The organism is Viridibacillus soli (assembly GCF_016612995.1).
GTDB classification, from domain to species: Bacteria; Bacillota; Bacilli; order Bacillales_A; family Planococcaceae; genus Viridibacillus; species Viridibacillus soli.
The window spans coordinates 57,672-115,342 of the sequence record NZ_JAEOAH010000008.1; the positions used below are offsets into that span (position 1 = coordinate 57,672).

At 33.9% G+C, this 57,671-nt stretch carries 53 protein-coding genes, 6 pseudogenes and 2 other annotated features (1 of these 61 only partly in view); of the genes and pseudogenes, 45 read left to right on the plus strand and 14 right to left on the minus strand.

Features of this window, described 5'->3' with window-relative positions:
• Both JFL43_RS08980 and JFL43_RS08985 read left to right on the plus strand, forming a co-directional pair.
• Nucleotides 1-1,109: the 3' portion of a NupC/NupG family nucleoside CNT transporter gene (locus JFL43_RS08980; RefSeq protein WP_200748771.1), read on the plus strand. The gene continues 103 nt to the left of window position 1, outside the view; 1,109 of the gene's 1,212 nt are visible here — the last part of the coding sequence; its start codon lies off the left edge, out of view; it ends in the stop codon at nt 1,107-1,109.
• 286 nt (nt 1,110-1,395) lie between these two features.
• On the plus strand, nt 1,396-2,004 hold the full coding sequence (locus JFL43_RS08985; protein ID WP_200748772.1) for a protein kinase family protein: 609 nt from the start codon (nt 1,396-1,398) through the stop codon (nt 2,002-2,004).
• A 54-nt stretch (nt 2,005-2,058) separates the two neighbouring features.
• Here JFL43_RS08985 and JFL43_RS08990 read toward each other — a convergent pair.
• Nucleotides 2,059-2,519: pseudogene (locus JFL43_RS08990) on the minus strand (EcsC family protein); the annotation flags it as partial.
• Nucleotides 2,520-2,600: 81 nt separating this feature from the next.
• Here JFL43_RS08990 and JFL43_RS08995 point away from each other — a divergent pair.
• Nucleotides 2,601-2,915, plus strand: a complete 315-nt coding sequence (locus JFL43_RS08995; protein WP_200748827.1) for an antibiotic biosynthesis monooxygenase family protein — start codon at nt 2,601-2,603, stop codon at nt 2,913-2,915.
• A 338-nt stretch (nt 2,916-3,253) separates the two neighbouring features.
• On the opposite strand, the gene JFL43_RS09000 is transcribed toward JFL43_RS08995, so the two are convergent.
• On the minus strand, nt 3,254-3,709 hold the full coding sequence (locus tag JFL43_RS09000) for a VOC family protein (RefSeq protein ID WP_200748773.1): 456 nt from the start codon (nt 3,707-3,709) through the stop codon (nt 3,254-3,256).
• Nucleotides 3,710-4,068: 359 nt separating this feature from the next.
• Between JFL43_RS09000 and JFL43_RS09005 the strand changes: the two genes are divergently transcribed.
• Entirely contained in the window at nt 4,069-4,719 is a 651-nt protein-coding gene (locus tag JFL43_RS09005) for an SIMPL domain-containing protein (RefSeq protein WP_200748774.1), read from the plus strand.
• Nucleotides 4,720-4,928: 209 nt separating this feature from the next.
• On the opposite strand, the gene JFL43_RS09010 is transcribed toward JFL43_RS09005, so the two are convergent.
• Both JFL43_RS09010 and JFL43_RS09015 read right to left on the minus strand, forming a co-directional pair.
• Nucleotides 4,929-5,318: a hypothetical protein gene (locus JFL43_RS09010; RefSeq protein ID WP_200748775.1), complete on the minus strand. Its 390-nt coding sequence runs from the start codon at nt 5,316-5,318 to the stop codon at nt 4,929-4,931.
• Between the two features lie 601 nt (nt 5,319-5,919).
• Nucleotides 5,920-6,324 (minus strand): annotated as a pseudogene (locus JFL43_RS09015) (GNAT family N-acetyltransferase); the annotation flags it as partial.
• Between the two features lie 310 nt (nt 6,325-6,634).
• Between JFL43_RS09015 and JFL43_RS09020 the strand changes: the two are divergent.
• A complete protein-coding gene (locus JFL43_RS09020) occupies nt 6,635-7,864 on the plus strand; it encodes a transglutaminase-like domain-containing protein (RefSeq protein ID WP_200748777.1) in 1,230 nt (409 codons plus the stop codon).
• 247 nt (nt 7,865-8,111) lie between these two features.
• Here JFL43_RS09020 and JFL43_RS09025 read toward each other — a convergent pair whose 3' ends face one another.
• Nucleotides 8,112-8,552: an NUDIX hydrolase gene (locus JFL43_RS09025; protein WP_200748778.1), complete on the minus strand. Its 441-nt coding sequence runs from the start codon at nt 8,550-8,552 to the stop codon at nt 8,112-8,114.
• 381 nt (nt 8,553-8,933) lie between these two features.
• Between JFL43_RS09025 and JFL43_RS09030 the strand changes: the two genes are divergently transcribed.
• The 7 genes and pseudogenes from JFL43_RS09030 (at nt 8,934) to JFL43_RS09060 (ending at nt 17,071) form a co-directional block, all read left to right on the plus strand.
• Nucleotides 8,934-9,728, plus strand: a complete 795-nt coding sequence (locus JFL43_RS09030) for a VLRF1 family aeRF1-type release factor (RefSeq protein WP_200748779.1) — start codon at nt 8,934-8,936, stop codon at nt 9,726-9,728.
• A gap of 280 nt (nt 9,729-10,008) precedes the next feature.
• Nucleotides 10,009-10,290: a hypothetical protein gene (locus JFL43_RS09035; protein ID WP_200748780.1), complete on the plus strand. Its 282-nt coding sequence runs from the start codon at nt 10,009-10,011 to the stop codon at nt 10,288-10,290.
• Between the two features lie 1,019 nt (nt 10,291-11,309).
• A complete protein-coding gene (locus tag JFL43_RS09040; protein WP_200748828.1) occupies nt 11,310-12,566 on the plus strand; it encodes a M48 family metallopeptidase in 1,257 nt (418 codons plus the stop codon).
• A 261-nt stretch (nt 12,567-12,827) separates the two neighbouring features.
• Nucleotides 12,828-13,637 (plus strand): YitT family protein, encoded by an 810-nt coding sequence (locus tag JFL43_RS09045; RefSeq protein ID WP_200748781.1) that lies wholly within the window; start codon nt 12,828-12,830, stop codon nt 13,635-13,637.
• A 726-nt stretch (nt 13,638-14,363) separates the two neighbouring features.
• A pseudogene (locus tag JFL43_RS09050) lies at nt 14,364-14,972 on the plus strand (histidine phosphatase family protein).
• Between the two features lie 844 nt (nt 14,973-15,816).
• On the plus strand, nt 15,817-16,275 hold the full coding sequence (locus tag JFL43_RS09055) for a DUF4871 domain-containing protein (protein ID WP_200748782.1): 459 nt from the start codon (nt 15,817-15,819) through the stop codon (nt 16,273-16,275).
• Between the two features lie 538 nt (nt 16,276-16,813).
• Nucleotides 16,814-17,071 (plus strand): hypothetical protein, encoded by a 258-nt coding sequence (locus JFL43_RS09060; RefSeq protein WP_200748783.1) that lies wholly within the window; start codon nt 16,814-16,816, stop codon nt 17,069-17,071.
• 79 nt (nt 17,072-17,150) lie between these two features.
• Here JFL43_RS09060 and JFL43_RS09065 read toward each other — a convergent pair whose 3' ends face one another.
• Together JFL43_RS09065 and JFL43_RS09070 are read right to left on the minus strand one after the other, a co-directional pair.
• The gene (locus JFL43_RS09065; RefSeq protein ID WP_200748784.1) at nt 17,151-17,771 is read right to left on the minus strand and encodes a hypothetical protein; all 621 of its coding nucleotides are present in this window, start codon (nt 17,769-17,771) and stop codon (nt 17,151-17,153) included.
• A 304-nt stretch (nt 17,772-18,075) separates the two neighbouring features.
• Nucleotides 18,076-18,252, minus strand: coding sequence for a hypothetical protein (locus JFL43_RS09070; protein ID WP_200748785.1), 177 nt, complete (start codon nt 18,250-18,252; stop codon nt 18,076-18,078).
• A gap of 284 nt (nt 18,253-18,536) precedes the next feature.
• Between JFL43_RS09070 and JFL43_RS09075 the strand changes: the two genes are divergently transcribed.
• Complete coding sequence (locus tag JFL43_RS09075) at nt 18,537-18,719, plus strand: hypothetical protein (protein ID WP_200748786.1); 183 nt, start codon at nt 18,537-18,539, stop codon at nt 18,717-18,719.
• 99 nt (nt 18,720-18,818) lie between these two features.
• Here JFL43_RS09075 and JFL43_RS09080 read toward each other — a convergent pair whose 3' ends face one another.
• Nucleotides 18,819-19,661, minus strand: a complete 843-nt coding sequence (locus tag JFL43_RS09080) for an aldo/keto reductase (protein WP_200748787.1) — start codon at nt 19,659-19,661, stop codon at nt 18,819-18,821.
• On the minus strand, nt 19,633-20,850 hold the full coding sequence (locus JFL43_RS09085; protein ID WP_100796883.1) for an MFS transporter: 1,218 nt from the start codon (nt 20,848-20,850) through the stop codon (nt 19,633-19,635). Before JFL43_RS09085 ends, JFL43_RS09080 begins: the two co-directional genes overlap by 29 nt.
• 165 nt (nt 20,851-21,015) lie before the next feature.
• Here JFL43_RS09085 and JFL43_RS09090 point away from each other — a divergent pair, with 165 nt between their 5' ends.
• From JFL43_RS09090 to JFL43_RS09105, 4 genes are all read left to right on the plus strand, one after another.
• Nucleotides 21,016-21,384: a winged helix-turn-helix transcriptional regulator gene (locus tag JFL43_RS09090; protein ID WP_100796885.1), complete on the plus strand. Its 369-nt coding sequence runs from the start codon at nt 21,016-21,018 to the stop codon at nt 21,382-21,384.
• A 322-nt stretch (nt 21,385-21,706) separates the two neighbouring features.
• Nucleotides 21,707-21,947 (plus strand) — a binding site (T-box leader).
• Nucleotides 21,948-21,985: 38 nt separating this feature from the next.
• Nucleotides 21,986-22,228: a binding site (T-box leader), on the plus strand.
• Nucleotides 22,229-22,280: 52 nt separating this feature from the next.
• Nucleotides 22,281-24,227, plus strand: coding sequence for a threonine--tRNA ligase (thrS, locus tag JFL43_RS09095; RefSeq protein ID WP_200748788.1), 1,947 nt, complete (start codon nt 22,281-22,283; stop codon nt 24,225-24,227).
• A 113-nt stretch (nt 24,228-24,340) separates the two neighbouring features.
• Nucleotides 24,341-25,045 (plus strand): amidohydrolase family protein, encoded by a 705-nt coding sequence (locus JFL43_RS09100; protein WP_200748789.1) that lies wholly within the window; start codon nt 24,341-24,343, stop codon nt 25,043-25,045.
• 237 nt (nt 25,046-25,282) lie between these two features.
• Nucleotides 25,283-25,726 carry a hypothetical protein gene (locus tag JFL43_RS09105; RefSeq protein ID WP_200748790.1) on the plus strand — a complete coding sequence of 148 codons (444 nt, stop codon included), beginning with the start codon at nt 25,283-25,285 and terminating at the stop codon, nt 25,724-25,726.
• Nucleotides 25,727-26,044: 318 nt separating this feature from the next.
• On the opposite strand, the gene JFL43_RS09110 is transcribed toward JFL43_RS09105, so the two are convergent.
• Together JFL43_RS09110 and JFL43_RS23455 are read right to left on the minus strand one after the other, a co-directional pair.
• Complete coding sequence (locus JFL43_RS09110; protein WP_234447686.1) at nt 26,045-27,313, minus strand: TcaA 3rd/4th domain-containing protein; 1,269 nt, start codon at nt 27,311-27,313, stop codon at nt 26,045-26,047.
• A 60-nt stretch (nt 27,314-27,373) separates the two neighbouring features.
• A pseudogene (locus tag JFL43_RS23455) lies at nt 27,374-27,442 on the minus strand (zinc-ribbon domain-containing protein); the annotation flags it as partial.
• A gap of 170 nt (nt 27,443-27,612) precedes the next feature.
• On the opposite strand from JFL43_RS23455, the gene JFL43_RS09115 reads away from it, so the two are divergent.
• The 8 genes from JFL43_RS09115 to JFL43_RS09150 all read left to right on the plus strand — a co-directional run bounded on the left by JFL43_RS09115 (nt 27,613) and on the right by JFL43_RS09150 (nt 33,484).
• Entirely contained in the window at nt 27,613-28,044 is a 432-nt protein-coding gene (locus tag JFL43_RS09115; RefSeq protein WP_200748792.1) for a zinc ribbon domain-containing protein, read from the plus strand.
• Nucleotides 28,034-29,581, plus strand: a complete 1,548-nt coding sequence (locus JFL43_RS09120) for a zinc ribbon domain-containing protein (protein WP_200748793.1) — start codon at nt 28,034-28,036, stop codon at nt 29,579-29,581. The genes JFL43_RS09115 and JFL43_RS09120 overlap by 11 nt, the downstream gene beginning before the upstream one ends.
• A 130-nt stretch (nt 29,582-29,711) precedes the next feature.
• On the plus strand, nt 29,712-30,176 hold the full coding sequence (locus tag JFL43_RS09125) for a GNAT family N-acetyltransferase (protein ID WP_200748794.1): 465 nt from the start codon (nt 29,712-29,714) through the stop codon (nt 30,174-30,176).
• 131 nt (nt 30,177-30,307) lie between these two features.
• Nucleotides 30,308-30,505, plus strand: a complete 198-nt coding sequence (locus JFL43_RS09130) for a helix-turn-helix transcriptional regulator (RefSeq protein ID WP_200748795.1) — start codon at nt 30,308-30,310, stop codon at nt 30,503-30,505.
• 146 nt (nt 30,506-30,651) lie between these two features.
• The gene (locus JFL43_RS09135) at nt 30,652-30,846 is read left to right on the plus strand and encodes a hypothetical protein (protein WP_200748796.1); all 195 of its coding nucleotides are present in this window, start codon (nt 30,652-30,654) and stop codon (nt 30,844-30,846) included.
• A 27-nt stretch (nt 30,847-30,873) separates the two neighbouring features.
• Nucleotides 30,874-31,248 carry a hypothetical protein gene (locus JFL43_RS09140; RefSeq protein WP_200748797.1) on the plus strand — a complete coding sequence of 125 codons (375 nt, stop codon included), beginning with the start codon at nt 30,874-30,876 and terminating at the stop codon, nt 31,246-31,248.
• Nucleotides 31,249-31,423: 175 nt separating this feature from the next.
• A complete protein-coding gene (locus JFL43_RS09145) occupies nt 31,424-31,882 on the plus strand; it encodes an NUDIX hydrolase (RefSeq protein WP_200748798.1) in 459 nt (152 codons plus the stop codon).
• 372 nt (nt 31,883-32,254) lie between these two features.
• Nucleotides 32,255-33,484 carry a right-handed parallel beta-helix repeat-containing protein gene (locus JFL43_RS09150; protein WP_200748799.1) on the plus strand — a complete coding sequence of 410 codons (1,230 nt, stop codon included), beginning with the start codon at nt 32,255-32,257 and terminating at the stop codon, nt 33,482-33,484.
• Nucleotides 33,485-33,653: 169 nt separating this feature from the next.
• On the opposite strand, the pseudogene JFL43_RS09155 reads toward JFL43_RS09150, so the two are convergent.
• Nucleotides 33,654-33,779 (minus strand): annotated as a pseudogene (locus tag JFL43_RS09155) (IS4 family transposase); the annotation flags it as partial.
• Nucleotides 33,780-33,886: 107 nt separating this feature from the next.
• On the opposite strand from JFL43_RS09155, the gene JFL43_RS09160 reads away from it, so the two are divergent.
• The 17 genes and pseudogenes from JFL43_RS09160 (at nt 33,887) to JFL43_RS09240 (ending at nt 53,414) form a co-directional block, all read left to right on the plus strand.
• Nucleotides 33,887-34,408, plus strand: a complete 522-nt coding sequence (locus JFL43_RS09160; RefSeq protein WP_200748800.1) for a cupin domain-containing protein — start codon at nt 33,887-33,889, stop codon at nt 34,406-34,408.
• A 733-nt stretch (nt 34,409-35,141) separates the two neighbouring features.
• Nucleotides 35,142-35,762, plus strand: coding sequence for a class I SAM-dependent methyltransferase (locus JFL43_RS09165; RefSeq protein WP_200748801.1), 621 nt, complete (start codon nt 35,142-35,144; stop codon nt 35,760-35,762).
• A gap of 592 nt (nt 35,763-36,354) precedes the next feature.
• The gene (locus tag JFL43_RS09170; protein WP_200748802.1) at nt 36,355-36,927 is read left to right on the plus strand and encodes a class I SAM-dependent methyltransferase; all 573 of its coding nucleotides are present in this window, start codon (nt 36,355-36,357) and stop codon (nt 36,925-36,927) included.
• A 44-nt stretch (nt 36,928-36,971) separates the two neighbouring features.
• Complete coding sequence (locus JFL43_RS09175; protein WP_200748803.1) at nt 36,972-37,112, plus strand: hypothetical protein; 141 nt, start codon at nt 36,972-36,974, stop codon at nt 37,110-37,112.
• Between the two features lie 37 nt (nt 37,113-37,149).
• Nucleotides 37,150-37,518, plus strand: a complete 369-nt coding sequence (locus JFL43_RS09180) for an ASCH domain-containing protein (RefSeq protein ID WP_234447687.1) — start codon at nt 37,150-37,152, stop codon at nt 37,516-37,518.
• Nucleotides 37,519-37,669: 151 nt separating this feature from the next.
• Nucleotides 37,670-38,155 (plus strand): DinB family protein, encoded by a 486-nt coding sequence (locus JFL43_RS09185; protein WP_200748804.1) that lies wholly within the window; start codon nt 37,670-37,672, stop codon nt 38,153-38,155.
• A pseudogene (locus JFL43_RS09190) lies at nt 38,142-40,115 on the plus strand (S9 family peptidase). The gene JFL43_RS09185 and the pseudogene JFL43_RS09190 overlap by 14 nt, the downstream one beginning before the upstream one ends.
• A 1,005-nt stretch (nt 40,116-41,120) precedes the next feature.
• Nucleotides 41,121-44,315 carry a BTAD domain-containing putative transcriptional regulator gene (locus JFL43_RS09195; RefSeq protein ID WP_200748805.1) on the plus strand — a complete coding sequence of 1,065 codons (3,195 nt, stop codon included), beginning with the start codon at nt 41,121-41,123 and terminating at the stop codon, nt 44,313-44,315.
• A gap of 259 nt (nt 44,316-44,574) precedes the next feature.
• A complete protein-coding gene (locus JFL43_RS09200; protein WP_200748806.1) occupies nt 44,575-45,795 on the plus strand; it encodes a substrate-binding domain-containing protein in 1,221 nt (406 codons plus the stop codon).
• A 95-nt stretch (nt 45,796-45,890) separates the two neighbouring features.
• Nucleotides 45,891-46,664, plus strand: a complete 774-nt coding sequence (locus JFL43_RS09205; protein ID WP_200748807.1) for an ABC transporter ATP-binding protein — start codon at nt 45,891-45,893, stop codon at nt 46,662-46,664.
• On the plus strand, nt 46,642-47,349 hold the full coding sequence (locus JFL43_RS09210) for an ABC transporter ATP-binding protein (RefSeq protein WP_100796902.1): 708 nt from the start codon (nt 46,642-46,644) through the stop codon (nt 47,347-47,349). Before JFL43_RS09205 ends, JFL43_RS09210 begins: the two co-directional genes overlap by 23 nt.
• Before the next feature lie 12 nt (nt 47,350-47,361).
• Complete coding sequence (locus tag JFL43_RS09215) at nt 47,362-48,228, plus strand: branched-chain amino acid ABC transporter permease (RefSeq protein ID WP_100796903.1); 867 nt, start codon at nt 47,362-47,364, stop codon at nt 48,226-48,228.
• Between the two features lie 3 nt (nt 48,229-48,231).
• Nucleotides 48,232-49,263 (plus strand): branched-chain amino acid ABC transporter permease, encoded by a 1,032-nt coding sequence (locus tag JFL43_RS09220; RefSeq protein WP_200748808.1) that lies wholly within the window; start codon nt 48,232-48,234, stop codon nt 49,261-49,263.
• Complete coding sequence (locus JFL43_RS09225) at nt 49,260-50,285, plus strand: 3-oxoacyl-ACP synthase (RefSeq protein ID WP_200748809.1); 1,026 nt, start codon at nt 49,260-49,262, stop codon at nt 50,283-50,285. The genes JFL43_RS09220 and JFL43_RS09225 overlap by 4 nt, the downstream gene beginning before the upstream one ends.
• Nucleotides 50,282-51,178, plus strand: a complete 897-nt coding sequence (gene phaZ / locus JFL43_RS09230; RefSeq protein ID WP_200748810.1) for an intracellular short-chain-length polyhydroxyalkanoate depolymerase — start codon at nt 50,282-50,284, stop codon at nt 51,176-51,178. The genes JFL43_RS09225 and phaZ overlap by 4 nt, the downstream gene beginning before the upstream one ends.
• Before the next feature lie 13 nt (nt 51,179-51,191).
• Nucleotides 51,192-51,932: a 3-oxoacyl-ACP reductase FabG gene (fabG, locus tag JFL43_RS09235; RefSeq protein ID WP_200748811.1), complete on the plus strand. Its 741-nt coding sequence runs from the start codon at nt 51,192-51,194 to the stop codon at nt 51,930-51,932.
• Between the two features lie 12 nt (nt 51,933-51,944).
• Nucleotides 51,945-53,414: a class I adenylate-forming enzyme family protein gene (locus tag JFL43_RS09240; protein WP_200748812.1), complete on the plus strand. Its 1,470-nt coding sequence runs from the start codon at nt 51,945-51,947 to the stop codon at nt 53,412-53,414.
• Nucleotides 53,415-53,557: 143 nt separating this feature from the next.
• Here the strand turns inward: JFL43_RS09240 and JFL43_RS09245 are convergent, their stop codons facing one another.
• Nucleotides 53,558-54,205: an alpha/beta hydrolase gene (locus JFL43_RS09245; RefSeq protein ID WP_234447688.1), complete on the minus strand. Its 648-nt coding sequence runs from the start codon at nt 54,203-54,205 to the stop codon at nt 53,558-53,560.
• Between the two features lie 937 nt (nt 54,206-55,142).
• On the opposite strand from JFL43_RS09245, the gene JFL43_RS09250 reads away from it, so the two are divergent.
• Together JFL43_RS09250 and JFL43_RS09255 are read left to right on the plus strand one after the other, a co-directional pair.
• Nucleotides 55,143-55,586 carry a hypothetical protein gene (locus tag JFL43_RS09250; protein WP_200748813.1) on the plus strand — a complete coding sequence of 148 codons (444 nt, stop codon included), beginning with the start codon at nt 55,143-55,145 and terminating at the stop codon, nt 55,584-55,586.
• 131 nt (nt 55,587-55,717) lie between these two features.
• Complete coding sequence (locus JFL43_RS09255) at nt 55,718-55,888, plus strand: hypothetical protein (protein WP_200748814.1); 171 nt, start codon at nt 55,718-55,720, stop codon at nt 55,886-55,888.
• A 579-nt stretch (nt 55,889-56,467) separates the two neighbouring features.
• Here the strand turns inward: JFL43_RS09255 and JFL43_RS23460 are convergent.
• On the minus strand, nt 56,468-56,608 hold the full coding sequence (locus JFL43_RS23460) for a hypothetical protein (RefSeq protein WP_407701970.1): 141 nt from the start codon (nt 56,606-56,608) through the stop codon (nt 56,468-56,470).
• 371 nt (nt 56,609-56,979) lie between these two features.
• Here JFL43_RS23460 and JFL43_RS09265 point away from each other — a divergent pair, with 371 nt between their 5' ends.
• Nucleotides 56,980-57,657: a response regulator transcription factor gene (locus JFL43_RS09265; protein WP_200748816.1), complete on the plus strand. Its 678-nt coding sequence runs from the start codon at nt 56,980-56,982 to the stop codon at nt 57,655-57,657.
• Nucleotides 57,658-57,671: the final 14 nt, after the last annotated feature.

Sequence of the window (57,671 nt, forward strand, 5' to 3'; positions counted from 1 at the left end):
GATTAGCGATCCAAATTTTGTTTGCTTTTATTGTATTGAAATGGGAAACAGGGCGTGAAGGTCTCGTTGCTTTTTCAAAGGGCATACAAAATTTAATTTCGTATGCGAGTGAAGGAATTTCGTTCGTATTTGGTCCTGCAGCTGATACTGAAAATTTCGGTTTTGTCTTTGCTTTCCAGGTGTTGACCGTTATCATTTTCTTCTCTTCATTAATTTCTGTTCTATATTATTTAGGAATAATGCAGTTTTTTATTCGAATTCTCGGAGGCGCTCTTTCAAAGCTTCTTGGAACTAGTAAGGCAGAATCTGTTTCTGCTGCCGCAAATATTTTTGTAGGGCAGACAGAAGCACCGCTTGTTATTCGACCATTTATTGCGAAAATGACAAGATCAGAGCTTTTCGCAATTATGACAGGAGGACTTGCTTCAGTCTCAGGGTCAGTTTTAGTAGGTTATGCATTATTAGGTGTTCCATTAGAATACTTGATTGCTGCAAGCTTTATGGCTGCGCCTGCAGGCTTAGTTTTAGCGAAAATTATGATCCCTGAAACAGAAGTTGTGAACGAAGAAAACTTCACGATGGAAAAAGATGAATCTTCTGTCAACGTAGTTGATGCAGCAGCACGCGGTGCAAGTGATGGATTGAAACTCGCGTTAAATGTTGGAGCAATGCTACTGGCTTTTATCGCAATTATTGCACTTTTGAACGGGATACTAGGTGGATTAGGAAATCTCTTTGGACTTAAAGGGTTAACACTTGAAGGGATTTTAGGGTTTATTTTTTCACCACTTGCATTTGTCATCGGTGTCCCTTGGTCAGAAGCAGTTCAGGCCGGTTCTTTTATCGGGCAAAAGTTAGTGCTAAACGAATTCGTTGCTTATTCTTCTTTTGCGCCTGAAATTGCAGAGTTATCTCCGAAGACAGTTATTGTAGTAAGTTTCGCGTTATGTGGATTTGCAAACTTAAGTTCGATGGCAATTTTGTTAGGTGGTTTAGGTTCGATGGCACCAAACCGTCGCTCAGATGTTGCACGCTTAGGGTTTAGAGCTGTCGCTTCAGGAATGTTGGCATCGTTATTAAGTGCTGCCGTAGCTGGAATGTTTATTTAGTCTACAGTACCTGTACCTATTTGTAACGTCTGAATATTTGATTTCTTTGTTTACAAAGTTTATACTTAACCTAATAAATGAATAATTAACTTCCGTTAAGGGGAGTAGCTAATAAGCAAAGTCGTCAATACAGGATACAATCCTCGGCTTTGTTGGCAACGACAGTTGTTTGCGAGACCTTACCAATTTTTTGGTGAGGTCTTTTGCATCTTCAGAGACGATATGACCAAAAAAAATTGGTTATGTCGTCTCTTTTCATTTCTTATACTTTGTAGGAGGCTCAACTATGGATACTTATGAAACACTTTCAAGTACAGTGATTATAGACAAGAAAAATCGTCTTATGAGCTATAGCAATTCTTTAAAGCTTATAGGAACGGGAAGAAGTGCATTCGTTTTTAAGGTAAAGTCATCAAATAAAGCAATTAAAATATTTTTCCCGAATTTTACGCATATTGCAAAAGAAGAAGCTGAAGTTTATCAAATACTTCAGGGCATAACTCATTATCCGTCTATTTATGATGTAGGATTTAATTATATTGTGATAGATTACGTTGAAGGTTATACACTCTTTGAATGTATAACCCATGGAAAGGCCATTACTTCCTCTCATATTAAAGAAATCGATTATGCGTTATCATTAGCTTCGGCACGTGGATTAAATCCTTCTGATATTCACTTGCGCAACATTATTATCGCATCTAATGGGGAAATAAAGCTTATAGATGTCGCACGTTTTAGACAAACGAAAGATTGTAAACAATGGCATAATCTAAAAAAAGCCTATCGACGGCATTATCATAAGCGTTATTTTCCGAAGAAAGTTTCTGCTACCATATTAAATAAAATTGCTTTTCTATATAAAAAAGGACTTATACCGACCTATCGAATCTAAAATAGTTTACTTGAAAAACTATTTTAGCTAAGTCGTTTACTTTAGGTATTCTTATCATTCTAAAGCCTTTCGATATAGTATTTTGCTCGCTTCCGCTATATCATTCACTGCGGAACGATTAATGAATGCACCAAATACGAGGCCGGCAATTGGAAGCATTTGAAACAACTTCTTCCAGCCAAATTGATCTCGATAGGAGTAGACGACTTCGCGCCAACCTTGTATCTCGGATAACCTCTCGTTTAACCGTTTCATCATGGTTATCAAACATGGATAATTGGGAAAGGATAACTTGCTTTCCTACAATGTCAGCGGTGATAAATTGAAGGCATTTTATGATAAATAAACGTTCTTTTTTATCATTTAGATCATAGCCATAGCAAATTGTGATGTCCTGTAACGGTTTTTAACTGTAAACCTAAAAGAAGCGGGATATCAATTGTTAATGTAAAAATGCCCCCAATTCCCGTTCCAGCGCCTTGTATGGTTGCTAAGTTTTTTCTGTTCTTAGTCAGTTAATCAAAGGCATTATATATATCTATTATAGTTGAAGCATTATAGTTAATAATAGATAGTCAATTAAAGGCTGTAATATGATGAACGCTTATTATGCAGCAATATTTACTTCAAAAAGAACAGAGCACGATCCAAAAGGATATTCAAGTATGGCAGACAAAATGGATGAATTAGCAAGTGAACAACCTGGATTTATTAGAGTTGAAAGTGTAAGAGATTTCGAAGGCAATGGTATAACAGTATCTTATTGGGAGTCCTTAGAAGCGATTCAAAAATGGAAAGAAAATTCGAAACATCAAGTAGCACAACAAAAAGGAAAAGATACATGGTACAGCAAATACGACGTGCAAATTTGTAAAGTAATGAGAGAGTATTCTCTTAAAGAGAATGAGTGAGTTGTTCTATTCAACCGAAATAGGAAACGCTCATTACTGGGTCTCTAAAAGGTAACTAATATTTAATAAAGGTTGAAATAAAGCTGTTTTTTCTTATTACACTAACGAATGTAGCTTTAAAATATAGTTAGATTAAAAATTGTTTGAAAATATTAATATTAAGGTAAATAGAAAGCCTTCATTTTGAAAAAAGTGTGATCAACAAAATGAAGGCTTCATTATAAATATTAATAGAATTATTATAAAAAAATTGATAAAAGCTCGTTGGACTTCCCAAAATACAATCAATGTATAATTGTTATAAGGATCATGAAAACATGATCAAAGTTGACTTTATGCTATTGACGATTCAACCATTCTTCAAATGTCATCATTTCAAATTCTTCTTCTACATCTATTCGAATTGGCGCAATCAATTCAAGTAAGTTACCATCTGGATCATCAAAATAAATAGCAGCATGTGCTTGAGGATTATTAGGTAGGACAAGAGGTTGATGCTCATCATCAAAACCAAAAGAGGTACGAATAATAATGCCCTCTTCATTCAACCATTCTTTTGCATGTAAAATATCTTCTTTATCTACATGAAATGCTATATGACGTAAGGAAGCATGATATGGAACCTCAACGCGGTCAGTTTCCCACAAACCAAGCCAACTTTCTCCTTTTACAATCCAGAAAAACACTAGTTTATCTTGTTTATATGCTAGCTCTAATCCTAATCTTTTATAAAATGAAATTGAAGTTTCTAAGTTACTTACTGGTAAATGAGCTTCGTATAAACCTTTTATCAACCAAATCACCTCATTATCTCAATATTATATAAATAATAACATTTATGTAATATTGCAGCCTCATTCAAAGGTCTAATGTTTTTGGAATTGTTGCAAATTCAAGCTGTAATGTGAGATTTGTTGCAAAGGAAAAAAGTTTACTCTTAAGAAAATGATATTCTAAAATTTCATTTTTATAAATCTTTTTCAAATCCTCTTTCTTTATTAAGTCTTAAGGGGGAATGGTGAGATGATTGGGGGATACCTATAACAATGGGAAATGAAATCCACCACTATTTTTCTAATATAATTCGACTAGCAAGTTTTCAAGTTAAAAAGCATAAGATTGGTTATATGTAGAATACGGAAGGTGGAATTAGATGAATTATCCCAACGGTTATCAACTACCATTCACTTCTTTACGTGTCATAACAGTGACTGGAAATGGGAAGGTTGCTGTTCAAGCGAGCTATGTACAACTCCAAATAGAAGTGAGTACTGAAGGAAAAGATGTTAGTGAAGCTCAGAAGGAAAATGCAATCATCATGAATCGAGTAATTCAGTCCATATTGGCGCTAAATATTCCAAGAGAGGATATTCAAACTGCAGCTTATAATATATCTCCAAACTATGACTTCATTGAAGGTAAACAAGTCTTTAGAGGGTATGAGGTTACCAATGCCCTAACGGTAAAAGTAACAGATATTAGTCGAGTAGGAACAGTAATTGATACAGCAGTACAAAATGGTGCAAATCGCATTTCATCCATTCAGTTTAGAATCGAAAATGCAGATATTTATTATCAACAAGCGCTTAGTTTAGCTCTTCAAAATGCACAAACGAAAGCAAAGACCATAGCGGAGACAATGAGATTACCTTTGCTCCCACAACCGATAGAGATTGTTGAAGAGAGTAATACCGGGCCCGTGCTATATAAGGCAGTTGCTATGGCTGATCAGACTATATCAACGCCAATAGAACAAGGGAAAATTACGATTAGTGCAACTGTTATGGTCAAATTTCAATATTAGTGAATAGCCAAAAGTTCTAGTACCCTGATAAAGGTATTAGATATTTTTTTCTGAGTCCTGTAGCGAATGGTAACAGGTCATAACAAAAAGCAAGAGTCTTTTGAAACTCTCCACGTTATAAAGAAGGGCTCTGTTAATTTTTATTGTTGTTTTAACTCTTTCGGCTTCCAAATGTTTGAGAGAAGTCCTTCTTAGGTTGAATAAGAGCTCTAATTATGTGAGTTTTTTACTATTTTTAGTGTTCTCACAAATGCTATAAGTAAATAAAGAACAACTGTATACAAAAGCACACCACAAATAGAGTAGATAGCTTTTAAATCTGTACTTATTGGAGGATAACCGCTGTGAGCATTAAAATGATATTCTGCTCCTTCGTAACTTGACCAAATACTAAACAGAGTAAAGCTTAACAAAATAAGGGCAAAGATGGCTTTCTTATGAAAAATCATTTTAATTAAAGTATCTTTGAAAACTGCTATGAAGTTTATTTGCTTTTGTTGGTAATTTATTAAACTCATTCGACCATGAAAAGGGATTAAAAAAAATGCAATGAGTCCACTATAAACTAAAAGCACTACTACAATCTCTGGATACCCCATCAATGCCTCCATGTTTTTGTAATATTTACCTTTAAGACTTCATAAAAGAAGAAAATGTTGCATCTTACTGCTCTTCATTGAAGACCAAACAGTAAAAGTATATTTTAAACTCTGTAAATATTATGCAATGCCTTTCGATTCATCAAATTTCATTTATACAACAAATTTCTTTAGACGAAGTGATTTGTTCGTTTATGTCATTGGATGAATACAACTTTGAAAAAGAAACCGTATCATCAGTTTTATATTGTATGCTATCGAGAAATGCAAACCATGCAAGGTAAATTTGGAGATATTTACTCGCTACTCATTAAATTTACGTATACATCCTTTAAAAATAAAACCCGGCTGGCATACATCGCCTACCGGGTACTTTCACTCAATTATATGCTTTTTGAGAAAGGTCTTTTGTATATCTACAGTACAAAGATAGATGTAGCACTATAATGACTATGATAAGACTTGATGGGCCAACAGGATGGAAAACTGTAATGAATCTACTAATAATAAAAAAAGAGTATCAACTAATGAAAAACGTTTTATATTCTTAAATTGTATTAAGCCCTCTATTCCCAATAAGGTATAGACATTTTAGTCCTTCTTACAAAATTAAACCCCATTCTTCTCTTAACATACCCATGCGAATGGAATCGTAATATTCCCCATTATAATAACGAGCTTTTCGAATACAAGCTTCCATTTGCATGCCAAGTTTTTCACCGACACGGATCATTCTTTTATTGCCTGACCATGTTGAAAAACCAATACGAACGATTGGAAGTGTGTTCAATAAATGATTAATCCACAATGTTAAAGCTCTTGTACCAAGCCCTTGCCCCCAAATAGGTGCTTCATGGAAGACAATACCGATTTCTAACCACTTAGATGGCTCATGCTCCCAGTAATAAGAGACAATGCCCACAACAACCTCATTTACCTCAATTGCCCAAAAAGCATCATTCTGAGCAAATTTAAAATTCATATTCAAAAAATCTTCATAGGACATCTTTATGCTCAAAATGATATGAAAAAGTTCTTACAATTTATATGTATTATTTTTCCATATAAATGTTATAATAAACTTACTATTGTGATTTTATATGAAAAACTTATTTCAGGTGATTGAGAAGTAGAAAAAGTACTACCTTCTATTCAATCAAAATGTACTTAAACTATTTGAAAAGAGGATATGAAATGTATAGAAATCAAGAATTAGTAATTCGACCAATTGCAAAAAACACTAAATTTGATAAGAAGATTAATATGTTGAAGGAAAAAAGCCATCAATAGTAGCCTTGAATAAGGGGGGCAATTAATTGCGCAAGCAGAATTTTAAGTTGAATTATCAATACAAAAATATTACTAATCAAAATGTTGAATTATGGTTTTCTGAACCAAAAGAGTCTTCCACTCAACAAAATATCACTACAAAACCTAATCTGAAACCAGATGAAATTACGAAACACTCTTTTTTGAATAATTTATGGTATTACAATTTACAACCAGGTCAGAAATTAAATATTACTATTAATTATACAGGAGGAAAGAGGGATAAAAGCTATAAAGCGAATATTACTGAAGAAGAAAAGGAGTTCTTTTTACGGTCAACTAAACTTATACCCTTAAGCGAAGAAATTAAAAAGGAAGCGCAATCCATTGTTGGAGATGCACATACGGATATTGAAAAGGCAAAAAGGCTGTTTCAATATATCATAAAAACGTATAGTTACTCTGCACAATTTTCGGGCAGGGGGGTTGCTGCTTTTAAAGCACGAAGAAAAGGAGACTGCGGCGAGTTTGGTGCTATCTTTTGTTCCTATTGTAGAGCTTTAAATATTCCAGCAAGAATGCTGTATGGAACTTGGATATTGAAAAAATTTTCTCCCCATGCCTGGAGTGAAATATACATTGAAAATGAAGGCTGGATTCCAGTTGATCCAAGTATGGGAAGGATAAAACTATATTTACACCCATTTATCAATATCTCATCAGCAGTACAATATGGTGTATTTCCGAATAATAGAAGGTACTTTGGCGATCACGAAGGGAAAAGGTTAGCATTTTCTCTTGACCCAGAAAGAGCATTAAATCCCAAGTATATTGATAATATGGAATATAAACAAGGTGTAACGAAAGAATGCATTGCTGGAAAAGAAATCGCATGGGGATATGAATCAATTGAAGGGAAAGCACCATTTTTACAACCAATATATTTAAAGCTACATTCTTTAGAAAATCGAACACCAATCAAGGAATTATTTGGAGAATGGAGTGGAAAACACATTTCTACTCTTAAAAATTTTACCTATAAAGTAAAACTAGCGAGTTTTAATATTGGTTTTTCTGTCTTAATGATAGAAATAATTAATGAGGCTATTTTTAAAGAAGAAACGTTGTTTAATGTACTCCCACTCTTCTCATATCCACTTGTTCTAATAGGAACAATTCTGTCCATTGTAAGAAATGAGGGGAATCTACTTATCTATTTATTAGGGTTTATGCTAACTTTATCATTTATAGGAATTCTAGCGAGTTACATCAATTAATCGTCTTCTATGATGGAATTCAATCAATTTTAAAGGGCTATTCATTTTTGCTATAAAATGAGTAGTCTAACTATTTAAGATTCATACTTTCGATTAGAAAATCCTTTGAATTGATTCATCGATTTTTTCGTTTAGCCATTATAAGAAATAGTAAAAGCAACTCCTTTAAGTTGGTAGTCTAAGTGTACTAGCCCTTATTTTTTATGTCCAACTTAGTTTAGCCGATTCAGTATAAAACAAGGTAATCTTAAGATTTGTAAACAACATTACCTCTTAGAATATAAGGGACTGAGTTTTTTTTATTTGTTACTCCTTCTAATTCACTAGGTATATGTATGTGCTTTTCTGCTATATGAGAAGGTATCCAACTAATTTCCTCAATTTCTTCAGGAAATAAAATATTTATTTTACCTCTTATGATTCTGCCCTTAAATATAAAGAAAATAGCGTGGTGTTCTCTTTCTTCAAAAAATGCTTCGCTCACAGTAAATATACCATCTACTTCAACATCTAAACCAGTTTCTTCTTTAACCTCACGAATAGCCGCTTCTTGAATTGTTTCTCCCTTTTCGACCGCACCTCCAGGGAGTGTGTAGTAAGAAGATTCATTTCCAATATTTTTTACCATTAATACATTTTCGCATTTTTCATCATACAGAAGTACATATACTACATCTATCCTATTCATTTATTTTAAATTAACCTCCCTTTGCTTTATACATCGCTCAATCGTTGTAATCTTATTTAGCACGACATCATTAAACTATTCTTAGAGAAGATTCTTTTTTTTTATTTAAACACTTCCTTGGTATAACGAGGAAATAGTCCATTCAAATATCGTGGCAATCAAGCTTGAAAAATACTCGATAACCTATAATTTATCGATGCCAGTCATTCAAACTAAAATTTTTTTACAAAATCGAAAGTTTATCAAAAATTCACTGACGACAATTCTTCTGTTCGTAATTTATTTTATACAGTTCCTTCGATGTAGTTTACGATTCGTTATAGAATAAGCGTGTGTGGGTATGCTTATATCGTAGTAAAACTTAAGGAGGTTACTGAATTTATGTCAATAAGCAAAGAACTTCAGACCCTGAAAGAATTTCAGTGTACGGATCGTTGTGTGTTGAGTGTGTATTTAAATACTAATCCAGCTGATCCGGATCAGCTGAAAGGTGCATGGAAAATTCATTTGAAAAGTGCTTTAAAGCGAATAGAAGAGTATATAACTGCTTCCAAAAATGAGGATGAACTGAAAGCATTTATAAAAGTGAAGAATAAAGTCGTTAAAGAAATTGATGACCATTCGAATGATTTGCGCAAAGGAGTCGTTATTTTTGCTGCAGACAATCCGAGTTTGTGGTCGGTCCACTATGTACAAGTACAAGTGAAAACAAGTTTTCATTGGGAGGATCATCCGGTAATTGAAGAAATGGAATACATGTATAAAGCTTATCCAGATGCTGGCATTATCTTACCGAGTTTTGGGGAAGTGCGCATTCTAGATTCAGCAATGGGCTTCTTGAATGATGAACTTATTTACGATTTCGAACCGAATCTGCAGGAATGGGGCAATCGAAAAAAAGTGACGCCTGACAATCATCCGGGAATCGGAAGCACCAAAGCAGGTGCTTTAGAGCCCCGACTGAAAGAAAATTTGAATCGCTTCTATAAAGGGATGGGCGAGATTGTTGAACAATTGAAGAAAGAGCGTGGCTGGAAGGAGATACATGTGGCCGGAGAAGTTGAAATGGCTAAGGCTTTCGCCGAAACCTTATTAGAAAAACCTGCTAGCTGTATTCACAAAAATCTTAACAACAGCAGTTCTAACGAAGTGCTCCACGAAGTTTTTGAAAAATAACCGTGTATCTGAAAGAACTAACTTTCTCATTTCATATTAGTGCTAGTCACTAAAAATAAATATGAAAATATAAAAAGAGCAGTTCCTATTGGAATTGTTCTTTTTTTATGGCATCAGAAAGGAGTTTATTGGGTATTGGCGGTTATATAAGAAAAGGTGCATTCGTTTTTTGTAACGTTTTGTTTATTTTTTTACATAAAACGGATATATTGAATGTGAATAATTCACATAAAGGTAGTGTGTTAATTTGTTAATAAATAACATTAAGAAGTTTCGCAAAGTGGAAGATTTATTTCAATTAGTTGAAACGGATGAAAGGGTTCAACATAATAGTCTGAAATTTTTAGCCCAAGTATTAGGTCTTTCTCATATAATTGCAGCTATAACTATTGTGGTGTTACTGTTGATGAATCAAAGTACAATTCAAACAGAATTCATCCTTTATTATATAGTGGGAATTCTGTTTCTAACTATGACAATCGGGTATCGATTATTAGAAAATTATAAAAAGGGAGCAGTCACTCAAACTAACACGTTAGTTCCAACAATTGATACAATTTAACCCCTAATTCTTAAATTAGGGGTTTTTCTTTCTCGTCGAAAGAGTGGGTTAAGAAATGCAACTAGTGGTTCAACCTTGTAGATATGTCGATAACACCAAATCATATTGTTCACATGAAGTGATAGGAACATGTAATGTAATATTTACTAAGTTTAAAGAGTGAAATAATCGATATAGAGGTGTGTTTGGATTAATATGGATATAATTAGATATAAAGTAAACGAAATGAAAGTGAATTTATTTTGGACTATAGCGTATTAACCGATAATTATTATAGCGAAGTACTAAATAAACTAAATTTCAATATATTGGCTGCACTAAAGTAAGGACTAATATAGGAGGGGGAGGTGAATATCTTGGGAATTATTCCTGATGAACTTGATTTTATTTCTCTATTTTGCGTAGAGCCTAAAAAACTGGACAAGAACGTACCCTTTTTTACAATACATCAACCTTTACTTTTGAAAATAAGGAGCAATCGTTTGTCGTGATTTAGTCACCAAGTCATAGTGAATTCGAATTAGAGATTAAAAATAAATCTAATGGGGAACTGATCGCATATCATTCATTCAAAACAGTTGGTAAATTAGAAATCGTATGCGATAAAAAAGATTTGAAGAAAATACTGCTTTTTCTCGATGATGATAGGGAACGTTTTATCACAACAGTAGAAATAACATTTAAACCAAAGTTCATGTCAATTATCAAAGAAAAATTTTGTGAATAAGAAAATTAGATTATACTTTTTTGATGTTTTTTCGGCAATTTCAAATTGGGGTTTTCGGATGGAGCAAGGAATAATGAAATGCTACTCAATTTCAGTGAACATTCATGATTTTGTTCATAATGGGGAAGAATATTCTTACAAATTAATTCAACAGGTAAAGAGTTGTTAACTTAGTTGCTGCATATCCTGTTTATCTATTATTATTAACAAAAAATGAGACAGGATTTGGTTCTATCTTGTCTGTTTTGGATTACACTTAATGTAGGACGAACTGAACAAGGGAGGAAACGACATAGCGAAAAGATGGGGAATGGCAGCTCTGTTGTTATTTGGAGTGTATGCGTTAGGGATGTATTTTTATATCTTTCATAGTGGTGGTGGTGGTATACCATCAGCTTTGCAGGGTTCTGTTGCGGATCCAGCGGAATTTATGTCGGACCGGGAATTATTACTCAGTGAAGAGTATTCAAAAATTAGAAACTTTCTCTTTTTTGTAGCGACACCATTTGAATGGCTTGTCTACTTATTTATTTTGCTTGCTGGGCTTTCACGCGTGTTTGGAAAATGGTCAGTCTCGCTAACCAAATGGAGAATCTTGCGGAATGCGGTTTATTTATTCTTGTTATCGATTCTTACGTATATCGTGTTATTTCCTTTAGACTATTACAGCTATTCCTTAAGTAAAAGCTATGGGATTAGTACCCAGTCCTTTTCTTCGTGGATGAGGGATAATGTGGTCGGATTTTGGGTTAACTTCGGAATGACGCTTATAATTGTGTCGGTTCTTTACTGGCTCATAAAAAAAAGCACAAAGAGATGGTGGCTATATGCCTGGTTGTTAACGATTCCTTTCTCCATCTTCATCATGTTTATTCAACCGGTTGTAATTGACCCACTATATAATGATTTCTACCCGCTGCAGAATAAAGAATTAGAGACGAAGATACTGTCATTGGCTGAGCAAGCAAATATTCCTTCTGAGCATGTGTATGAGGTGAATATGGCTGAAAAGACCAAAGCGCTGAATGCGTATGTTACTGGTGTAGGAAGTAATTCGAGAATTGTTTTATGGGATACGACATTAAATCGTTTATCAGATAATGAAATTCTTTTTATTATGGCACATGAGATGGGACATTATGTTGAGAAGCATATTTATTTTGGAATGGGCGGTTATATCATTTTGACGCTTGTTGGGCTTTGGCTAACAGCGAAGATTATGACCCGAATAATCGCACGTTATGGAAAAGTATTAAAAATAACAAGGATGAATGATATTCATTCGCTTCCATTGTTTTTACTAATTACATCCTTTCTGTTATTCGCATCAAGCCCTCTTTCGAATTATATTTCTAGATATCAGGAATCAAGAGCTGACCAATATGCAATAGAGTTAACGGGTGATCAAGAGGCAGCTGTGAGCTCATTTCAAGAGCTTACGAAAGCTGGATTAAGTGAAGTGAATCCACCTAAACTTGTGAAATGGTTTAGATATACACATCCGCCAATGCTAGAAAGAATAATCAAGGTAGCCGAAAAACAGGAATGATAGAATAAGAAAAGTTGTTCATGAGCTATTAATAATCTTCCATTACTCATGAACAGCTCATTTTGTTACTGGTACGTTGTAGTTGTAGCTATTTTTCAGAAAAAACTATTAAGTATTTTATTCGTAAAAATTCTACTATAATGTAATTCAATTACGTTGAGACATGGTCACCGTATAAGTGTTCGGAAGCTTTTGTTCTTTTGTTATACAAAAATGAATGAAAAAGTTAGGGGACAGGAATATTTGATAGGGAGAATAGCTATGCGCAATATTATTATTATTACGATTGGTTCTATTTTAGTTGGATTTGCTTATAATTTTTTGTTAATTCCTCATCAAATCCTTAGCAGTGGATTAAGTGGAATTGCAATTATGCTTGGTATCGTAACACCAATAAATACGGGGATATTAAATTTGTTATTAAATCTTCCTTTGCTTATTTTAGGGGTTATGAAACTAGGGAAACGATTTATTGGTTATACGATTCTTTCAGTATTGGTGATCTCAGTTAGTTTGTATGTGATTCCTGTTTATAAAATAACGGAGGAGCCACTTCTAGCTTCTTTATTTGGAGGAGTCATTACGGGAATTGGCATCGGGATCATTTTTCGTGCATCAGGGTCTTCAGGAGGCTTCGATATAATTGCAATGCTGCTAAATAAGAAAAGAGATTTCCCTCTTGGTGCGATGATCTCTGCGATGAATGCAGTTGTAGTAATAATTTCAGGCTTTGTTTTTAGTTGGGATGCTGCTTTATATACGCTCGTAGCAATTTATGCTACTGGAAAGGTTATTGATACGATTCATACGAATCATATTAAACTTACCCTTATGATTATTACAGCTAAAGGTGATGAAGTGAAGCAGAAGCTACTGGCGAACCTTTATCGTGGAATTACAATAATGGATGGAGAGGGCGCATTTACTGGAGAAGGTAGAAAAGTTCTTATTACTGTCATAACACGTTATCAATTATCAGAAGTTAAAGACATGATTAATGAAGTCGATCCGAATGCATTTGTCAACATCACTGAGACAACAGAAGTTATAGGTATGTTTGATCGGGGATAAGAAATTTAAAAATAAAAGCAGTTCCCTCAGGAAATCGTTTGTAAGCGATGTGAGGTAACTGCTTTTTTTGTGTGTAATGTCTGTTTCGCTTAGTAGGCCTGTTACGTTTTGGTAACAGGAACTTATTCAATATAGCACTAACTATTTATGTCGCATAATGGAAGCATAAGAATCATTGGTATTATGGATGAAGAGATTGTAATAACTATAACGCCTCTTTATTTGTATATCCTCAAAAAGGACCTCAAAGGCACAAGTAAGAAAAATTTTAGTGTGACAGTTAAGTTCACACATTTGACACAGTGCAAAACAAGTGAATAGTTGTCATTGTGTTAGGGAAATTAACGGCTGAATTAAGTAACGTTGAAAATGGCGAAAGTAAATGAATATCTTAATGTTTAGTATAGAAGTAAACAGAAAAGTGTAATCCAGTAAATTAAACTGTATTACACTTTTTTTCGTAAGCTCCAGATTTACGTTTACAATATGTATAAGATTATTTGTATACTATAATTTTATTTATTCAAAATATAGTAGATGAGACGTGTCAGGCTAAATTGCCTCTAGTTTCGGTTGATGTTTTTCAATGTTATAACGGATAAGCTCGCTAAAACACACATGCTAAGAACAGAGGGGATTTATTCCAAATGATAGTCCTCTAGTAGTATATTAAGAAGAGATGATATTTATATGGGCAGTTAGAAAATTGCTAAGGGGGATAAAAATTTGAAGCAAATAATCTATTTACTTCGACACGGAGAAACTATATTTAATACACAAGGAAGATATCAAGGAGAACTGGATTCACCGTTAACAGATGCAGGAATTTCACAAGTGAAAAGTATAGCAAAATTGTTAAAGATGTACATTAATGATCCAAATGAATACGAAATTATTTCAAGTCCATTAGGTAGGGCTATGCAAAGTACTGAAATCATTTGTGACACAATAGCATTTGATGAAAATAAGGTGACAACAGATGATCGTTTAAGATAGGTATCAGTCGGGGCTTGGGCTGGTTTAACTATGAAAGAAATTGAAACAACATGGCCAGAACTTCTCCATAATACCGATAGCCACAATTGGTATTTTAATTCTCCAAATGGGGAGCGCTATGATTCTGTTGTGGACCGTGTAACAGATTGGCTAGAGAGCATTAAAGGACGCCAGAAAATCATCGCTGTGTCACATGGACTTACGGGTAGGGTATTACGAGGCGTATATAATAATTTAGAAAAAGAACAAGCTTTAAAATTAGAAGTATCTCAAAGTACTTTCTTTAAATTAGCGGATCAGAATATTGAGAGATTTAGTATTGAATACGATGAATTTTAATAGGGCTTAATTTGTCATTATTTGAAATGATGTAGGTGTACAGGTGATTGAGTTTGAACATTTCGTTGCAAATCATTGACAATGCATTCGATAGATACGTCAATTCAAGAAGTTGTTGGAGTATAGGAATTAAATAATGCTAGAAAATCATATGAACGGAAAAAATATGAAAATTTTAAGGAAGCAACATAAATACTCTCAAAAGAGTCAGCCTTAAAATTAGGGCATTCTTCTCAAATTATATTGAATTGGGAAAGCGGCATTAATTTCCTATCTATTTTAGATGATAATCGACTTGTAAAAATCTTCTCATGTACGACTGATTATTTAATTAACAATGAATGCGACATTATTGGTACAAAGAGTTAATTGAATGTAAATATTCAGATTAGGTAATATTGTAAAAGTTGTGGGAAACGCTAAAAAAACAAGACCAATGTCCTTTTTACTCGACTTCCAATTGTGGACTCTGGTTCTTTTTGTTGGTAAGCGCCAAATAATGCCCACCTAGTTATTCAGGTGGGCATTCATGTATGCTTTATTTAGTTTTATTTGTAACATGAAATTCTATCGATATCGTCTTCGACCACGGTAAGAGCTGATCAAGCGCAGCTTTAATTCAATGGATTTTCGTAAATCGGTCGGGACCGGAGGCTAAATAGACTTGATCCATGGGCATTCTATTTAACATGGTTTTGAAGCACCTGAATCACTTCACTGAGTAAGGCTGAGTCAAAATCGGCAGGTATTTCAATAGAAGCTGTTTCGAATTTTATGGTCAATACTTGTAGATTGATTGGTGCTAGTTGAGTGATTTCTATTGGTAACCACAGAGGTGATTTATGTGATAAAGAAAGCATGGATTTTAATGATATTATTATTAGTTCCTGTATCTGCATGTACTGATAAAGATGAAAAATTACATGATTGGAAAGAAAGCGAAATATTTAAGGCAGGTGATTATGAAATGATAGGTATCGAAGAACGTGTAGGTTTTATTTATGATAAGGATACGCCTATTGTGGAGGGACAGGTTGGGAAATTCATGTGGGACTTTTGGGGAGAAAAGGACCAATTAAAAGGACGATTTAAAGTTCTAGGAACTCATGAAGGCAGTGAAGAAGAAATCATCATAATACCTGAGTCAGTAAGAGAATTAAAAATTCCTCCGAATAAACATAATACTGCAGATATTAGTATACCAACTAATATGGAGTTTGAAAAAAGTGGAATGTGGAAACTTGATGTTTACTTAGATGATAAACTCTTCGATACTATTTATGTTAATGTGAATAAAAAATAATAATTTTTTATTTATTGATCACTAGCGTTGCATTAAACTAACACATTTTGTCAAAACACTCAAAAAGTTTAGTAATTTCATTTTGTGCATAAAAAAAGTCCTTTATAATGGATCTACGGGGAATATCCTGTCCAAATCCACTGGCAACATAGTTGCTTCGAGTGTGTCTGCTATCCCCTATACAGAACTTGAAGTTATAAAAAAACAATTGAGTTATACATTTATTATTTGAAAGAAGAAGATATTTCTGTGTAGAAATAATAAAGATGATAAAAAAATAAAGTAGTTGTTTAAAAAGTATAATAAGGGGTCCTACCAACAAAAAGCGAAAAAAATACGCTAAGGGAGCATCAGCTTTTATTAGCCTATAAGTGGTAGCATTTAGAACATTTAAGTATTAACAATAATATGTAAACATAGAGAATGGTTATTTTCTCCATGAAATGGTATATTATAACATAACCAATACTTTACAATACGGAGGTACAATAGGTCATTTAACAAATACTTATGTAACAGGTGAAAGGTGGTAATTCTAATGGAAAACTCAAAAATTAAGCTTTTTAAAACTCCAGGTATTTCTTTTCTAGCTGGGATAATATTTGTATTTGTGGGACTAAATGGGGAAAAACTCGCAAGTATATATTCAAGACCTTATAATTCTACATCATGGACAACTTCTGGAAGTCTAATAAATACTTTTGTATATATCCCTATAATTATAGGTGTTATTCTCTTAATTTTATCTATAGGTACATTTCTTTTATCATACAATAAGTTGCAAAAAAACGGTTAACGGTTTTAACAAGTGAAGATGTCAAATTAAAAAGTCAGCTTTCTCCCTATTGGAGTAGCTGACTTTTAATTTGCAAAAATTATTTTATATCTCTAGACCAATCTACAAAAGGATCTTGAGATGAAGGTTTAGAATAAGATTTATTGTATTTTGTTGTATTTCCTGTAATTGTATTTTTTTCAGTTAAGACAAAATTACCGTAGTCTTTAAATCGAGTCATGTAGTATTGTCTTGAAGAGTAGCCTTTAGGAGGACCTGTTAAAGTAACCCCTTTTTCAATAGATCTAGTCATAGATGTACCGAATGATGCGTCAACTACATTGCCTGCTCCTACAGGAACTCCACCACTAATATCTACTGTATTTGTAGTTTCAAATTTTGAAGTCATTGTAACTGTTTTTCCATGTGCAACAGATGCATATAGTTCTGCTTGTAGAGGCGATCTGTGACTGAATACTTTACTAGATACTGTATAGGAATCAAATATACCAAATGGTAGCATTGTAGGAATTGATTCTCCAACATCATGTATTGTAATATCATCACCCTCAGCTTGCGACAAAATATAGTTTAATGTTTCTGGAGAAATTTGTTCTTTTAATTCTTCGCTTTCAAATGATACATCTTGTGCATGTGAAACTACTGGAGAAACAGATAGTGCTAGAAGAGCAGTTAATGCAAACTTACCTAAAAACTTCATAATGAACACTCCTTTTCTATTAATATTAATAGAATAACATATTAATATACTAAAAAGTATATTAATGTAAAAATGGTATTTTATCCCTATGTAATAATAGTCGGTATTTGTAAAATATTCATTACTATTGTATAAGAGCGTTATAATGGAGGGTGTCTGTCAACAACAAAAAAATAACAATTTTACATTCATTGTGCCCTCTTTTCCAATAAAAATAATAACAGAAGTTTTCCTTAGCGTATGTTTTCCGCGTTTTGTTGGTAGAACCCCAATAAAGTCGTTTAATGTTCGTGATATTCAATAATTATTTTTTAAAATCAGGATATTCTTCTTCTAATTTTTTCATAGTATCTTTTGTTTCACGATAACCTGCAACGATCAACATACGGATTTCATCTGGTAAATCAGAAAAACCCTCCCAATTATCAAAAAATTCAATTCGCTGTTTATATTTTTGAAATAATTCTTCCATTTTATCCATACCAAATACACTCCTTCGCATTTCCTTCTTATATTCAATATTTTAAACGACTTTATTTTTAATTTAGTTCAATTTCATAGCGTAATAATATAGGTCCAAACGTGTAAATTTAAACAACTTTATTGTTACTACACAATTTCGTCTGAAAAAGGATTGATTGAGCAACATCAGTTCAGTCCTGCTTAACGAGGTAGAGATTACGGATAACCTTGATTTAAATAATAAAGGTTATGGATATCAGCTGTCATCCCCAGTGCGAGCGAGATGTAGTAAGAGATCTAGAAGTGACTGAATATAATAATGTGGATATAGGGGTAGGTTATAGCTTTGTTACTTTTAAAATAAATCTAAAAATGGGTAAAATATCTAAAGTGAAAAAGAACATGCAAAAGGCTCAAATAACTCAGATGTGTATAAAAACTGGAAGAAGCATTGGGAATAATGTGTTGACTCAACATTTAAAATGACAAAACTAGCTACTCTTGAAAAGGGGACGCTAGTTTTATTTTTTTAAGAAATAACGCCAGAAAGAATGAATTCTCATCTGGCGTTTCATCGTTAATTCATTAATTCATTTTAAAATTAAATTCATCCGGGTTCGGACCACAGCGAAGGTTTTCATTTAGTGCATCGATTTGAGTCATTTCTTCAGCAGATAGTTCAAAGTCGAAAATGTTTATGTTTTCTTCCATACGTGATTCAGTCATTGATTTTGGAATCGTCACAACCTTATTTTGTAGATCCCATTTTAAGATGATTTGTGCAGCAGACTTGTTATGGTTGGCTGCAATGGCTTGAAGCGTTTCGTCTTTTAACAGCTCACCATTCATAAGCGGTGACCATGCTTCAACTTGGATGTCATGCTCTACGCAATAGTTGCGAATTTCTTGTTGTGTAAGGCGCGGGTGGAATTCGATTTGGTTGATGACTGGTTTGATTTCTGTTTCTTTTAGTAAGTTTTCTAAGTGGTGTACTTGGAAATTACTTACGCCAATAGAACGAACACGGCCTTTTTTATATATCGTTTCAAGTGCTGTATAAGCTTCTAAATATTGATCTTGACCAGGCCAATGGATTAAATATAAATCTAAATAATCTAAGCCCATTTTTGCTAGACTATCTTCATATGCTGCAAGGGTTTCTTCATAATTTAGACCTGCATTCCATACTTTTGATGTGATAAATAATTCCTCGCGAGTGACTAAACCTTCAGCAATCGCTTGTTTAATACCTTGTCCAACCATTTCTTCATTGCCATAAATTTGTGCAGTATCGATGCTGCGGTAGCCTTTTTTAATCGCTGTTTTAACAGCCTCTGCAAGTGCTGCACCGTTTTCTACACGGAAAACTCCGTAGCCTAAAACAGGCATTTTCAGTCCATTATTTAATGATATTGTTTGTAAGTTCATATGAAACACTCTCCTCAATTTTTTCTTGTTTGACACAAATCGCTGCTAAAATAACAGCACCAGTAACCATTATACCCGCAATCCATGTAGTATGGATTAACCCCATTGATTTGGCGATCAGTCCGCCAGCATATGAGCCAATCGCAATACCGGCATTGAAGGCGGCAATATTAATAGCAGAAGCGACGTCTACTGCACTAGGCACAAAACGTTCTGCTAAAATTACGACATACGTTTGCAGCCCTGGAACATTCATAAATGCAAAGAGCCCCATGAATAAAATCGTAATTAGTCCAGCTACTTTAAATGGTACGGTGATGTAAAGAACAAATAATACAATCGCTTGAATCATGAACATATAAAATAATGCGCCAATCGGATTGTTATTAGCTAGTTTACCACCAACTGTATTACCAATTGCAACTGTTATGCCGTAAAGCAAGATAATAAGCGTAACCGTTTTTGCCGAAAATCCGGTTACTTCTTGCAGTAAAGGTGATAAATAAGTAAAGACGACAAATGTTCCCCCATATCCTAGTGCAGTAATGAGAAATACTAGAACTAAGCGTCTATTTTTCAATAGCTTCAGTTGTTCAGAAAAGCCAGTTTTAGCCCCTTTTTGGATAGAAGCAGGCACTAAAAGTATATTGGTAATTAAAGCAAGAATACCAATCACGACAATAAAAGCAAATGCCATACGCCAGCCAAATTGCTGTCCGATCAATGTCCCAAAAGGAACACCTGTAATAGTCGCTACAGTTAATCCAGTGAACATGATAGCAATCGCACTAGCACGACGATTTTCTGGCACGAGACTTGCTGCGATGGTTGAGCCAATGGACATAAATACCCCATGAGCTAACGCTGAAACGAGCCTAGCTACAAGTAATATCTCGATTGTTGTAGAGAACATAGCTATACTATTACCGAGGATGAAAACAAGCATAATGCCAAGCAGTAATTTTTTGCGTGGAATATGTGCAAGTAGAGATGTTAGTACAGGCGCGCCAATCATTACGCCAATTGCATAAACGGACACAGTCAAACCCGCTACCTGAAGGGAAGTTTGTAAATCGTCTGCAATCATTGGTAATAAACCAACGCTTATAAATTCAGTTGTCCCAATGGCAAATGCAGTCACTGCCAGTGCAAGCAGAGCCTTTGTATTTGATTGTTGCTGTTTTTTCATAGAATCTCCTTTTTTAATCAGTGTACAATTACTTGCCAAATGTTCCGGAACAAATGTTATTATGTAACAAGTTAGAGGGAAAGGGAAGTACGTACTTTTTTGTAATATAGGTACCTTTTAGTACCTACGAACGAATGTTTTATAAAAGATAAGAGGGTATAAATGATGGAAACGAAGAAAAAATACAATATATCAGTCGAGGCAACACTAGAAGTTATCGGAGGAAAATGGAAATGCGTTATTTTATGTCATCTTACTCATGGTAAAAAACGCACGAGTGAACTAAAACGACTTATGCCAAATATTTCACAAAAAATGCTCACACAACAATTACGTGAATTGGAAAATGATAAAGTCATTAACCGTATTCTTTATCACGAACTCCCGCCAAAAGTAGAATATGAACTAAGCGAATACGGAAAAAGTTTAGCTCCCATTTTGACGGCACTTTGTAATTGGGGAGAGGAACATATTGTCAAAGTGCATGGTAGCACCGTGGGATTTTTAGAGGATAATGGATTGAATGACTATTGACTAATGGAAAATAATCCTATATAGTGGTAAAAACTAAAGTGAAAATGCGACGACAGGGACTTGAATAATTCAAAACGGTTTACAGAGAGGGAAGGCAAGGCTGGAAACTTCCTAACGCAGAAGAATTATTTACCACCTTGGAGCAGTATTGGTGAAATAATAGTAATCAGTACCGTAGAAGCAACGATATAGCTTACACAAAGCCGTCATGAGGTAGCTTATTTAATCATGTGATGGAAATTTGGGTGGAACCACGGGTATAACACACACTCGTCCCTTTTTTAGGGATGGGTGTGTTTTTTTGTTTATATATAATTAAATAGAAAATGCGATGACAAGGGCAAGAGTAATTCAAAACGGTTTACAGAGAGGGAAGGCAAGGCTGGAAACTTCCTAATGCAGAAGAATTATTTACCACCTTGGAGCAGTATTGGTGAAATGATAGTAATCAGTATCGTAGAAGCAACGATATAGCTTACACAAAGCCATCATGAGGTAGCTTATTTATTCATATGATGGAAATTTGGGTGGAACCACGGGTATAAAACACACTCGTCCCTTTTTTAGGGATGGGTGTGTTTTTTGTTTTAATAATTAAATAGAAAATGCAATGACAAGGGCACGAGTAATTCAAAACGGTTTACAGAGAGGGAAGGCAAAGCTGAAAACTTCCTAACGCAGAAGAATTATTTACCACCTTGGAGCAGTATTGGTGAAATAATAGTAATCAGTACCGTAGAAGCAGCGATATAGCTTACACAAAGCCATCATAAGGTAGCTTATTTATTCATATGATGGAAATTTGGGTGGAACCACGGGTATATGACACGCACTCGTCCCTTTTATAGGGATGAGTGCGTGTTTTTTATATTAATAAAAAATAGGAGTGTTGTGTTATGAGGAAGAAAGAAATCGTGATTAAGTTTCCAAATGGAAATGAAAAGAACTATATGCAAGGGATATCGTTAGAGGAAATCGCACAGTCCATTAGTTCCAGTCTTAAAAAGAAATCTGTAGCGGGTAAAGTCAATGGAGCACTATATGATTTAAAACGTTGTATCTACGAGGATGCTGAAATTGAGCTATATGATATACATTCGTTAGCTGGTGTAGAGATTATGAGGCATACATCTGCACATGTATTAGCTCAAGCGATTAAACGTTTATATGGTGAAGTTCGTCTAGGTATAGGGCCAGTAATTGAAAATGGTTTTTATTATGATGTTGATTTGGAAAGTACGATGACGGTTGATGACCTAGTGAAAATCGAGAGAGAGATGGCTAAAATTATCTCTGAAAACTTGGAGATTAAACGCAAAGAATTGCCACGTGATGAAGTAAGAAAAATCTTTAAAGAAGACCCGTTAAAACTAGAATTGTTAGAAGATATACCACAAGGAGATACAGTGACAGTATATCGCCAAGGAGAATTTGTGGATTTATGTCGAGGTCCCCATTTACCAGCAACTCGGTTTATTAAAGCATTTAAATTAACACATGTTTCAGGGGCATATTGGCGAGGGGATAGTAATAATAAAGTATTGCAGCGTATTTATGGTGTGGCTTTTGCTTCAAAAGAAGAGTTGGAAGAACACTTTCATTTTGTAGAGGAAGCGCAAAAAAGAAACCATCGTAAATTAGGAAATGAATTAGAGCTATTTATGTTTTCAGAAGAAGCACCTGGCATGCCGTTTTACTTAGCGAATGGTCAAATTATTCGTAATGAATTGGAAGCATTTTTGCGTAAGCTTCAGCATCAATATGATTACCAAGAGGTACGTACACCATCTATGATGAATAAAAGACTATGGGAGCGATCGGGACACTGGGATCATTACAAAGAAAATATGTATTTTACGGAAGTAGACAATCAAGAATTTGCATTAAAGCCGATGAATTGTCCAGGACATATGCTTATTTTTAAAGATAGACGTCGATCGTATCGTGATCTACCTATACGGATAGCTGAATTCGGCCAAGTGCATCGACATGAATTTAGTGGAGCCTTGAATGGTCTATTGCGTGTTCGTACATTCTGCCAAGATGATGCACACATTTTTGTACGACCAGATCAGATCGAAGATGAAATTTCTCTTGCCCTACAATTGATAGATCGTGTATATCAAACATTTGGTTTTGAGTATGAGATTGAATTATCAACACGACCTGAAGATTATATGGGAAGTGAAGAATTATGGAACCAAGCAGAAGCATCACTAGAAAAAGTGTTGAAAAGCCTTGGTTATCCATACAAAGTGAATGAAGGAGACGGTGCTTTTTATGGACCTAAGATCGATATCCATATTAAAGATGCCATTAAACGTAGCCATCAATGTGCAACAGTTCAGCTGGATTTCCAGTTTCCTGAAAAGTTTGACCTTACTTATATTGATGAACAAAACCAGAAAGTAAGACCTGTTGTTATTCACCGAGCTGTATTCGGATCAATCGATCGCTTCCTAGGCATATTAATTGAGCACTTTGGTGGTGCATTCCCGGATTGGCTATCACCTATTCAAGTCACAGTAATACCTGTATCAAACACAATTCATAAAGAGTATGTAGAAGAGATTACAAGACGATTTAAACAAGAAGAAATACGGGTTGCACTTGATTTACGTGAAGAAAAACTAGGCTATAAAATGCGGGAAGCTCAGATGAAAAAGGTTCCTTATATCTTAGTAATAGGTGATCATGAACTTGAAAATCAATCTGTTAACTTAAGACAATATGGCCAGGAAACTTCAATGGAAGTTCAGCTTGATGAATTTATTTCCAATATTAAAACTAGCATTGGAAATAAATCTTTGAATAATAGTGAATTGGAGTTTGAGTTTGAGTAATTAAATACAACTTATTCAAGTATCATAAGTAAAACAAATGAGTATCATTAATTTTTTATAAATTTAATTTATACCTCTTCTTAATTACAATTAATACTAAAGGGGGAGAGGGAATGAAAATATTTGATGCACATTTGCACATTATCGATTTTGATTTTCCGATTCAAGAAAATCAAGGGTATATACCACCGTCCTATTTAGTGGAAGACTATCAACATGCAATTAAGGATTTTGAAAGTGTTGGTGGCACCATTGTGTCAGGTTCATTTCAAGGATTTGATCAAGGTTATTTAATCAAAGCTCTAAAAGTGATGGGTCCTTCTTTTTGTGGCGTAACACAGTTGCCATTTAATACAACGGATCAAGACATTCTTAAATTAAATGAGCAAGGTGTTAGAGCTCTACGCTTTAACGTCAGACGCGGAGGATCTGAGAATTTATCAAAGCTGGATTATTTTGCAAGACGTGTCTACGACTTAGTAGGCTGGCACAGTGAATTATATATCGATGCTAAAGATTTGCTAGAGGTTAAAGAAGTGGTTCAATCATTACTTGCGATTTCTATTGACCACTTAGGCCTCTCAGAGGAAGGATTACCGAATTTACTCGATTTAGTGGAAGGCGGTGTACACGTAAAGGAGACTGGCTTTGGAAGAGTAGAATTAGATGTAGTCAAAGCGATGAAAGCCATTCATGATATAAATCCTGAAGCATTAATGTTTGGAACGGATTTACCTTCAACTCGTGCAAAACGGCCATTTAATATTAAAGATATTCATGTAATACTTGATCAATTTGATGAAAAAGATGCTAATTGAATCCTTTATGAAAATGCGATGCAATGGTATTCTCGTAGAAAAGCATATGATTACGAATAGATTTTAGATTATGCAACATATAAATCGGTCATAGGTGAAACAACTGAAAATAAGTATGGTAAATTAACGATAAATGAAGTATTAATTGATGGTGGTCGTTTACTTATTTGTTCGACATTTGAACTTGCAGAAGGTGTTGATTTTGACTATCAAATGTTTCCGAAGCTATCCGTTTTAATGAATGGACAGAATCTAACTCCGACTTCAGTTGGGCAATCAGTCGAATTAGATGATTCGATGTTTACGATTTATAGTGAAATTGAAATAACAGACATTCCACTTGGTGAGAATATCCAATTTCATATTGAATATACGCATCTAGACTTTGAAATACCGATAGATCAACCATGGATTTTGGATATAAATGTACCAAGTGAACGGATAGCGGAAACGAGTGAGACCATTCAGTTAAAGCAAGATATAGTGCTAGGGAATAACCAATCTGTCGATGTAGAGAAATTAGTATTGACTTCAATTTTAACGGTTTTTTATTATACATGGTCAGAAGAAGCTAATCACATTGCCTTTAAAATTGTCAGAGAATCAGAAACGGAAATACCATTTCACTCTGATAGCATTGATCCCGTAGCGTCTTCTATCCGCTATAAACCGTGGATTTAAAATTAGAAAAATACGATCTAGTACTGTATGAGCATTCAGCTAACCCTCATGCAAAGAATTCGGGTAAAGTGCCAGAGAAGTCGATATTGATTAATTCTTAATTTTAGGTTCAACGTCAATGTTGGGTGTAAAAACGCACACTCCCTAATGTAAACCTAATTTCGTGAAATTTACTGAACAATAAAATCTTTGTTTAAAGTTTTTAGTACCTGCTAAGATGCCATTGGAATTAGAAAAGGTATCACTTCGTCATAATGAGTGACAAAGTGATACCTTTTCTTCATTGATAGAATTAGTGAAGTGCACCATTTTATCTTTTTATTGTAATTTATCGCGAGATTCTATTATAAAGTAATCTTCATTATCTATTGAAATCACATACTTCTGGATTTTCGTTTCTAGTGATTCCGTTTCATAATCCTCACCGCTCGTAAACTCACCGTTTTCTCGCGCTACAAGCTCGAATTTATTGGACGAAATGGCTTTAATGCTTAGAATTGTATCAGGACCTAAAAAAATTGAATCTTCACCAGAAAATTTGTACATATACTCTTTGAATTCTGCAATTAATTTAGTATTAGAAGGAGAAATATAGTCTTCTAGTTCATAAAATTCGTGATTATTAAAGTCCGTTTCATATTCTTCACGGAACCTTGCATAATAATTTTCGAGATCAGAGCGATAATTATCTGCAATACTTGATAAGGCATTTTGTCTTTCTTCTTCTGCACGAGCTTGTTGAATAGATTCAAATGGCAATTCAATTTCAGGAGAATCAACCTTTACAATGGCCGATTTAATGCTCTTACCAGAATCATTTTTTCCGACAGAGTGAATCTGTACGGATTTATCAAGGGGGATAGGACCAATTCCACCTAGTTCAGCAAATTCAGCAACCGTTCTCTTCGTTGATTTATTATTAACGAAAACAATTGATGAATCTAAATCAGACATAATATAAACCATTGCCGCATTAATTTTGGGTGTGAAGTTATATGTATTATCCGTCTCAGGATGAACTTTCATAGTTCCCGAGTAGCTGCCCTTACCATAAGGATTGTTAATTGAAGCTTCCCATTTGTAATTCCCAGGGATAAATTTACCAACGTTGATAGCTTTATCAATAGAAGTTTTGACATTATAATCATCAACTGCAAATTTCACATCAGTAAGTTCACTTTCAACTTTAACATTTGTTGCATGAATCTTAAATTGAAGTTTATGATATAAGCCGCCTAATATTTTATGATCGACCACGCTGATAAGTTTATTGCCATCTTTATCTTCAATCGTATCTGGTAGGTTTCCATCTTCAATCGTTTGTATGGCCGCTGTTAATTGTCCACGTAAATTTGACCATCCATAATCATCCACATATTCAAAGAAACCCTTTGCATTACTACTAGTACCATCAGGAATCGAAAATTGCTTTAAAAATTCACTTGCATCTTCCTGAACAAATGCGTTTTGCATTTTTGCTATGTGTTTTTCGGGCGCCAAAGTATTTTTGACGATAAAATGAGTTACGATTAGTACTAGCAAGACGGATAAAGCAGTGAAAAGTCCATATTTTTTTTTCTTGCTCATTGGTTTTTTATCCTGCTGTATTGAGGGAGAACGTGACTCGCTTTCTTGTTGTGGAAGTGAACTACCACAATTCAGACAAAATTTTTCGTTACTTTGAATTTCATGATTACAATTTGGACATTGTCCCACTATTCGACACTCCTTTAAGTGTTTTCAGTACATTTGTATTTTCTATGTTAATATAACACGGTAATAGTTCTAATTACTATGTAAATTACAAATGTAAACATTTTTCTTAGTAATTATGTATAATTATACTGAATACAAAGTATGGGGAAATTGGAAAAGGAGTATTTAATATGACAAATGTACTGACGCAGCAAGAAATGAAGGATTTATCAAACAGTTTGCAACAAAAAAAATCGCAGCGAGCTACTCAAATTATTCATATGGGAGAAGAGGCCTACCGTTTACTTCGCTTTCAGCAGCTTAAATCTACGGAATTGGAGAAGCTAGCATCACAGATACTAGAAACAGATAAAACTATTTATGAAACAAATAAGAAATTGTACCGTGCAAAAATGAATTCTTCAGAATGTCCATCCTGCCATTCATCTTTATCACAGGATGCGAAATTTTGCGGATCGTGCGGACAGCCAAACCCACATTATAAAATTGATGAAGTGGAAGAAGTGGAGTGTACATATTGTCATGCATACATCGAAAAGGGCACTCAATATTGTCCTTGCTGTGGATCGCAAATAGGAGGAACGACTGATAATGAATTGTAAGGAATGTGGTAACAAATATCCTTCTAGTTATACCTATTGCCCAAATGATGGACATAAGCTTGGTGTTCCTGAAGAGTCATTTACTTATAAATATAACGAATATTGTACTTCATGTAATCAGCAAAATAAAGAAGAGTATCCATCCTGCAAAAATTGCGGTCATTCATTGTTACAACGTGTAGTGCAAAAAAAGGGATTTCAAGAGACAATTTCGAAAACAATCGTTCCAGAAATCAAAAAAAGTTTAAATAGAGTAGATTTGAATAGATCGAAGAATTTTATACAAAATCTTAATTTTAAAAGAGATTGGTTACTATGTATACCAATTTTTCTAGCAATTATAGTAATACTTACAATGCCGATATCTATAATCAAGTCATTCTTAAAGAACAAAGGATTTTTAGACAACTCAGAAATCGCATATATATTAGAACCGGGTAGATTAAGCTCTCTAATATCTGAGGAAGCTGGTCATCATGTTGTTATACCAAATATAATGAATATTTTTGCATTAACAAACCAAGTTCATAATATTAAAACCGAGTTTTCATTCTCGGCATTTCTTGCAGATAATCTTATCTCAGGAAGTGTCAATGGCTTAATGACATCAATGCTCGTTTTACCTATTTTAGCGTTATTAATTAGTGGTATCATTTTAGGCGTAATTGCAAAAAAATATAAACTATCACTTATTGCTGGAGTTTTCTTTTCAACAGTTATTTACACAATATTCTTATGGATTTCGAGTATTGCTGGTGCTGCAAAGTTGGATGGTAAATTAAATTCTTACTTTTTGTTTAGTATTACATATAGTCAATGGGATGCGATTGTAACAGGTTTAGCTTTATCGGCAATATTTGTTACCGTAGGTGCTGTATTAGCGTATTATAACAGGGATATAGTAACCTTTCTGCAGGAGCAAATTAGTGCAATTGGGTATGCAATATCTGTTGTATGTATCACAATGGTGGGTTTACTTGTAAATATGATTTATAGCAATTCCTTGCTGAAAAGTTCGAAGGAAATTGAAATGGATGAAGCCTATTTTATTCCATTAATACATGGACCGATTAGCGTTATTCATTTTTTAATGACACAATTTAATTCATTAAAATTTAGTACTAGTGGAGATGGTGATTTTGGTGATATTAAGACGAACTGGTTGTTTGGTAATACATTAACTGGAAGTGTGGAAGGTTTCGATTTATTCAATAATATACTCCTTATAGACAAATCGATTATTGGATCGAAAAGTATTCTCGTATTAATCACAGTCTTACTAATTGCTTCTATCGGCTATTTTTTTTATAATCGGCATCAGCTACAATGGAAGGAAATTGCGAAATTTGCAGTGATCTTCGCAATTGTACAATGTTTCATAATTTATTTAACAAACGTAGATATTTCCTTTGGAAGAAATGGAGATGTATATCGTCTATCGATGGAATTTTCCTATATAATGACATTTATAACGAGCTTTACTATAAGTGGTTTAAGTTTTACTTTAGGTGGGTATGTGTATAAATTATTTAAATAATGATAAATAGGGTTGTATCATAAGTTGTTTTTCTGACTTACAATCGCAGTTTTAAAATTACAGTGTACCTTATAAAATTTACTATTAATATTTCAGTGCTTTTTAGATTCGAGTAAAGGGAGGTCTATTTGTGGATATAGAATTCTTAGCAAGCGCGACAAAGTATAAGGAAGACGTTGCCCAAATGGTTTATGAAGAATTTGTCCTGAAAATAGGAGGGACAAAGTCGTTAAATGATGTGGTCAACTATTTCTCCAATACAAATGTAGATCAGTTTCCAATTACCCTTATTGCGTTAGATGATGAGAAATGTGTTGGGACTGTTTCAATTTTTGAAAATGACTTAAAACAGCGTCAAAACTATAAACCTTGGCTTGCTTCTCTTTATACTTTACCAGCGCACCGCAGCAAAGGTGTAGGTAGTCAATTGATAACTGAAGTCTTAAAGGTAGTAAAAGGTTTAGGTTATGAAGAAATCTATTTGAAAACTGAAAATGCTTCTGATTATTATCGTAATAGAGGCTGGGTTTATGTGGAGACATTAATAGATGCAAATGATGAAAGTATAGATGTTTTTAAACATAATTTGAATTGAATATCGATTTAAAGGCTAGTGAAATTTTGCTAGCCTTTTCTATTATAAAAAACGTAAAGTAAACTTGACTAACTAAAAACTGTAAAGTATACTTCACGTAAAGCTTCCTTTACAAGAAAGTGAGGGGGATTATGAAAAATAATATCAAAGATTTTCGAGCAATACACAAATATACGCAAGATGAGCTTGCTGAAAAGTTAGAAGTATCTAGACAGACAGTCATTTCATTAGAAAAAGAAAGATACAATCCATCGATTACGCTTGCGTTTAAAATTGCTCGGCTATTCAACTGTTCCATTAAAGATGTATTCATTTATGAGGATGAATAGATAGGAGGAGCACTTTTTTTGAAGGTGCAACAGTTACTCAAAAAGAAAAGTTTCTATTTTTATGAATTTAATTTAGACGGAAAAAATATCATTTATAAAAAAGACGAGTAGATACATAAATAAATTCATTTAGGGGAGAGATTATTATGTCTAATGAAAATTTTATTTGTAAGAAATGTGGTCATACTGAAACGGAAACAGGAAAAATTGGTAATAGTGGTTACGATAAAGTGAAAAAAGTGGATAAATTAATGTCTTTAGGTACTGGGATGTTCATCTCATGTTGTGCAAAATGTGGCGAGGTATTTTCAATGACCATTGAGAATCCAAATAGACTTTAAACTCAAATTCGGAAGGTGTGAAGACAAATGAAAGAAACAAAAATGGGCTTTATCATAATGGGATGTATTTTTGGTGTTATGGCGTTATTTATAAATGGAGTTTCAATAAGTGTAAATAAATTTCCATCTTCACTAATGCTAATTGCTATTTGTATTATGTGTTTTTGCTTATCCTACTTAGCACCTCACCTTACCGCAAAAGATGAACGAGCACAAAAAATAAAAGAGCGATCCATCTATGTGAATTATTTCATCCTAATAGCTGTAGTTTTAATATTAATGATAGTCTTTAACCCAGTTAGTAGTCTAAATATAGATGCTTACAATCTACTGACAATAATGATGACAATTTATATATCATCGGTATTTCTAACAATGGTGTATTATGCGAAGAAATATTAACTCTAGAGGATACAAAGTCGAAAGGTATAATGATTTTCGGGTTGTGCCAATATAGTTGCTATTTTTCATTTCATTTATTTGGTTAATGCAATATTTGAAGTATAAGAAGGGTGAGAAAACTTTGATTCTTGAGAAAGAATAATGATTGGATAAGTGAAACAAAGGAGGGATAGATTTGGGATACATTATGGATTTGAGAAAGATAGTAGGCTCTAGGCCACTGTTAATGGTAGGTGCTAGCGTGATAGTAGTTAATAAAAACAAACACCTATTACTACAACTAAGAACAGATAACCAGTGTTGGGGATTGCCCGGCGGATCATTAGAAATAGGTGAAACATTAGAAGATGCAGCAAGCCGTGAGTTAGCAGAGGAAACGGGACTTATTGCAGAAGAACTGCAGTTATTTAATGTTTATTCAGGTGAAAAATTTTATTACCAATATCCTCATGGTGATGAGGTTTATAACGTGATTACTACATATATATGTGAGCAATATAATGGTACTTTAAAAGCTGATTTTACAGAAGTGAAAGAATTGAAATTTTTTGAATTGCAATCATTGCCTTCAAATATTAGTCCTCCAGACAAACAGGCAATTGAGGATTTTAAACTGGGAACTTCATCAAAATAAGACATGTTCAAAAAATTGCTTATGTAAAATCTATTTGATACAGCAAATTGTGAAGGGTTAAAATAATTTGGAACGCAATTAAGTATACATAAAAACAAGCATCAAAATTGCTGTGTGAAGCCTATATAGATGACATAGGAACATAACCTTATCTTGTAGATGTTTATGGGGATTCAAAAACTGCTTTTGTTATTAAAGTTATTAGAAGAAACTTTTTTCTCCAAAAGCCATTTGTATAGCAGAAAAAAATGGTACTATAGTATGGGGTATTTTGATAGAGTAATACAAGGGAATGTGAAAAATTGTATGATATTCTGTCAGTAATATCCTATTAATATTATTATCATTTTTTGAGAAGGAGAATTTTACAACATGATTATGAAAGTCAAGAGAATTGGAGTATTATTTGCGGCTACTGTGTTGATTCTGAGTGCATGGATAGGGGTTGTGCCCAATACAGCAAAAGCAGCGGCAAAGGATTTCTACACAATTTCACCGAAAACAGTACCAGTGGATAAGGTGATGATGAAATACACTACATATAATAGTAATACCAAGCATTACTATGTACTTCGCTCCTATTTAGAGAAATTGGAGAAAAAAGGTGGCGGTACGCTTATATTGAAAAAAGGAACATACAAAATCAGTAATACGTTATATGTTCCTTCGAATGTAACGATTAAAATGAAAGATGGCGTAACTATTGTCAAAGGTCAGAAAACTGGTACAAGTAAATTTAAAGCCTCAAAATCAATATTTCAATTCATTAAACCGTCAAAAGCCAATAAATCAGGTGTATACGGCAAATATAATGGTGAAAAAAATATTTCCTTTATAGGTGAAGGTAAAGTAACAATTGATATGAAATATGAAAAAGATAGTATTGCCTTGATTATGGGGCATAATCAAAATGTAAAAGTAGAAAACATTCAATTTAAGAATATGTATTCGGGCCATTTTATTGAGCTAGATGCTTCTAAGAATGTAGTGATCCGAAAAAATACGTTTACAAATTCAAGGGCATCAGCAAATAAGAACAAAGAAGCCATTAATATTGATACACCGGATAAAACAACAGCAGGTTGGAGTCAAAATTGGAGTAAGTATGATAAAACGCCGAACCAAAAAATAACTATTGAAAACAATAAATTTAAGAACCTAGATCGAGCTATTGGAACACATAAATATTCAGGTAAAATGTATCATGATAAAGTAATCATTCGCAATAACGACATTGACAAAACACGCTTAGATGCCATTCGTGTCATGAACTGGTCGAATGCTGTTATTGAAAATAATATCATCCAGAATGTAGCAAATGGCAATGCAGTTACTCGCGGTATTTTAGCCAGTGGTGCAGTCTACCCAACGTTTAAAAGCAATACTTTTATTACAGTAGGACGAACAATTCAATTTATGGCTTGGAAAAACAGTGGTCCAGGCTCACAATACGATATCACGTACAATAAGCTAAATGAAGCTAATAAAAAAGCACTTCTAACAAACAAAGCCATTAACACTTCTGAAACGAGTATTCGAATTAATAATTCCTACAACCAATTCATACAAAATACTGAAAAAATTCAACTTACGTCAAAGTAAATTACTTGGATAAAAGAGACCTTTAACAAAATAAAGGTCTCTTTTTGATGGTATCTTAAGGTGTAAATTCACTGATAAGAATGTGGCGAGGTCTATAACGTTGACACATTGTGTGAGGAATTCAGTGTTTCATTAAAAGCGGATTATCTAAAGTTCAGTATTAAAAATTCTTTAAGAATGATTCTGTCGTTAATTTTTTCATACAGTAATCTAATTTCCTTGTTTTCAACATTTCTCTAAATAACGGAAGATTTAGTTGTGAAAACCATTGCCCAAATGAAGTGTATAACAGTATAGTTTAGGGTAGAGAGGAATCTAGTCTTATAAAGCTACCTTTTTTAAAAAAATGGATTTTCCTCGTGCAGTCAATTAATCAAACGAAATAGAGAAAGGATTTTTGCAATGAATATAAGTGAATTACAATCTTGGATATCAAAACTTGGACTTGTTCCGCATCCAGAAGGTGGATATTACAAAAGAACATTTGAATCTGAGGAACGGACTTCTGATAAAGAGTTACATGTAAATTTTGAAGGTCAAAGAAAGCTTTATACGAGTATTTATTTTCTATTAACGTCTAATGATGTATCCCACTTTCATCGTTTGAAATCTGATGAATTATGGTATTATCACGGTGGAAGTCCTTTAACAATCCATGTCATTCATGAAAATGGAGAGTATGAGGAAATTAAATTAGGAATTAATTTAGAAAAAGGAGAAGTTCCTCAAGCTTTAGTTCCTAAACATTCAATCTTTGGATCTTCTGTTATGGAGAAAGATGTATGCTCTCTAGTTGGTTGTATGGTTTCTCCAGGTTTTGATTTTCAAGACTTTGAATTGTTTACACAAGACGACCTTTTACTAAAATATCCCCAACACAAGGATATCATTATGAAGTTAGCGTACAAACATATTCCAAAATAAGTTATTTGAAAAAAGCTCAAACAATCTTTTATCATGACGGCATGGAGACAATGGACAAGAGACTAGATTTTTCAGCTACTATTGATAAGTCAGATACATTATTTTCTTTTAAGCTATGGTAAATAATAATGTTGATTTTAAAGACCTTTATTCGCAAAGGTCTTTTTTGATGTTACCATACAGATAATCTTGTTCCTGTATCATTTTCATTAGTAATATATTCAACCAGGCGTATTGCTTAACTAATTTTAACCATAACTATTAAAGTGGCAGGTTGATTTCCGCTACGGGATGCTCGCTTTCCGCGGGCAAGCACCGAGCCGCTTCCTTCACTACGCTCCGTGCAGAGTCTCGGTACGCGTGCATTTCCCGCAGGAGTCGAGCACCCTCCGCTACAATCAACTAAAAAGGTAGTAACATAAGTTAATATCGAACATAAAAAAACCATTTTAACGGTAAATAACAACTTAATACTTCCCTAATCAACACACCTGCTATTCAACATCTGCAAATCCACGTTCTTTTGTATTCTGGTATAATAACTTGATTTTTTCATAATTTTTGCAGTAGAGGGACATGTTAACTAACGGGGCGTTGAATTGATTGTTTTAACAGGGCCAGAATAGTTAAATATGAATAACATTATAAATTTATGGTAAAATATTTAAAATTAGATAAAATTTATGTGAATTATTGATTGGTAGAATTACGGTTGAATTGGGGGTGTAGGAGTTTGAATAATTCTTGGAACAAATTTATATATAAAATTGGATCCCCAATTTATGATAAGTTTTTTAATTCGGGTATCTTCTTAAATGCTCGAAAACGAATATTCCAATCAATACCATTCGATAGCAAACAAAAAGTCTTGTTTGTTGGTGTAGGGACGGGTGCTGATTTAGAGTTAATAAATTACGCTGACCTAGATATAACAGCAATTGATTATTCACCTGATATGCTTGGAAAAGCAAAAATAAAGTTCAAGGATTCTACGATTAAATTTATAGAAATGGATGCTCAAAATATGGTTTTTGAAGACGAATCTTTCGATTATGTAGTAGCAAGTCTAATACTTTCAGTTGTACCAGATGCTAATAAATGTTTTCAAGAAATCACAAGAGTTTTAAAGCACGAGGGAAAAATAATAATTTTTGATAAATTTGCTCCTAAAAATAAAAAACTTTCGTTACCAAAAGTGCTTTTAAGACCAATTATTAGCGTATTAGGAACTGATATTGGCCGAAGTTTTGAAGAATTAATTCCAAAAAATAATAAACATATAAAAGTAGAAGAAGATACACCAATTATGATGAATGGAATGTATAGGAAGATAATAATTGCAAAGATTCATTGATTAATGTTCTTCATTTAATGGGACAGTTTAGTTCAATAAGAAACTGTCAGAACAATACAAAACCGCTAGAGAAGAATTACATTCTCTAGCGGTTCCCTGTGTCTAAGCTAATTCAATTATATCATATTATTCCATAAATTGTAAATATATTTTTCATCATATTTTATAGGTAATATGAGTGAAGAAAAAGGGATAAAAGGATATTAAGATAATCGTCTTTTTAGAATTAAACTTTTATGAGGAGGGAATTTGATGGATTACGTTTATCATATGGTGTCTAAAATGACGGGAGAGGTTCTTATTTCTCATAATGAGATAAAATTGATACATCCCGAACTTTATAAAACCTACTCAAAAAAAGTATTCTGACCATCCGGAAAGGCCAAGTTTATTATTGAAAAGCGTAATGGCTTTTGTACATAAGAATTTTTCATTTAATTATTGGGGCTTTTTAGTTCAATAGGATTTTAATACAAATTTAATATTCTGAAGAAAATGAAAAGTATTAGGAGGCTAATAATAAGAAAACTTCAAAATAATTCGATTTTATGGTGGAGTACAATCTGAGTTATTTGAAATTGAAAGAAGATGTATGGACAGAGACAATAAAGTTATTAAATACCTGAACGAAGTTTTAACTAATGGAATCATTTTAGATGTGGGAGCTGGAAATGGATATACAGCAGAGAAGTTAATTCGTGAAGATCGCAATGTGATTGCTATGGAACCAGATGAAAAAATGATTGATCTTAAAGGAAATTTGATTTGGTCTAATGGAGTTGCTCAATCAATACCCTTTCATTCAAATACGTTTGATGCAATGTATTCAAATTGGGCATTCTTTTTTGATGGAATAACTGATATTGATGACGGATTAACTGAAGTAGAAAGAGTTGTTAGAAATGGTGGTCGTATTATCATTATAGATAATTATGGAGAAGATGAATTTTGTTCTTTTTCTTCACATGACATTTCAAGCATGGTATCTGAATGGGTAAAACGTGGATTTGACTACCACATAATAAATACAGAGTTTATTTTTGATTCTGTAGAAGAAGCAAAAAAACTCTTAACCTTCTATTTTGGAGAAAAGGGTAATGAAGTCAATAAAATCAGACTTGAATATAAAGTTGTTGCATATTCAAAAGTAGTGAAAAAAAGCTAAACATGTTTCTTCATTTAACAGAGGAGAAAATTGGAGGAGGTATAATGTCCAAGGAAGAAAAAGAAAGATTTAAGACTAAAGAACAACGAAAAAACTGGAGAGACTTTAAACAATGCGTAGGCTCAAGCCCGTATAAGGATCATCCAGCAGTGGGTGTTCAGACAGCTCTTTTCTTATTCAATTAACGGGTCAGGATAGTTGAACAAGGAAATTTAATTGAAGATGTCGAAATACAAAATAGAGGTGAATAAAATAGTACATAATATGAGATTATACGGAGAATATTTTAAAGCAATTAAAGAAGGCAAAAAGACAGTTGAGGTACGTTTAAACGATGAGAATAGGAGAAAAATTAAAATAGGTGATACTATCAAATTTATAAGAGTGCCTGAACAAAATGAAACATTAAAAGTACAAGTTACAGATTTAAGAAAATACGATACATTTGAAGAAATGTATGAAAATATTTCGTTTCAAGATTTTGATTGCGAAGGCTGGTCAATGAAGGCAATGGTAGAAGGAACCTATGAAATATATACACCAGAACAAGAAAAACGATGGGGAACATTGGCTATTACAATAAAGTATTAAACCAAAACTTATTCAACGGGGGCTTTAGTAGAAGATCTTAGAGCTGTTCAGACAGCTCTTTCTTATTCAACTAAAGGGCAGGTAGTTGAAGAAGGAAATAGTTGCATTTACATCGAAATATAATGTAATAAGCTAGATTGGAGTGCTTACAATGATTAAATTCTTTGAATACAACTGGCAGGTAAGAGATGAATGGTTTGACTGGTGCAATCAACTGACAATTAAAGAGTTGTTAAAAGACCGCAGGGGTGGAGTAGGAAATATATTATATACACTTTTTCACATAATTGATGTGGAATATAGTTGGATTCGTGGCATTCAAGGCAAAGATGATGTAGTATTTCAGTTTGCTGATTATAATACACTTGAAAAGATTAAATCACTTTCAGATAAATCACGAAATGAAATAGCTGAATTTATAAAAACAAATTTAGGAGGTTTAAAAGAAAAACTAGTCAGTGTTTCCTGGGATGAAGATAAATATACTTTTGATGAAATATTACACCATATAATTACTCACGAAATTCACCACATAGGTCAACTTTCTGTTTGGGCAAGAGAATTAGAACTAAGCCCTGTACCTGCTAACTTTATTGGAAGAGAGTTAACGAGGGGGTTTATTAATGAAAATGAATGAAAAAACATATCTAAGTATAGAAGAGATTATTTCATTACCAACCTTATCAGGTACAAGCATAAGTGATGATGGCAAAAATGTAGCATTTGTCAAGAAGACAGCTAACTGGAAAGACAATAAATATAGGAATCATGTATGGATATATGAAGAAGATAAGGGGCAGTGTTACCCATTAACAACTAGGGATATAGATAGTACATACCCATTATGGTCTCCAGATTCTAGAGATATCGCATACCTTAGCCCAGTTGGTGACGGGGATAATAAGAAAAATCAGATCTTTGTTAAGCCCATAGATGGTTATAGTGGGGTTCAAATTACTGATGAGAAAGAAGGGGTCAGTAAATTCAAATGGGAGCCTACTGGCAAGGGTTTTTATTATGTTGCACAGTCAAAAGAATCTGAAGCGATAAAGAAACGTAAGGAACTATATGGAGATTTCCATCATATAGGTAAGGAATACCAGAATAATTGTTTATATTAAATTGAAATAGAAAAAGTGATACAAAATGATAAATATGAACACGAAAATAGCGTTGTTTATCAACTAACTGATGGTAAGTATTTTCATATCCATGAATTTGATATTTCAAATGATGGGAAAAAGGTTGTATTTATGGCTACACCAAGTCCAACTAGGGGAGATAATATTAATGGAGATCTATACATACTAGATATTAAAGCTGGAGAGCTACAAAAGCTGAATATAGATAAGTTGTTGGGAGGGAGCGTTTGCTTTTCTCCTGAAGGCAGCAAAATATGTTACTCAGCAAGCATAATGGAGAAGGATTACTATAAGACCCATATACAAGACAGTACACTAGAGATATATGATATTAATAATGGAGAGCTAATTCAACCTTTAACAGATTTTGATAGTACGGTTATTCCATTACGGTGGACAGCTAAAGGGATTTTAATTAGATGGCAGAATAAAACTAATTATCTTATTGGGTTGTTATCTGAGAATGGCACTGTGGAAATGTTAAGCGAAAAAGTAGATAGCTTTATAATGGATGCTTCTATAACAAAGGATGGAAATTATATATCCTATAATAAGGCTATAACAAATGAAACCTTTGAAATCTATTTAGACGATAAAAAAATAACGAATGAAAATAGCTTTTTCAAAGGAAAGCTTAAAAGTAACAGGGAAATAATCTCATGGCAAAGTAGTGATGGTCTTGATATAGAGGGAGTTTTATCAACCCCAGTAGAGTTTGACTCAAATAAAAAATATCCCTTATTAGTGGTAATCCATGGTGGACCGGCTTGGGCATCCTTTCCAATATTTTCAGACTGTTTTAATGAGAAATATCCTATTGAACAGTTTATCGAAAAAGGCTTTATAGTTTTAGAACCAAACTACAGGGGAAGTTCTGGTTATGGTAATGAATTCTTAAAAGCAAACTATAGAAAACTGGGAATTGCTAACTACGATGATGTTATATCTGGAGTGGATAAACTAGTTGACAAAGGGATTGCAGATAAAGATAGAGTAGGGGTTATGGGATGGAGCAACGGGGGATATATATCAGCTTTCTGTTCTACATTTAGTAGTAGATTTAAAGCTATTTCAGTTGGAGGTGGAATTACTAATTGGAGTACCCATTATGTAAATACAGATATACCTTACTTTATTAGGATGTATTTAGGAAATGATCCATGGAATGATCCAGAGATATATACTAAAACATCACCAATGACATATATTAAATCAGCCTGTACGCCCACTTTAATCCAACATGGCGAAAAGGATGAAAGAGTTCCAACTCCAAATGCATATGAGCTATATCAAGGATTAAGGGATATGGAAGTTGATACAGAATTAATTATTTTTAAAGGAATGGCATATAGTTCTGACCAGCCAGGAATTAATGTGGCTATTATGAAGCAGAATTTGATGTGGTTTTCACACTATATTCTTGGAGAAAGTATGAAAGATTTTAGGGTTTTATGATAAATAAATGGATATCCTCACAGGATACATAAGGATGAAACAGTCTTCATAAGGAAGCTTTTTTTCTTATTTAGCCTGTGATTGTAGCTCTATGATTTCTATGTGAATTTCCACTGTATAATACTCTAGCAACTACATTGACTTACAAATTTATAGCAACGTTATGGCATTAAGCTCCCTTTACCTTTGTAGGTGAACGGAAATAATATAATCGTACAGTTATGAAACTGGATCCCTGCAAAAGAACTGAGCATTATTTCTCACTCAGTTCTTTTATTTACATAAAAAAAGACTTTTAACTAAACCTGCTAATAGTTTGTGAAGAATTACACTTAAACTAACGGGCGCTTTATTGGAGAATCGCATTCCAAAATAATCAATCTTTATTATAAAAATCAAACTAAAATAAATTAAGAACCAACTAAAGAGGGCTTGAAATTAACAGAAAAAGTACAAAAAGAACTCGCAGGCAAATATAAAGTTTCGCCTTCTACATTTGCAAAAAGACATGCAAATAAAATACAGTAACCCTCATTGCACTAACGGGGGCAAGAGTTGAAGAACCGGCTGCCATTTTTGGGCGGCTTTTTTTACTGGGGTACCGCCAACATTTCGGAAATATTGTACGCTAAGGGGGCGACAGGAACAACTTTATTTTTCGTGAACAGAACTTTTCCTGGGAAGGGTAGCATATTACCAAAATCCACTGTTCGCAAAAGACAGATTTAACGTTGATGAAATTGAAATTTTAGGAGCTAGATTCTTTGCCTGCAACTAATAGTCCTTCAGACAAACAGGTAATTGTGGATTTTATACAGGGTACTCGGTCTAAAAAGTTTAAGTCTTGCTATTTCAAAATACATACGGATAGTCTATTTGCCTTCAATCAAGCATATTGTATTAGTTGTAGACCAATACTACAAAATCATATAATTTCAAACTAATATGTTAAAATATCACTAACATAGGAATGTAAATTACTGAGGATGAGAAGGGGGATACAATATGGAAGACAACATATTGTTATCTAAGCTTATTCCACCAGAACCTGCTATACATTATATGAGACGAGCAAAGGTCATGAAAAAATTAGCGCGAAGTCATCAGACAAAGCTCACCATATTACATGGTGGAGCGGGTTATGGTAAAAGTTCCGCATTGGCACAATTTTTAGCAGATCAATCCAATGCTTTCTCTTGGTATCAAGTGACAGAAGATGATGACGATGTTTTGCCATTTTTACGTCACTTGTTTTATAGTGTGCGGAATGTATATCCTTCTTTTGGAGAAACAATGAATGGTTGGGATCAGCTTCCAATGTTTCCGAAAGTTGAAGAGTTAAATAAGCTGTTTACTCTGTTTGTAAATGAGTTTTGCAAGACGCGAGAACCTTTTTTTGTAATACTAGATGATTATTATTTAGTGGACCATATTTTTCATATTCATTACATCATGGAGAAATTGATATTACATTTACCACCCAATGTTCATCTCATTATTTCATCGAGAACATATCCTTCATGGGGATGTATACGGAATCTAAGATTAAATCATCAATTAGTTGAATGTGTAGAAGAAGATTTTGTTTTTTCAGCAGAAGAAATCCAAGTATTCTTTGAAGATTATTTTCAACATCATGTGACTGAAGAACAAGTGGACAGAATCCTCCAAACAACTGAGGGATGGGCTATTGCGATTTTATTTCTCGCAACGCAATCCATAGATTTAGAGAAATCTATGATTAAATTACAGAATCTTTCGACAAATGACTTTTTCAATTATTTATCACATGAAGTACTTGAAACGCTAGATGACTCTGAACAGGATGCAATTATGAAGTTTAGCATTTTTGAGACATTTTCGTACGAAATAATAGAAACGTTTTACGGGGAGACTTTTGCAGAGCAGCTTAAAAATCTTGTCAATAAACATGTTTTTATCCAGCCATTAAGAGGACACACAGAATTTCGATATCATGTATTATTTCAGCAATTTTTAGAATTGAAAATGATGGAAACGGATTTAGATACTTATAATGCATTTCATTTAAAGGCAGCAAAATATTTTACTCAGCAACGAAATCCTGTGAAATCTGTTTATCATGCGATGAAAACAAAAAATGAAGATTTGATCGCTTCTTCATTAGCTTATTTTGCTAATCAGTTCATAGAGGATGGAAAATTCGATTGGTTTATCGAACGTATCCGCGAACTATCAGAGAGTACAATGGCAAATCACTTTCATCTTTACTATTATGAAGGCGAAAGTCAGAGATATCGGGCACAATATGAAAAAGCAAAAAAAGCGTATGAAAAATGCATTACATTTGCAGAAGGGTACGAGTCTTATGATTATATTTTAAAAGCAAAGGCTGGGATTGCACATATCTATTTGGATACCATTCAACCATCACTTGCTGAAAATTATTTGCAAGAAGCACTTGAATTGGCAGAACGAGCGAAGTTAGAAGGAAATCACCTGCAATTGATACAAAAACAATATGCAGAAAATCTAGTGAATCTAGGGAAACCGTATGAAGCAGAAAAGTGGGTTTCAGATGTAGGGCTATCTTCCGAGATCGTGATGCGAGGAAATTTGGATGCAAGAATATTATTAAGGCAAGGCAAACTTCAGGAAGCAAGAAGCTTATTAGAAAATCGTTTGGACTCATATAGTCATATTTCGGATACGTATCGTGAGACCGATGTATTATATTCTTTCATTTTAATATTATTAGGTGATTATGTAAAAGCCCTAGAATCAGCAAATAAAAGCATCTTGAAAAAAGAAAATGAGCATGCACAATATATCCGAGCCGTAGCGCATCTTCGTAAAGGGCATACATTATTGGTCTTGAATCCAGGTGACATTACTGAAGCGGAACAGTGTTATAAAAAGACCATAGAGATGATGGATCGTATGGATGTGAAACGTGCAAAAGCCGAGTCATATATGGGGCTTGCCATTGTAAAAAGTCGGCAACATCAACTCGGTCAAGCACTTTTAAATGTAGAGTTAGGGTTAAAAGAAACGGAGAAAGTGCATGATCATTGGGTTTCAGCATTACTTTATGTATCGTTATCAATTATTTATGTAGAACATGAACAATATGTAGATGCAAAAGACGCTATTACAAAAGCGCAAAGTAAGTTTGAAAACTCAAAAGATTATTTTGGCTTGACAATTGTTAGCTTTTGGCATGCTTATATCGCTTATATGCAAAATGATGACGTTAAATTTGCGGCGAATTTTGAACTCTGTATGGCTACTATTGTAGAGAAAAAATATGATTTCTTTGTCAAAGGACAACATATCTTCGGTCCTCAGCACAATATAGTATGGTGGCAACTGATGCATCATTGGACGACATTACAACAATCACCAGCTAAAACCACACGTTTTTATCAATTATTAGAAGTGGATGTTGATATGCCTGTACCAGCGCATATGTATAATATTCAGCTATTTGGAGCTATGACGGTATATCGCGATGGTGAAGTAATAGTCGAAAAAGCGTGGCAACGAGAAAAGGCAAAGGAATTATTCATTTACCTATACTTGAATCGTACAAGATTTGTTTCCAAAGAAGAAGTAATTAATGTATTATGGCCAAAAGCTACGGAAGAAACAATGACAAGAGATTTTAAAGTGGCTTATAATGCCTTATTAAAAGTGCTAGAGCCAAATCGTCTTCCAAGAATAGAAAGTGCATATGTTGTTCGAAAACAGTCTATGTACAAGCTCATTACACAGCATTGTATGAATAGTGATTTAGATTTTTTTAGACAATTCATATCTTTAGGCATGCAACAGAAAAATCCTAATCTTTCGAATGAATGGCTTTTAAGAGGCATCCAAATATATAAAGGTGAATTTATTGCGGATAAGCGAAAATCAGAATGGCTACAAGATATACGAGAAGAATTGAAATGTACCTATATGGAAGGAATCGAACGCTTAGCACAGAATTATGTCCGATTAAAAGAATTTAGCAAAACAGTGTATTGGGCGGAGCACTTGTTGAAACAAGATAATACATGGGAAGAAGGGTATCGCCTAATCATGAATGGATATTTTCAACTTCAAAATCGTACTCAGGCTGTCAGATGGTTTGAAAAATGTGAACAAGTATTAAAGGACGAATTGAATATCGAACCAATGGAAACAACCATACAGATGTATGAGATGATTTTAAAATGACCTTATGTGAAAACGGAGGCTCAAGCTTCGTCCCCAGGAAAGCGTCCGCCGGAACGGAAATTAACGGCATCGAAGAAAAAGCCATGGCAGAAACGATTAATCGTTTCCGCAATGGCTAAAATTCATTTTATGGACTTTTTCAGTGCCCTCGTGAAAACGTAGGGTCTTTTTTCTTTGTAACTAATTTGTAACTAGGGTTAGTTATGATACCTCTACAGCAAGATGTAAGCGCTTTAAAAAATAAGAAGGAGGTAGTTAAATGAAAAAATGGTTGGCAGTTCTATTAGTAGCAGTAATGCTTTTACTCGCTGCATGTGGAAATGACAAGAAAACAAGTGAATCCTCTTCGGAAAAGGATGAAAAAGAAGGAGGAACAATTAAAGTCGGTGTATTGGCCTCTTTAACTGGTGCTTTGGAGTCCTATGGAAAACAAACAAAACAAGGCTTTGAACTAGGGCTAGATTATGCAACAGATGGTAAGAGGGAAGTTGCCGGTAAGAAAATTGAAGTTGTCTGGGAAGATACTGAAACTAAACCAGAAGTAGCAGTGCAAAAAGCAACAAAGTTATTAGAAGATGATGGGGTAGATTTCTTAGTAGGTTCTTCTAGTTCTGGAGATACATTAGCTGTCTTACCACTTGCGGAAGAATACGAGAAAATTATGATTGTTGAACCGGCTGTAGCAGACAGTATTACTGGTGCTGAGTTCAACCCATTTATCTTCCGTACTGCAAGAAACTCGTCTCAAGATGCTTATGCAGCAGCCGCAGCGATCGCTAAAAAAGGTACAAAAATCGCAACATTTGCACCAGATTATTCTTTCGGTCGGGATGGGATTAAGGCTTTTAAAGCAGCTGCAGAAAAGTTAGGCGCCGAAGTTGTTTTAGAAGAATATGCAGATCCAGCTGCTACAGATTTCACATCTAACTTACAAAAGATTATGAAGGCAAAACCAGATTATCTATTTGTTGTATGGGCTGGAACAAATTCGCCTTGGAATCAAATCGCAGACCTTAAGTTAAATGAAAAAGGTATTAAAATTTCGACAGGTGCACCTGATATCGTCGCCCTTCAATTGATGAAACCTTTAGTAGGTATGGAAGGATTCTCGGTATATTATCATACATTACCAAAAAATGGAGTGAATGATTGGTTAGTGGAGGAGCATAAAAAACGTTTTAACAATGAAGTGCCGGATTTATTTACCCCAGGTGGATTTTCATCTGCTGTAGCAATTGTTGAGGCATTAAAAAAATCAGAAGGTAATGCTGATGGCAATACTCTTATTCCATTAATGGAGGGCATGTCTTTTGATACACCAAAAGGAACAATGACGTTCCGTAAAGAGGATCACCAAGCATTACAACCTATGTATTCTATTAAGCTTGAAGAACAAAAAGGTGTTGACTACCCTGTACCAGTATTAATTCGTGAATTAACACCTGACGAGACAGCTCCACCAATTCAAAATAAAAAATAAGTATACGAGAGTTCAGACCATAAATTTGGTCTGGCTCTCTTCAAATCTTTTTACATAAGAAGTTTTTAAGAGAGCTAGACCTAGGAGGAATGAGCATGGAACCTATCATTCGGACAGAAAATTTAAGTATTCAATTTGGGGGACATCGTGCAGTTGATGGGGTAAATTTTAAAATGCAAGCAAAGCATTTCAAATCTATTATTGGTCCAAATGGTGCAGGAAAAACTACTTTTTTCAACTTGCTAAGTGGTGAATTGAAGCCAACAGAAGGAGAAATTTTTTTAAGAGGGAAATCATTAGCAAGTGATTCATCTATCGAACGTACGCGAAAAGGACTTGGTCGTTCTTTTCAAATTACAAATGTATTTCCAAATCTAACAGTCTTGGAGAATGTTAGGCTTGCAGTGCAATCTCGTGAAAAGGTTCGATTTAACTTTATCAAACACTATTTACAATATAAAGCGATTACCAATGAAGCAGTAGAAAAATTAGAGCAAGTACTGCTGGGTAACAAGGTTAATGCAGTTGCAAGTCAACTGTCTCATGGTGAAAAGCGAAAACTAGAAATTGCGATGTTACTAGCATTAAATACGGAAATATTACTATTGGATGAACCAACTGCGGGTATGTCTTTGGAAGAAGTACCTACTATTTTAGAGGTGATACGTTCAATTAAAGAACAAGGAGATAAAACCATTCTTCTAATTGAGCATAAGATGGATATGATTTTAGATCTTTCAGATTCTATCATGGTGCTCTTTAATGGAAAGCTTTTAGCAGATGGAACGCCTTCAGAAATTATGGACAATGAAACAGTACAAAACGCGTATTTAGGAGGGCTATATGATGAACAGCTTATTAAAACTTGATCAGCTGCAAACACATATCGGACAATATCATATTTTACAAGGAATTCAATTTGAAGCAATAGAAGGGGAAGTATCAGTATTACTAGGTAGAAATGGTGCGGGTAAAACGACTACTTTAAAAACCATTATCGGTTTGACACCTGCTTCTCACGGAAAAGTGATGTTTGAAGGGCAAGAAATTACAAAAAGAAAGACTTATGATATTGCAAATTTAGGTATTGGTTATGTTCCAGAAGATCAAGGGATTTTTAAGGGTTTAACGGTGGAAGAGAATATGAAAGTTGCTATTCGTAAAGAGACAGATGAAGTATGTGAAAAACAAGCATATATACTTGAGTTATTTCCTGATTTGAAAAAGTTTTGGAAAAAGGCTGGAGGCCATTTATCTGGGGGGCAAAAGCAAATGCTTTCAATGGCAAGAGCATTTGTAAATGACAGTAAACTCTTATTGATAGATGAGCCCTCAAAGGGATTAGCTCCAATCGTTGTAGAAAAAGTAATGGAAGCTATTACAGAAATGAAAAAGAAAACAACGATTATTCTAGTTGAACAAAATTTTATTATGGCCAGTCGTATTGGTGATACCTATACATTAATTGATGATGGTAAAACCGTTCATTCAGGGTCTATGGCTGAATTGATTGGAGATGAGGAATTGAAACGGAAATATTTAGGCATTGGTTAGGAGGGATTTAATATGGATTTATTTATTAATTTATTTATAAATGGTCTAGCCACAGGTATGCTGATCTTTTTATTAGCATCAGGATTGACACTTATTTTTGGTTTAATGGACGTCTTAAACTTTGCGCATGGAGGACTCTTTGTTTGGGGCGCTTATTCTGGCATCTTCGCTTATACATGGTCGGGAAGTTTTATAGTCGGAATACTAGGTGCGATTGTAACAGGGTTTGTCTTAGGATGGGTCACTGAGAAATTAATCATTACACCAGTATATGGCAATCATGTACAACAAATCTTAATAACACTTGGTTTTATGCTTGTACTATCAGAACTTATCAAGGTTGTTTTTGGACCTAATGGCATTCCAGTAGAAGTACCTTCTTATTTAGCAGGTAGCTGGGAATTTGGCGAAGTCATTTTGATTAAATATCGTATTTTTATTATCTTTATTGGTTTTGTTATTTTCGGAATATTCCAATATGTATTGAAGAAGACAAAAATTGGTTTAATCGTTCGTGCTGGTGTGATGGATAAAGAAATGGTGCAAGTATTAGGGATTAACATTAAACGTGTTTTTTTATTTGTTTTCATGACAGGGTCAGCAATGGCGGCATTTGGCGGGATGCTTATGGCTCCTTATTCGGGCGTGATTTACGCAGAGATGGGAATGGAATATGCCATTTTAGGATTTATAGTAGTCGTAATAGGAGGAATGGGAAGTTTCTCTGGTTCATTAATGGCAGCAATTCTAGTGGGACTTGCCGGTAGTTTTATGGCGTACTATGTTCCATATCTATCATTAGCGGTTAATATGATTTTGATGGCTATTGTATTAATCTTCCGTCCACAAGGCTTATTCACGAATGCAAAGGAGGGCTAGAAAATGGGACAGGAAAAATATTATTCTCTTAAAAATGTGATCTTCTTAATCATTATAATAGCACTCATTTTCTTTCCCTATGTTGCAGATTCTAGAACGTTAACGATACTAATGACCCAAGTATTTATCTTCAGTATATTAGCCATGAGTTATGATATTTTACTTGGTTATACCGGAATTGTGTCATTTGGCCACGCTATGTTTTTTGGAATAGGCGCTTATACAACAGCCATTTTACTTAGTATGTATGACAATACGATGATGATTTTCCTCATCTCCATTATAGTAGGTATGATTTTTACTGGTTTTGTTAGTTTCTTAGTAGGGTTACTGACACTTCGTTTAAAGAGCCATTTCTTTGCCATGTTGACATTGGCTATTTCAGGTTTGTTTTTAGTTGTTGCCGAGAAATGGCGTACTGTTACAAAAGGTAATGACGGTTTTACTTTCAGAGCTCCGGATCTCTTCAGAGATCGCGTTTTCTTTTATTTCTTCGTCTTAGTCTGTCTTGTTGTCGCATTCCTTGTACTTAGACGATTTGTAACTTCGCCATTAGGAAAAGTACTAATTGCAGTTCGTGAAAACGAACAACGAACACGATCATTAGGATTTAGAACATTGCACTACAAGGTGATTGCTTCAATTGTAGCAGGTGTTGTTGCCAGTTTGTCAGGGTCACTTTATGCCATATCTCTTCGTTTCGTCAATACAAGCGTTATGTCAATGGATATTACATTAGATGCACTGTTAATGACGATTATCGGGGGTGTCGGCACACTTGTAGGTCCAATTGTTGGAAGTTTCGTAATTGAAATTGCTCAACATTATCTATCAGGATTAGCTAATGATTATCCGATTTTTGAACGGTGGATTATCTTCTTCGGAATGCTCTATATTCTAGTAGTCATCTTCTTCCCAAAAGGTATTGTCGGTACAGTATACGTGAAATATTTGACTTGGAAATCGAAGAAATCCAGACCCCAACAGCCGAAACAATCAGTGCCATTGGTGAAGGATAAGGAGCGATTAGAATGAATATAGGGATTGTGAGTACAGGAATCTATTTACCTAAAAAACGCATGACATGTGAAGAGATTAGCCTACAAGCAAACATCCCAGTTAATATTGTCAAAACAAAATTAGGGATTATTGAAAAGGCGATTGCAGGACCTGAAGATCATACAGTACAAATGGCAGTATGGGCTTCTAAAAGAGCCTTAGAAAAGACAAATCTATCCCCACGAGATATTGATGTCATTATTTATATCGGTGAGGAGCATAAGGAATATCCATTGTGGACAGCAGCTATTAAGATCCAAGAGGAAATAGGTGCTTTAAATGCATGGGCTTTCGACGTGCAGCTTCGCTGTGGAACGACGATAATGGCAATGAAAGTTGCAAAAAGTTTAATGCTAGCAGATGACAATATTCATACGGTCTTACTTGCAGGAGGGTATAGAAATCATGATTTTATCGATTATACAAATGAACGAACAAGATTCATGAATAATTTAGGCGCTGGCGGTGGAGCTATGATTTTACAAAAAGATGTGAAGGAAAATATCGTGCTTGAAAGTGATTTAATAACGGATGGATCTTTTTCAGAAGATGTTGTTGTACCAGTTGGTGGAACAAAAAAGCCATTAACACCAGAATTACTACAATCAGGCGCATATAAATTAGATGTTTTAGACCCTGAAGGCATGAAGACACGGCTAGAGCAAAAATCATTAAGTAACTTTTTAAAGGTAATTCGCCAATCTCTATCGAAGAGTGGATATGACGAAACTCAATTAGCTTATATTGCCATGCTTCATATGAAAAAATCAGCACATGATTATGTACTGCATTCACTAGGGTTAACTGAATCAAAGTCAATTTATTTATCAAATTACGGTCATATTGGTCAAATTGATCAAATTTTATCGTTAGAGTTAGCTTTAGAAAAAGGCAAAATAAAAGACGGTGACATTATTACGCTTGTTAGCGCAGGAATTGGTTATGCATGGGGAGCAGTAACCATTCGATGGGGAACACATGAGGAGGAGATCGTATGACATTACAACAAGAAATATTAAAAAAGGTGCAGATATCTAACGGAGAGACGATTGCTTATCGTGAAAAAGCAGGTGGAGAGGAGCTACTAATTCTTGTTCATGGCAACATGACATCTTCAAAACATTGGGATGTACTGATGGAAGAACTTGATGGACGATTTACAATTCTATCACCAGATTTAAGAGGATTCGGTCAATCATCTTATCATAAACAAGTGTCACATATTCGTGACTTTAGCGAAGATTTAAAGCTATGGGTAGATGCTCTTGGGTTAAAGGATTTTACTTTAGTAGGATGGTCTACTGGGGGTGCTGTTGTCATGCAATTTTGCTCAGACTATCAAGGTTTATGTCGTAAATTAATCCTACTAGCTTCCGCTTCAACAAGAGGCTATGCATTTTATGCGTCGAACCTAGATGGTACACCAAATCTGTTAAAGAGGTTACTTACAATAGACGAAGTAGAAAATGATTCAGTAAAAACTATACCTATGCAAAATTTATATGATACTGGGAATCGTGAAGGATTAAAAGCAGTCTGGAATGCCCTTATTTATACAAACAAGCAACCATCAGAATTGCAGTATGAAGCCTATATAGACGACATGCTTACACAGCGTAATCTTGCAGATGTTTATCATGTGTTAAATACATTCAATATTAGTACGACAAAGAACGAAGTAAGTAACGGACAAAACGAAGTAGCGAAAATCCAAATACCGACACTAATTATTTATGGTGATCGTGATTATGTAGTACCTGAAAGTATGACAAAAGAGATTATAGAGGATTTTGAAGGACGCGCAAATGTGGTGAAACTAAGCGACTGTGGCCATTCACCTTTAATAGATGATTTACCGCAATTAGTTAAGCAAATTGAACAATTTATATAACGGAGGGGTTTGGATGCGGTTACAAAATAAGGTTGCAATGATTACTGGTGGAGCGAGCGGAATTGGTTTAGCAGCAGTAAAACGATTCGCAGAAGAAGGGGCAATAGTTATTATTGCGGATTATAACGAAGAAGCAGGGAATAAAATTGAACAGAAATTCATTGGAGCTGGTTATGAAGTGGATTTTTATTCTATTAATGTAACCAAACGAGAGATTGTCAACGATGTAGTTGCAAAGGTGATTAACAAATATAATAAGATTGATATTTTAGTAAATAATGCAGGTATTACAAGTGATGCAATGTTTTCGAAAATGACGGAAGAACAATTTGATCAAGTAATCGATGTTAATTTAAAAGGAGTTTTCAATTGTACCCAAGCAGTTATCCCGTCCATGGTAGCACAAGGTTATGGGAAAATTATTAATACATCTTCTGTCAGCGGTGTCTATGGTAATGTTGGTCAAACAAATTATGCTGCCACAAAAGCAGCGGTTATTGGAATGACCAAAACTTGGGCGAAAGAACTAGGCAAAAAAGGAATTAATGTAAATGCAGTTGCGCCAGGTTTTACTAGAACACCAATGGTCGAAAAAATGCCTGAAAAAGTATTAGAGAAAATGGAATCCATTGTTTCCTTACAACGATTAGCGGCTCCAGAAGATATCGCCAATGCTTACCTATTTTTGGCTTCAGATGAAGCAAGCTATATTACAGGCCACGTATTACAGGTCGATGGTGGAATTATGATGTAAGGGAGAGGAATCATGTATAGTGAGCAATCATGGATTTTAAAAAGAGCTGCCATTACTCCCAAAAAAACAGCATTGATCGATATTGCTACCTCCAGGAGTTGGTCCTATAAACAATTAGCCGATGAAGTGAAAAAGTGGGCAATGTTTCTAAAAAACTGTGGCTTACAAAAAGGGGATCGGGTTGCCGTGATTGCGGAAAATAGAATAGACCTATTTGCCATTCTTTTTGCAAGTGCCATAGGTGGTTATGTCTATGTCCCATTAAACTGGAGACTAAGCCATACAGAACTGGACTATATTCTTGACGATTGTACACCAACATTATTATTATACGAGCATCAATTTATGAAGCTAACTGCAAATAAACAGCATATGAAGGCGTATCCAATTACAACTGAGCATTTAGTAGGGCATTACGAATTACCAACAAATAATTGGAATTCAAAAGATCCTTGGTTAATAATCTACACGGGGGGGACAACCGGAAAGCCAAAGGGTGTTGTCTTATCCTATAATGCTGTAAATTGGAATGCCTTCAATACAATTATTAGCTGGAATATTAGTAGTGATGACTGCACATTAAACTATATGCCTCTTTTTCATACGGGAGGGCTGAATGCATTATCAATTCCAATATTAATGGCTGGAGGTACCGTTGTAATCGGAAGTAAATTCAATCCCCAAGAAGCAATTCGAGCCTTGAATATTTATCATACAACAATTTCGTTGTTCGTCCCTACAATGTATCAATCTATGATTGATACAGAAGAATTCAAGAGAACAACTTTCCCTACTATAAAAGTTTTTTTATCAGGTGGTGCGCCATGCCCTATTACTGTGCATGAAACCTTCTTACAAAAAGGATTACCATTTAAAGAAGGTTATGGATTGACCGAAGCTGGGCCCAATAATTTCGTTATCCAACCAGAGGATGCCGCAAAAAAACTAGGATCTGTTGGCAAGTGTATGCAATTTAATGAAGTTAAAATTCAAGCTTCGAATGGTCGAGAATGTCAACGTGATGAAGTAGGGGAACTATATATTAAAGGAAAGCATTTGTTCAGCGAATATTGGAATAATCCACAAGAGACGGCTAAAACGATTATCAATGGTTGGCTACGTACTGGTGATTTAGCGAAGATGGATCAGGATGGGGATATTTATATCGTAGGACGAGTAAAAGAAATCATTATTTCAGGGGGTGAAAATGTCTATCCTCAAGAGGTGGAACAATGTATTATCACTCATCCAAAAGTGAAAGAGGTCGCAGTAATAGGAATTGCTGATCGTCACTGGGGTGAAATCGTTACGGCTTTTATCGTATCTGATGATGCATTTAATAATGTTAAAGAAATTCAAGACCTTTGTAGAAGTCATCTAGGTAGTTATAAAATCCCTCGGTATATTTATTTTATCCCTGAACTACCAAAAACACATGTAGGGAAAATTGATAAAAAGAAACTTCAAACGATCAAAATGTAAACGGCCTGTAGATAATTAACGGATTCGAATTTGAGGTGTAAATAACCATTAAAAAAGAGGTGCAATTAGCACCTCTTTTACATTTATTTTAGCGATTAAATTAGCACCTAAATTGGGTATCTTTTAATAATCCCATTATCTAGCTAAATTGTCTTTAATGCTTCCTGAAGTTTTTCCACTACCCTTGATAAAGCTAATATTGAATTTGTTGTATCAAATTCTTCAATATCCAAGGAATGATTTGCATTTTGGACAATCTCTATTTTTAAATTTGAGTTACTTAATTGTTCAATTTGATTTGAACTGAAATGAGGGTCTTTGTCTCCGATGACTAAAAGCCCCTGATGTTCGCTATTCAAGATTGAATCAAAAATCGAATCGAACTTTAACAATGGAGTGAATAAAATCATTTTCGACTTTGAAAATTCATTTCTTTTCATTAGGTCATTAGCAATTGGAATTGTTCCAAGTGATTTACCTAAAAAAATGGTTTCAGTGTATTTACCATTCTTAAGAACATCCAAAATGACTGGGTTAATATCATCCACCATTGTTTTGGATATTTCATCGAGAGTTGTTTTCAAAAAATGTTCTCCATAAGAGTAATGGATATGAACAACATCAATTTTGTTTTGAAGCATTGCCATAGTTGCATAATAAAATAAGGGCTTATCGTAATTGTAACTTGAACCTGAGAACATAAAGCAAATTATTTTGGAGCCCATTTCAATATGTGTATAGTTAATTTCTTTACCATTCGTTTGTATATTCTTTTTATTTACTTCCACCATTTTCCCCTCCGAATGTGTTTGTGATTTTATAACATAATTTACCGATATTTTATAAAGGGATATTCTTACCATAACGTGGTCTTCTTTATAATCATCTCCCACAATAAAATAAACGAAGTACCAACTTCTCTTTAATAGAAATCGGCACTTCGTTTTTTCGTCATACATTATCGTGCCACTTTTGGCGGTTGGCACACGTCACATTTACGTTGGTTATTGATTTTATATTTCTTAAATGTTTTTTCAAAGTTACTCCCACATGCACATTTAAATAGTAACTTTTGAGAATAAATTTTTGCTTAATTATATATTATTATTTTAAAATGTAAGTTTAAAATTATTTATAAATAGCGGAAGAGTAGTTATCGTTATTCCAGTTATTTTCTCATGCTTCTTCATTATATTCTCAAAAGCACTATTCACAGGATTTTCACAGAAGATATGGCTATACTTCTTCATAGAGATTCAAATAAAATAGCCTCTGAAACTGAAACCGTATAAAGACACTTATTGAAAATGATGTCGTTAAGAAAAATGCAGCTAATAATGGAAGAATCTATTACTTAGATCCAGATGCTTGCAGGTGGTGGTACCCAATCTGAGAAAATGAAAATCGCAAATAAATTAGAAGAGTTTGATTAATTCAACTTCACGTAAGTAGAAAATCCATGAGGTAATAATCCTCGTGGATTTTTTTCCAAAAACATTGATTTTGCGAAGGCTAAATTTTAGTTTTTTTAACTAAAGTGTATGTCAATGTGTGAGATTTCTTCTGTATATAATATAAATGTTCGCAGGATACTTTAAATCAAAACTTATTTCATAGTTTTGTATAGTTAAAAGACAAATAGAGCTATTTAAAATTTGAACTTTTAACATCTGTTCGCTTATAACTCTTAAAAGAACGAATGTTCTAAATGTTTTAGGGAGATTGAATATGAGTGGTGTAAAATGGTTATATATTTCTACAGAAAATAAAATTTATAAAGTTCCTAATCCTAAAAATGGGAAATTTAAAGAAATAAAAGAGCTTTCAGAGCAAGATGTATTAAAGGTCATGTTGTATTACAAAATAAAAAATAGAAGACCAGATAAACTAGTAATGCTTGAATTTGACCGGATTACTCTGGACTCAGAAGGTGTATATGAGTTGACTGATAAGAGGCAAAGTAAGGTGCTACAAAATGCATTTCAGTTTATTTATAATAGATCTCAAGAATTGGCAAATAACAAATCACCATTTGAATTGCCTCTAGCACCTAAGGTTCCATCTAATAACGAAAAAATAGCTTTATATGAATATTTAAATAAGAAATTTCCTAACTTAGGAAAAGATGCTCCAGCAATCGTGGAAAATGAAATAGGATCACTAAAAAAATAGATCAAAAAAAATTAATATAATTAAGGAAGAAGCTAATAAATTAAGAAAAAGTAATGAAAATAAACTATTATATTGTACTTTGAATCAAAAAAGTTTTATTGAAATGACGGATGATTAAGGAGTGGGGTGTTTTGGATTACAAAACCATGGTAGAAGAGAAATTCGGGAAACCTTTAAAGGAAGTTATGTATGAAGTTTGTGTAGGAAAAGGGTTGGAGAAGTGGGATGGTGCTAAATTACTAGGTGTTTCAGTGATAACATTTACAACTTGGCGTTCAAAGTTTGGTTTCGGACCATTGTAAATTCAAGCAGATAGAGCCGACAAAATGAGAAAAGGAACAATTAACAAGTATGAAGATAACTAAATAATATTAATTTAGAACGACTATTTGAGCATGAAGGAAATTCACTAAAAGTGTCTAAAGAACTTAATGAAAGAAATTTAGAATTAGAAAAATATAAACGTACAATTCAAGCAGTAGGGAAAACTTCGGAAATAGAGGTCTCATTGGAAATTGGAATACTAGAGTCAACTCTAAAGTCAATAATCCAGTTTGAGAGTGGTAAACTATATGATCAATATATGTTTAAAGTACGATATTTAAAGTGATTTAAATTAAAATATATTTATACTAAAACAAACCCACTCATTTTGATTAAGCGATACTCAAAACGGCGGGTTTTTTAATTTTAAAAGTGTATTTTTGCATTTAAAAACTTAATGAGTTTGTATTAATTATAAGCTTCTTAAATGATGTTGAATTTTTAATTTTAATCTAGAACGTTAATCCTTAGGGGAATCCTAGATATAAGCCTACAGTTGATTATAATAATTACCCTAATGTTGATAGTATCTCCTTTGCAAAATTCACTATCATAACTTATTGAAGTAGCCACATCTTTAATGGTCCAAGCATTTCCTTTGTATGATGTCTACGAATTTGGTTTAAGTACTCTGTAGGAGAAACACCTATAGCTCTCTTAAAGCTTCTACAATACGAATTTGGAGTCAAATTTGCCATCTGAGCTAGAGTATTTCTGCTAATTTTCTAATTAAAGTGATTCTTCATGTATTCTATGCTTTGTTCAATGCCATTGCTTGTTGCGGTAACATCAATTCTTTCTAAACTTTCATAAGCATAATGTAGCAATTCTTGTAGTTGAAAGAATAATAAATTTCTGTCAACAGTTTCGCCAATATTTTGGCGAAATAACTGAAGTATTCTTCGGTTTCATTCCGAAGTTTAGTATTTTATACATATTTATTGTAAATTTGTACAGATCTATCCTGATAAATTGTTATAATAGTTTTTTTAGAAATTTAAAATTAATAAATCCGATATTCTTTTTTGTGATAAATTCTTTTATGTAATGAAGTAGAGGTGAACCATAGGTGAAGCAGGTGTTGGTAATTAAGAATGAACGGTCTTTAGCAAAGAAAATCGTAAGCGGCCTAAAGCAAGAAGGCTATTTCATTTTAACACTTCACAATGAAAATAAAGGTTTAAATATAGTATATGAGCAAGATTGGGATATTATCGTATTGGATTGGGATTCGTTAAGTATATCTGGACCGGAAATTTGCAGACAAATACGGGCTGTTAAAACGACACCGATAATCATTGTTACCGACAATGTGTCCAGCAAGGATTGCATAGTAGGATTACAAGCAGGAGCAGATGATTATATAAGAAAACCATTTGAGAAAGAAGAATTAGTAGCAAGGATAAAAGTTATTTTAAGAAGAGGGGACGGTATCCAGCCAAACGAGACTAATTTCTTTCGGTTTAAAGATCTCTTCGTTGATGCATCCCGCAATATTGTGACAAAAGGTGGGGAAAATCTCCCGCTTACTAAGCGCGAGTATGACTTACTTTTATTTTTAATCAAGAATAAAAATAAAATATTGAGCCGTGAAATGCTTTTGAATCAGGTTTGGGGATATGACGTAGCCGTCAATCCAAATGTAGTGGATTTATATATTGGGTATTTAAGAAAAAAGCTAAAGTGCGAGAAGAAAGACCGATATATTCAAACAATCCATGGCAGGGGCTATTCAATGATTAAATAGTAAAAATAATAATA

Coding starts and splice junctions, on each gene's coding strand:
- JFL43_RS08985 (WP_200748772.1), top strand. CDS start 1,396: ATGGATACTTATGAAACACTTTCAAGTACAGTGATTATAGACAAGAAA.
- JFL43_RS08995 (WP_200748827.1), top strand. CDS start 2,601: ATGAACGCTTATTATGCAGCAATATTTACTTCAAAAAGAACAGAGCAC.
- JFL43_RS09005 (WP_200748774.1), top strand. CDS start 4,069: ATGAATTATCCCAACGGTTATCAACTACCATTCACTTCTTTACGTGTC.
- JFL43_RS09010 (WP_200748775.1), bottom strand. CDS start 5,318: ATGGGGTATCCAGAGATTGTAGTAGTGCTTTTAGTTTATAGTGGACTC.
- JFL43_RS09025 (WP_200748778.1), bottom strand. CDS start 8,552: ATGAATAGGATAGATGTAGTATATGTACTTCTGTATGATGAAAAATGC.
- JFL43_RS09030 (WP_200748779.1), top strand. CDS start 8,934: ATGTCAATAAGCAAAGAACTTCAGACCCTGAAAGAATTTCAGTGTACG.
- JFL43_RS09045 (WP_200748781.1), top strand. CDS start 12,828: ATGCGCAATATTATTATTATTACGATTGGTTCTATTTTAGTTGGATTT.
- JFL43_RS09060 (WP_200748783.1), top strand. CDS start 16,814: ATGGAAAACTCAAAAATTAAGCTTTTTAAAACTCCAGGTATTTCTTTT.
- JFL43_RS09065 (WP_200748784.1), bottom strand. CDS start 17,771: ATGAAGTTTTTAGGTAAGTTTGCATTAACTGCTCTTCTAGCACTATCT.
- JFL43_RS09070 (WP_200748785.1), bottom strand. CDS start 18,252: ATGGATAAAATGGAAGAATTATTTCAAAAATATAAACAGCGAATTGAA.
- JFL43_RS09080 (WP_200748787.1), bottom strand. CDS start 19,661: ATGAACTTACAAACAATATCATTAAATAATGGACTGAAAATGCCTGTT.
- JFL43_RS09085 (WP_100796883.1), bottom strand. CDS start 20,850: ATGAAAAAACAGCAACAATCAAATACAAAGGCTCTGCTTGCACTGGCA.
- JFL43_RS09090 (WP_100796885.1), top strand. CDS start 21,016: ATGGAAACGAAGAAAAAATACAATATATCAGTCGAGGCAACACTAGAA.
- thrS (WP_200748788.1), top strand. CDS start 22,281: ATGAGGAAGAAAGAAATCGTGATTAAGTTTCCAAATGGAAATGAAAAG.
- JFL43_RS09100 (WP_200748789.1), top strand. CDS start 24,341: ATGAAAATATTTGATGCACATTTGCACATTATCGATTTTGATTTTCCG.
- JFL43_RS09105 (WP_200748790.1), top strand. CDS start 25,283: ATGAATGGACAGAATCTAACTCCGACTTCAGTTGGGCAATCAGTCGAA.
- JFL43_RS09110 (WP_234447686.1), bottom strand. CDS start 27,313: ATGAGCAAGAAAAAAAAATATGGACTTTTCACTGCTTTATCCGTCTTG.
- JFL43_RS09115 (WP_200748792.1), top strand. CDS start 27,613: ATGACAAATGTACTGACGCAGCAAGAAATGAAGGATTTATCAAACAGT.
- JFL43_RS09120 (WP_200748793.1), top strand. CDS start 28,034: ATGAATTGTAAGGAATGTGGTAACAAATATCCTTCTAGTTATACCTAT.
- JFL43_RS09130 (WP_200748795.1), top strand. CDS start 30,308: ATGAAAAATAATATCAAAGATTTTCGAGCAATACACAAATATACGCAA.
- JFL43_RS09135 (WP_200748796.1), top strand. CDS start 30,652: ATGTCTAATGAAAATTTTATTTGTAAGAAATGTGGTCATACTGAAACG.
- JFL43_RS09140 (WP_200748797.1), top strand. CDS start 30,874: ATGAAAGAAACAAAAATGGGCTTTATCATAATGGGATGTATTTTTGGT.
- JFL43_RS09150 (WP_200748799.1), top strand. CDS start 32,255: ATGATTATGAAAGTCAAGAGAATTGGAGTATTATTTGCGGCTACTGTG.
- JFL43_RS09160 (WP_200748800.1), top strand. CDS start 33,887: ATGAATATAAGTGAATTACAATCTTGGATATCAAAACTTGGACTTGTT.
- JFL43_RS09170 (WP_200748802.1), top strand. CDS start 36,355: ATGGACAGAGACAATAAAGTTATTAAATACCTGAACGAAGTTTTAACT.
- JFL43_RS09175 (WP_200748803.1), top strand. CDS start 36,972: ATGTCCAAGGAAGAAAAAGAAAGATTTAAGACTAAAGAACAACGAAAA.
- JFL43_RS09180 (WP_234447687.1), top strand. CDS start 37,150: ATGTCGAAATACAAAATAGAGGTGAATAAAATAGTACATAATATGAGA.
- JFL43_RS09185 (WP_200748804.1), top strand. CDS start 37,670: ATGATTAAATTCTTTGAATACAACTGGCAGGTAAGAGATGAATGGTTT.
- JFL43_RS09195 (WP_200748805.1), top strand. CDS start 41,121: ATGGAAGACAACATATTGTTATCTAAGCTTATTCCACCAGAACCTGCT.
- JFL43_RS09200 (WP_200748806.1), top strand. CDS start 44,575: ATGAAAAAATGGTTGGCAGTTCTATTAGTAGCAGTAATGCTTTTACTC.
- JFL43_RS09205 (WP_200748807.1), top strand. CDS start 45,891: ATGGAACCTATCATTCGGACAGAAAATTTAAGTATTCAATTTGGGGGA.
- JFL43_RS09210 (WP_100796902.1), top strand. CDS start 46,642: ATGAACAGCTTATTAAAACTTGATCAGCTGCAAACACATATCGGACAA.
- JFL43_RS09215 (WP_100796903.1), top strand. CDS start 47,362: ATGGATTTATTTATTAATTTATTTATAAATGGTCTAGCCACAGGTATG.
- JFL43_RS09220 (WP_200748808.1), top strand. CDS start 48,232: ATGGGACAGGAAAAATATTATTCTCTTAAAAATGTGATCTTCTTAATC.
- JFL43_RS09225 (WP_200748809.1), top strand. CDS start 49,260: ATGAATATAGGGATTGTGAGTACAGGAATCTATTTACCTAAAAAACGC.
- phaZ (WP_200748810.1), top strand. CDS start 50,282: ATGACATTACAACAAGAAATATTAAAAAAGGTGCAGATATCTAACGGA.
- fabG (WP_200748811.1), top strand. CDS start 51,192: ATGCGGTTACAAAATAAGGTTGCAATGATTACTGGTGGAGCGAGCGGA.
- JFL43_RS09240 (WP_200748812.1), top strand. CDS start 51,945: ATGTATAGTGAGCAATCATGGATTTTAAAAAGAGCTGCCATTACTCCC.
- JFL43_RS09245 (WP_234447688.1), bottom strand. CDS start 54,205: ATGGTGGAAGTAAATAAAAAGAATATACAAACGAATGGTAAAGAAATT.
- JFL43_RS09250 (WP_200748813.1), top strand. CDS start 55,143: ATGAGTGGTGTAAAATGGTTATATATTTCTACAGAAAATAAAATTTAT.
- JFL43_RS23460 (WP_407701970.1), bottom strand. CDS start 56,608: ATGGCAAATTTGACTCCAAATTCGTATTGTAGAAGCTTTAAGAGAGCT.